A 57,024-nucleotide genomic window follows, 5' to 3' on the forward strand; every position below is an offset into this window, starting at 1 on the left:
GACGTCCGGCTCCTCGCGGGCGGCAAGGCTGATGGGGCCCAGGGTGGCGAGGCGCCGGCTTTCGGCGAGCCTGAGGCCGAAGTCCTCGCAGCCCGTTGCCGCCGCTGATTGTTCGAGCAGTTCGGCCGCCACGTCCGCCGGTATCCAGGAGCTGTGGGTCGCGAGGTCGGAGGCGTCCAGGCCCACCGAGGCCAGCAGCCGCAGTGGATCGGCGCCCAGCGAGCGGACCAGGTCGACGTAGCCGTTGAGCACGGCGTTGCGCACCAGGTATTTCACTCGGCCGAGCTTCGCCACGGTGCCACATATTGTCAAGTGACCTGCCACATCCTGCAAAGCATCTGCCGTCGTCGCGACCTACGCTGCGGACACCCGCGACGGAGCGGGCGTGCGAGTGGAGGTGCGTATGCAGCGCAGAACGCCGTGGCGGAGCAAGCCGCCGTTGGTCCTGGACGCTTCCGGCTCGGCAGCGCATCTCGTCTCCCGGCGGTACGCCTGGTTCGTGCTTCTGATGCTGATCGCACTGGCGGCCACCGACTACATCGACCGGCAGATCATCGTCTCGACCTTCCCCTACCTGAAGAAGGAGTGGGGGCTGTCCGACGCGGAGCTGGGGGCCCTGGTCTCGGTGGTGTCCGTTGCGATGGCCGTCTTCACGCTCCCCGCCGCCCGTCTCGCGGACCGGTGGGGACGGGTGAAGTCGATCGCGGCGATGGGAACCGCGTGGAGCCTGGCGGCACTCGGGTGCGCCGTCGCGGGCAACTACGCGCAGCTTTTCGTGGCCCGGGGACTGCTCGGGGTGGGCGAGGCCGGCTACGGGCCGGCAGGCGGGGCTCTGGTGTCCAGCTACTTCCCCCAGCGGCTGCGGGCGACGGTACTGAGTCTGGTCATGGCGGCCGGCCCGCTCGGAACGGTGCTGGGTGTCGTCCTCGGCGGCGTGATGGCCGAGCGGTGGGGCTGGCGGGTGACGCTGGGCGCCTTCGGCCTGCCCGGGTTGCTGCTGGCCCTGCTCTTCCTGATGATTCGCGACTACCGGATGCCCACTGCGGCGGACCGGAGCGAAGCGGCTCCCGCGGCTTCCCCGGCGGCCGCTGTCCCCGGACTGCGCGCGACCCTCGGCGAGCTGTTCCGGTCCCGGACCGCCGTCTGGTGCTACCTGGGCGGGGCGCTCAACCTGATCGTGCTCTCCGCCCTGTACTCCTGGCTTCCCAGTTACCTGGGCCGCGCCTACGGCCTGTCCTCGGCGGAGTCCGGCGCGAAGGCCGCGCTGGTGATCCTCGCCGGCGTCGTCGGGGCCGTCGCCTTCGGCCACCTGGCGGACCGGTGCGGCAGGACACGTCCACGCCGGCGGCTGATGGTCCCCGCCGTGGCGGCCGTGGCCACCTGCGGCCTGCTGACCGCCGGCTTCGGTGCCCTCCCGCCGGGCGCGGCGCAGTTCGCACTGGTCCTCGCCGCCGGGCTCCCGCTCGCCGCCGCGATCGGTACGACCCCTGGGGCCGTGGTGGACGTGGTGCGTCCCTCCGTGCGGGCCACCGCCCTCGGCATGGTGGTCCTCGTCCAGAACCTGCTCGGGCTGGCCGTGGGGCCTGTGCTCACCGGGTTGCTCTCGGACGCCTTCGGCCTGCAGACGGCGCTGGCCGTGATCCCCCTGTTCTGCCTCGCCGCGGCCGCCGCCTTCTGGCTCGGCTCGCGGACCTACGAGAACGACCTCGCCGCCGTGTCCGGCGGCGACCCGGCAGCGACGCCGGAGACCTCCGACGAGATGGAGCTGAACCGATGACCACATCCACCGAGTCCGCCACGGAGCGGCCGCCGACCCCGGTCGTGGACCAGATGCGAGCCCTGGGCGCCTGGAACCCGCTGTGGGACGGACTGCACGAGATGGATCCGGCCTGGACCGAGCAGTTCATGGCCATGGGCATGCAGCCCTGGCGCAGCGGGGTGCTCGAGCCGAAGTTCATCGAACTGCTGTGCATCGCGATAGACGCCTCGGCCACCCACATGTACGCCCCAGGGGTACGCCGGCACATCCGTACGGCACTGGACCTCGGCGCCACCCGTGAGGAGATCCTCGAAGTCCTCAAGCTGACCACGCTGGTCGGCATCCACGCCTGCAACATCGGCGTCCCGCTCCTCGTCGAGGAGCTCGCGGCGCGCGAGCAGGGCGCTGTGCAGGACTGACGGCACCCCTGCCTCCGAACCACCCACCCACCTGTATTCACTCTTCAAGGAGATGGCACATGCACTTCCTCGACGACTCCCTGCTGCCGGAGAACCAGCAGAAGCTGGTCATCCAGGTTGCCCCCTACGGCCCGGAGTGGCTGCCCGGCGACTCCGACGACATCCCGGTGACCATGGACGAGCAGGTCCAGAAGGCCGTGGACTGCTACAACGCGGGAGCCCAGCTGCTGCACATCCACGTCCGGGAGCTGGACGGCCGCGGCTCCAAGCGGCTGTCGATGTTCAACGAGCTGATCGGACGGGTGCGCGAGGCCGTTCCGGAGATGATCCTGCAGGTCGGCGGGTCCATCTCGTTCGCCCCCGAGAGCGAGGGCGAAGCCGCCAAGTGGCTCGACAACGACACCCGGCACCTGCTGGCCGAGCTCGCCCCCAAGCCGGACCAGGTCACCATCGCGATCGGCACCTCGCAGATGAACGTCGTCGAGGTGTTGCGCGACGAGGACATCGCGGGCACCTCCATGCAGCACCCGCAGATGTACAAGGCATACCGCGACATGGTCCTCGAGGCCGGGCCCGAGTTCTACCTCGAGCACCTCAAGCGGCTGACCGCCAACGACATCCAGCCGCACTTCATGCTCGGCCACATCGCGCAGCTCGAAACCGTCGAACGACTCGTCCGCCGCGGGATCTACACCGGCCCGCTCAACCTGAACTACGTCGCCATCGGCGGCGGCGCCTCCTCCTTCCACCCCGCCGACCTGGTCGAGTTCGCCCGCCGCACCCCGGACGGTGCCGTGCTGACCATCGAGAGCATCATGCGCTCCACCCTGCCGATGAACGCCATCGCGATCGCCCTCGGTATGCACGTCCGCGTCGGCATCGAGGACAACCTGTGGGCGCCGCGCAAGGAACGCATCACCTCCGTCCAGCAGGTCGAGCAGATCGTCCGCATCGCCGGCGAGCTCGGCCGCGACATCGCCACCGCCGAGGAGGCCCGGGAGATCTACAAGATCGGGGAGTACTGGTCCAGCGCGGACGAGACCCTCGACTACCTCGGCCTGCCCCCGAACCGGCGCCCCGGCGAGCGCGGCGTCCCGCTGCGCCACCCGGCCCCGGTCCGGGCAGACGCACTCGTCTGAGGGACACCCGTACGCATCGCGGCGCGGTTCCGCCGACGCGGACCGCTCGCGTCACAGGCCGCCGGACCGTCCCTCACCCCCTGAGGGACGGTCCGGCGCTCCGCCGAACACCTCACCACCAGGACCTGGAGATCTCGATGCTCAACCTCGCTGTCATGCTCGAGGACAGCGCCCGCGCCGTGCCCGACCGCGGCGCGGTCGTCTCGGGCGACCGGACCCTCACCTACGCCCAGCTCGACGCTTCGGCCAACCAGGTCGCCAACCTTCTCGCCTCGCGAGGAATAGGCCCGGGGGACAAGGTCGCCCTGTCATGCCCCAACGTGGCGCAGTTCCCCATCGTCTATTACGGCATCCTCAAGGCCGGCGCCGTCGTCGTACCCCTCAACGTGCTGCTCAAGCGCCAGGAGATCGCGTACCACCTCGCCGACTCCGACGCCCGCGCCTACTTCTGCTTCGAAGGGAGCGCCGAACTCCCCCTCGGGCAGGAAGGATGGACCGGATTCAACGAGGTCGAGGGATGCCGGGACTTCTTCCTCATCACCGCAGCCGCGGCCCCGGACCCCGCCGCGCCCGCGCCCATAGCCGGAGCCGAGACCCTCGCCCGCGCGCTCGACGGCCAGAGCACCGAGTTCACCGCCCGGGTCACCGAGGCGGGCGACACCGCGGTCATCCTCTACACCTCGGGTACCACAGGACAGCCCAAGGGTGCCGAACTCACCCACGCCAACATGACGCTCAACGCGTTGACCTGCCACCGGACGTTCGGCACGGCCGAGCACGACGTACACCTGATCACGCTGCCGCTGTTCCACTCCTTCGGCCAGACCGTGCAGATGAACGCCGGCCTGGCCGCGCGAGCGACCCTGGTTCTCATGCCGCGCTTCGACGCCCCCGGGGCACTGTCCCTGATGAGCCGACACCAGGTCACCTTCTTCGCGGGCGTCCCCACCATGTACTGGGCGCTTCTCGACGCGGAGATCTCCGAAGCCGACGCGACCGCTGCCGCGCAGAACCTGCGCATCGCCGGCTCCGGCGGCGCGGCCCTGCCGGTGGAGATCCACCGCCGTTTCCGCCGCCGCTTCGGAACGTCGGTACGCGAGGGTTACGGCCTGTCCGAGACCAGCCCGCTGGCGACCTTCACGCCCACGGGCGCCGAGGCGCGCCCCGGATCGATCGGCAAGCCGGTCTGGGGCGTGGAGGTGGACCTCATCGCGGACGACTGGACTCCGGTGGCGGCCGGCGAGGTCGGAGAGATCGTCGTCCGCGGCCACAACGTGATGCGCGGGTACTACGGGCGGCCCGAGGCCACCGCCGAGGTGATGCGTGACGGCTGGTTCCGCACCGGCGACCTGGCCAGCCGCGACGAGGACGGCTGGCTCTACATCGTCGACCGCGCCAAGGACATGATCATCCGTGGCGGGTTCAACGTCTACCCGCGCGAACTCGAAGAGGTCCTGCACTCACACCCGGCCGTCAGCACGGCCGCCGTCGTCGGAGTGCCCCACGACAAGCACGGCGAGGAGATCAAGGCTTACGTCGTCCCGGCACCCGGGGTGCGGATCACCGAGGACGACCTGGTCGCGTGGTGCCGGGAGACCATGGCCGGTTACAAGTACCCCCGTCTTGTGGAGTTCCGCGACACACTGCCGATGAACGCCACCGGCAAGATCCTCAAGCGCGAACTCCGCACCGAGACAGCAACGTCCGGCCACTGACCGCTCCTGGTGGCACACCGCTGTCGCAATCCTGAGGACCGGTGTGCCACCGCATCTTCGATAGGGCAACGAGCATGAAACTCAAGGAGAAGGTCGCCCTGGTCACGGGTGCGGCCCAGGGCCTCGGCAAGGCCATCGCCCTGGCCATGGCACGGGAGGGCGCCGACCTCGTCGTGGCCGACATCCAGGACGACCTGCTGGCAGACACGGCCAAGGAGATCGAGGCGCTGGGCAGGCGGTGCCTGCCCATACGCTGCGACGTCTCCTCCAGCGAGCAGGTGGCACGGATGTTCGCCCAGGCCGGCGAGCGGTTCGGTACCGTCCACATCCTGGTGAACAACGCGGCCAGAGTCCCGGCCTCCCCAGCCGAGGAGGAACGACGCAACAGTCACTACGCCTACGCGACCACACCGGTGCCCCGCAAGTCCCTGGGCATCACCAGCAGTCTCAGCGACGACGACTGGCTCAAGTGGTGGGACGTCAACGTCCACGGCACGTTCTACTGCACGCGCGAGGCGTTGCGGTTCATGGAACCGCAGAGGTACGGAAAGATCATCAACATCGCATCCATTGCCGGAATCTCGGCCGCCAGCACGCACAGCCCCGGATACTCCGCCAGCAAGGCAGCAGTCGTCGGCTTCACCAAGACCGTTGCGCTCGACGTCGCGGGCGCCGATATCCATGTGAACGCCATCGCCTGCGGTGTCGTGCTGACTCCACCGTTCGAGGCGTACCTGGCCAACGCCACGGAGGAGCAGACCCGCGCCCTCTACCAGTTGATCCCCCTCGGCCGCCTGGGCACCCCGAAGGAATACGCGTCCCTCGCCGTCTATCTGGCGGGAGACGACCACTATCTCGTCGGCCAGGTCATCAGCCCCAACGGCGGAGCGGTCATCTGACTGACGCAGAACCGCTTCGTCCGGCGGGGCAGGGCCAGTTCCCGCCTCCTTGACGTCCGGCCCGTTCAGGGGATTCCCGGGCGGGTCGCCTGCCGGCAGCTCTCGCGGTGACCCCACAGCCCTGGCCTCGCACGCGAGTACGTGCGCAGCGATCAGCTCGCACGCTGGAAGTCGCCGATGAAGTCGTTGACGCCAGGTCGTGGAAGGCACGCAGACCCTTAGGTCCTCCGCACCAGCCCGGCCGCAGCTGCGCCACGTCCGAGCGGTCGTTCAAGGCGTACGAGGTCGATTGATCTTCCAGCACACTCGGGACTGGCTCACCCGCCACCTGCCCGGCGGCGAGTCGGTCCGGGCTGAGGCGTCGGGGGCAGCGCCTCCACGAGGAGGAGTGCCTCGGATCGTTGGCTGTCCAGTCAAGGCGATCACGCTGAGTCGTACCGCTCGCCGGGCGGCTGGAGCGTGCTCGACAGCACCTGAGCGGGCCGCCGAGCATGCTCGGGGTGGCTCAGCCGGTGATGTCGCGGCCGAAGATCTGGCGGGCTATGACCCACTTCTGGATCTCGTTGGTGCCCTCGTAGATCTCGCCGATCTTGCTGTCGCGATAGATCGCCTCAACCGGGCACGGGCGGTCGTCGGCACCGAGTTCGCGGGCGAATCCCAGGCCGCCGAAAGCCTGGACGGCGTCACGGGCCATGTCGACCGAGAGCCGCGTGGCGTAGAGCTTGGCCATGGCCGCCTCGGGCTCGGGGAAGGGGTTGCCGGCATCCAGACGCAGGGCTGCCTTGGTATAGAGGGTCCGGGCGTTCTCGATCTCGGTGGCACGATCGGCGAGCAGGAACTGCCAGTGCTGGTTGGCCGCGACGGGCTTGCCGAAGGCACGCCGCGTCGAGAGGTGTTCCACCGTGTGGTCGAAGGCCGCCTGGGCCAGACCGACGCCGGCCGCAGCGATGCCGATGCGGCCGTAGGTCAGAGTGCTCAGCGCATGCCGGAGACCCTGGCCCTCGACGCCGCCGAGCAGGTCGTCGTCGGAGAGCCGGACATCGGTGAAATGGACGTCGGCGGTGAGCTGGCCGCGGTTGCCCATCTTGCGGTCTGCCAGGCCCACCTTCACGCCGGGGAGGCTGGTGTCGATGATGAACATGCTCAGCCGCTCACCCGTCCGGGCCAGGGTGACGACGAACCCGGCCACGGGGGAGTTGGAGATCCAGCGCTTGCGTCCGTTGAGCACCCAGCCCGAGTCGGTCCGCGCGGCGACGGTCTGCACCGCCTGCGGGGACAGGTCGCTGGAGGCATCGGGCTCGGTGGTGGCGAAGGCGCCGACGACCGAACCGTCGGTCACCTTGCGCAGCCAGCGCTGCCGCTGGGCGTCGGTGCCCTGGTTGAGGGCGTTCCCGGCAAGGATGCAGTGGACGTCGAAGACGGCCGCGACGCTGCTGGAGCAGTACGCCAGCTCCTCTATGGCGGCCGCGGTCGCGGTCGCGGGGTGCTGAAGCCCGGTGCCGCCCACCTCGGCCGGGAACGGGATGCGGTACACGCCCGCGGCCGCGAGGTCGTCGAAAACCTGCCGGGGGAATCCGTCGGTGCGTTCGTCGCCGTTGGCGATGGTCGCCGCGTGCGGGGCGACGGTCTTCTCGGCGAGGGCGCGCACCTGGGTGCGGATGTCCTGGGCCTCCTGGGGCGCGAGGAGCTCGTGGTAGAGCCGGTCGGCCTGGCGTTGCGGGAAGGAAGTCATGCGTGCAACATATCATTCGCACCACATATGATTTACAGTGCACATCATTGGAGGTTGAGGTCATGACAAGGACGCTGGCAGGCAGGACGATCTTGATGTCCGGCGGAAGCCGGGGGATAGGGCTGGCGATCGCGATCCGCGCGGCGCGGGACGGCGCCAACGTGGTGCTGCTCGCCAAGACGGCGGTGCCGGACCCCCGGTTGGAGGGCACCGTTTTCACCGCCGCCGAGGAGATCGAGCGGGCGGGCGGCAAGGCCGTCGCCGTCGTCGGGGACGTGCGCGACGAGGACGATGTCCACTCGGCGGTCCAGCAGGCCATGGACGCCTTCGGGGGTGTCGACATCGTGGTCAACAACGCCAGTGCCATCGACCTGTCCGGCACCGAGACACTCGGGATGAAGCGCTACGACCTGATGCAGGACATCAACACGCGCGGCACCTTCCTGCTGAGCAAGGCCGCGATCCCGCATCTTCGGACCTCGGCCAACCCGCACATCCTGACGCTGTCACCGCCGCTGAATCTCGCGCCGCACTGGATCGGCCGCCATCTCGGCTACACCCTGTCCAAGTACGGCATGAGCCTGTGCACCATCGGGCTGGCCGAGGAACTCGCCGAGGACGGAATCGCCGCCAACTCCCTGTGGCCGCGCACCCTGATCGACACCGCGGCCGTGCGCAACGTGATCGGCGGCGCCGACCGCGCCCGCACCCCGCAGATCGTTGCCGATGCCGCGCACGCCATCCTCACCCGCGGCTCCCGGGAATGCACCGGCAACCTCTTCGTCGACGACGAGGTCCTCGCCGCGGAGGGCGTGTACGACCTCTCCGCGTACCTCCCCGCCGCCTCGGGCGAGTTGGAACTCGACATCTTCGTCGATCCCGCCTGACCTTCGCGTCGAGCAGGCCGACAGAGCCGGCTCAGCCAGGTCTGTCGGCCTGCTCGCGGCGGTTCTACGACCCCTTCTTGGGCACCGGCTGCTCGCGCACGGCGTCGTAGAGCGCCGGCAAGGTGGAGCCCGACGCCAGTTCACCCAGGGCCCGACGGAGAGCCGCACGGTCGGACGGGGCGAGATCCTCGAGCATCCGCGCGTCGAGCCGGTCGAACCCCTCGTTGGCGCGGTCCAGCACGGCGGCCCCGGCCGCGGTGACCTGCACGAGGTACCTGCGCCGGTCCCGCTGATCACGCGCTCGCGACACGTACCCGGCACTCTCCAGGGTGTCCAAGCTGCTCACCATCGTGGCCGGGTCGATCCGCAGGTACGTACCGAGGCCCAGCTGCGGCTGGGGACCGTTGTCCACGAGCGCCTGCAGGATGCTGTAGTGACGCACCCGCAGACCCAGGTCGTCCAACTGGTCCTCGCTCAGCCGGAACGCCACCTGGCCCAGCTTCAGCAGCAGGCAGACCGTGTGCTCCGCCACCGACCCCGGGACCAAGGACACCTCGGACACCGTTCACCCCACTTACCGTTTGCCGTGCGCATGTTTCCCCCATGGTAGGCGCGTGCGGTGCCTGTCTGTACCGCACCGCGGGCTCACTGGGCGCCCGGCAGGGCCGCGCACGGAGCGAAACAGCGCCAGGGCACCGCAGATTCAGGGTGGTCGAAGTCGATACCGCGACCTGGTACGGGGCCCACGCTTACGCCTCCAGATCCGGCGGTACCGGACCCGGGACGTCGAGGCTCGCGTGCAGTTCAAGAGCCCTTCTTCGCGGCCGGTTCGAGGATCGCGGCACACTCCACGTGGTACGTCACCGGGAACACCTCTGGTCGGGCAGACCGTCCAGACCCCGTGAGCTCGCCTCGCAAGCGGCGCACGGGCCGACAGTCCGCACGAGACCGCGATTCAGTGGCCCTCGATGCGCGTTCGGACATTGCAGCCTCGACCCGATCACACAGCACGCCAGGGCGGGGGCAGGGTTGCCGCGTGGTCGGGCTCACACGGAGCAGAGCGATCTCCGCACCGTGACAGAGGACCTCCTGGCTGACCTGTCCACGAACGGCTCCTCCGGGACGCTGCCGGGCGGGTAGGTGACAGCTACCCTAGACAACCCGTTCCCAGAGAGTGGCCTCTCACCAGCGATGTCGCCCCTGAGAACCGGCGCTCGTTGGGGAGAATCTGGGGAGAATGAAGGCTCGCTGGGGAGCGGCTGGGGAGAATCGACCGCGTAAAACGGCATCACGGTGAAAGCCCCGGAAACATACAAAGCAGCAGGTCAGCGAGCCTTCTCTCGCGATTCGCTCAGGTCAGCGACCTGAGGGCGAGGACTTCAAGAAGATCTCGTCGTGGGCGGCCATCCTCTTCGCACCCACACTGGTGGGAACGATCTACGGCATGAACTTCGACGCGATGCCGGAGCTGGACTGGGCGTTCGGCTACCCCTTCGCGATTCTGCTGATGGCGGTGGTGTGCGTGAGTCTGTACTTCATCTTCAAGAAGCGGGATTGGTTGTAAAGGGGAGCCGAGCGACTCGATCGACTTCGCGTAGAAGCTGACTGACCGCGGCTGACTGCATGAGAGCCCGCCGGAGGCACCGCTGTCGATGGATGGCGAAGAAGTCCATCGGACAGGCCCTAGTCCACGAGTCCCGCATGGTGGGCCAGGATCGCTGCTTGGACGCGGTTGGTGAGGGAGAGCTTCGACAGGATCCGGCTGATGTGGGTCTTCGCGGTGGCCTCGCTCATGCGCAGGGCCGCGGCGATGTCGGTGTTGGAGAGGCCGCCGCTCAGGGCGATCAGGACCTCGCGCTCCTTTTCGGTGAGGGCCTCCAGGCGGCTGCGGGCCGCGGAGCGGCGGCGCTGCCGCTGGGCGGAGGGGCCGTTGTCGTCCTCCGTGAAGCGGCGGATGAGCCGGCGGGTCACCTTCGGGGAGAGCATGGCGTCGCCGCGGGCCGCGCTGCGTACCGCAGCGATCATGTCGTCCGCGGTGGCGTCCTTCAGCAGGAAACCGACCGCCCCGTGACGTAGCGCCGTCTGAACGTATTCGTCCAGGTCGAAGGTGGTCAGCACGACGACGTGCGGCGGGCGGGGTGAGCGGGTGAGGCGCTCGGTGGCGGTCAGGCCGTCGGAGCGGGGCATCCGGATGTCCATCAGGACGACGTCCGGCTCCAGGGTGGCGGCCATCGACACGGCCGTGTTGCCGTCCGACGCCTCGCCCACCACTTCGATGTCGGGGGCGGACGCCATGATGGTGCTGAGCATGGAGCGCACCATCCATTCGTCGTCCACGATCAGAACCCGGGTCGTCGTCTCGCTCATCGTGTGGCCTTCATGCGGGTGGACTGCATCTGGGGTACGTCGTCCAGCGGGATCTCGGCGGTGATCTCGAAGCCGCCGTCGGGGGTCGGACCCGCGGTGAGTTCGCCGCCGACGAGCCGGATCCGTTCGGCGATGCCGAGCAGGCCGTGGCCGCCGCTGGGCAGACCGGCGGGGGTGCCGCCGACACCGTGCTCGTTGGTCACTGTGAGGTGCAGCAGTCGGCGGGTGCAGTGGACTCGGACGTGGGTCTCGGCGTCGGCGGCGTGCTTGTGGACGTTGGTCAGGGCTTCCTGCACCACGCGGTAGACGGCGTGCTCGACCAGGGCGGGCAGCGCGGGTGGGCGGGTGGTGCCGTGCTCGCCGGTCAGCTCCAGGGTGGCCGGCGTCCCGAGGCTGCGGGAATCGGCGATCAGGGTCTCCAGCTCGGCCAGGCCGGGCTGGGGGGCGAGCGGTGCCTCGGATTCTGTGCGCAGGACCTCCACCAGCGAGCGGAGCTCGGTCAGCGCCTCGCGGCCGATGGTGCCGATCTGCCGGCCGATGTCGACGGCGGAGGCACCCTTGGTCGCCTCGAGCGCGGTCGCGTGCAGCACCATCAGGGACACGCGGTGGGTGACGACGTCGTGCATGTCCCGGGCGATCTGGGCGCGTTCGTCGCTGCGCGCCTGCAGCACCCGCTGCCGCTGTTCACGCTCGGCCCGCTCGGCGCGCTCGCGGAGCTCGGCCAGGAGACGGCGGCGGGCACCGATGTACAGGCCGAGCAAGGCCGGGAAGACGCAGATGCCCACGCTCATGATCGCCGCGTCAAAGCCGCCGCCCCGCCATATCGGCGGGGGGACCACCGCGACGGCGACCGTGGAGGCGACGGCGACCGGGCGCCAGGAGGCGGTGCGGTCGGCCAGGGCGTACTGCGCGAACACCACGGCGAACCAGGCCGACAGCACCACATAGGCGCCGAGTGCGGCCAGCAGAAGCAGCACGGGGCGGCGCCGGCGGAACCATGTCGCGAGGCCGACGAGCAGCCCGACCGGGATCGCCACGAAGAGCGGCGGGTGCGCGGGCAGGTAGTCGAACCTCGCGGATATCCCGTCGCTGGCGGCCGTGGTCGCGGCGAGGGCCAGCGCCACGAGGGCGCCCGCCACCGGACGCAGGCGTTCCCTGTGGGCCGTGGATGGGGTGTCCCCTGCTCGAGCGGAGCCGAGAGCTCGGGGAAGGCTGTGCCACGTCATGGCTGCAGGCTAGACGCGGTGCGCGAGGGCACGCGTCGATCGATAGTTGTACGCGGCACTGCCCGGCCTGCACCTTTCCGCCGAAGAAGAGAGCGAGGATCGGCGGATGTCCGGCCGGTGCGGTGATCGCCACGCTGGCGGCATGCCAGAGCACACCGCATCCCGCACAGCAGGGCGCCGCCTCCTCCGGGTCCTCGGCGAGCAGATCGCCCGCGACCTCCGCCGACCGCGCAGACGCCCACCACAGCCGCACGCGACTGCGTCCCGACGCTCGCAGGGCCGGGGGTGACGGCCATGTACGCAGCCGCATCCGGATTCGACCTCGGTCTTGGCATCTTCCTGCTCCCCGCCTGGCTGGTCGCCGCCGTCGCGGTGGGCCTGCAGCCGGGCCGCCGCACCGCCGGGCGCATGCGGCGGATGTCCCGTATCGCGCTGGTGCTGTCGGCCGTGGCCCTGTTGCTCACCGCGGCCAGACTCGTCGCGTACGGGCTGCTTGCCCGCCATGGGTGGGTGCTCGTCGGCGACCGGCGGCTGTTCACCACCTTCGTCATGCTGCTCCCTGGCGTGATCGCCACCGTCGTCTGGACGGTGCCGTGGCTGGCGTCCGCCGCCCGGGTGCCGCTGCCCGACCGGGATGCGCCGGTGCCGCTGGAGGAGCAGGCGCGCGCCCGGTCCCCGCGCCATGTCGTGCCGCCCCGGCTCGCGGCCTTCGGCGGCCTCGGCTGCTGCGCGCAGATGTTCCTGCCGCCGGACCGGTCGTTCTGGATCAGTCTCGGCGCGTACGGGCTGCTCACCGCCGCGGTCGCCGGGCTGCTGGTGTGGCGGGCGGGCGTGCGGCTGCAACGCCTGTCCACCGGCCGTGAGATCCCGCGGCGGCGGGCCTTGGCGGTCCGCCTTGGCACGGCCGTGGTCGTGCTCGGCACTGTGGTGGGGCTGGTCAATTACGGCATCGCCGACAGCCGGCTTCCGCACACCTTCTCGATGATGAAGGGTGAGGCCGACTGGGGCGGTGGTCCCGCCGGGCAGCACCACGACATGGCCGGCGGCCACCACATGGCCTCCGGAACCGGCGGTGCCGACGAGGTCTCCGTCGACACACTGCGCGGTCCCAGGAGTGGAACGCCCGACCGGCGCTTCTCTCTCACCGCACAGGCCAAGAAGGTGAAGCTGGCCTCCGGCAGGACGGTCGACGCCTGGACGTACAACGGTCAGGTCCCCGGGCCCCGACTGCGGGTCACCGAGGGCGATCTGGTCGAGATCGAGCTGCGCAACGAGCTGCCCGGCAAGACCCCCGTCACCATCCACTGGCACGGCGTCGACGTCCCCAACGGCGAGGACGGCGTGGCCGGCGCCACCCAGGACGCGGTGCTGCCCGGGAAGTCCTTCACCTACCGCTTCCGGGTCCAGGAGTCCGGCACCCGCTGGTACCACTCCCACCAGGCCGCCTCCGAGCAGGTCGACCGCGGACTCTTCGGCGCCCTGATCATCGAGCCGAAGAAGCAGACCCGGCCGGTGGACAAGGACGTCAGCGTCCTCGCCCACGACTGGCAGACCGACAAGGGCACAGTGCCCGCGATCGGCGCCCTGGACGAGCTGGAGCGGCGCCGCGCCGAGCCGGGCGAGAAGGTGCGGATCAGGCTCACCAACACCAGCGGCCACACCCGCGAGTTCGCCGTCGATGGCGTCCCGTACAAGGTCACCGCCCTGGACGGCACGGACGTGCACAAGCCGACCGCGCTCAAGGGCAAGAAGCTGGTACTCGGCGGCGGCAACCGGATGGACGTCGAATTCACCATGCCCGACGGCCCGGTGCGGGTGACCGACGGCAGCGCCCCGGACGCGGGCATCGTGTATTCCCCGGACGGCAAGGGGGAGTTGAAGGCGGATCTGAGCGGCCCCGCATTCGATCCGTACAGCTACGGCAGCCCGAAGAGGACGGAACTCGGCCCGGACAGCGACTTCGACCGCGACTACAAGCTCGTCTTCGACGAGTGGCTCGGCTTCTACGACGGCAGCTTCGGGATGAAGCAGACCATCAACGGCCGGGTCTTCCCGGACACCCCGATGCTCATGATCAAGGAAGGCGACGTCGCCCGCGTCACCTTCGTCAACCGCGGGACCGAAGACCATCCGATGCATCTGCACGGCCACCACATGCTGGTGCTCGGCAAGAACGGCAAGCGCGCCTCCGGCAGCCCGATGTGGCAGGACACCGTGCTCGTCCGGCCGGGCGAGGAGATCCAGGTCGCCTTCAAGGCCGACAATCCCGGCATCTGGATGGACCACTGCCACAACTTCTGGCACAGCAAGCTCGGCATGGTCATGCACCTCGCGTACGACAACGTCACCACGCCGTACGAGATCGGCGGCCCCGTCGGCAACAAGCCCGAGTGAGAAGTTCTGATGCGTCAGAAACGAGCCGCGCCCACCATGCCGACCGGGGCGCTGTGCCTCACCACGGCGGCCTGCTTGCGCGCCCGTTGTGAGGCCCGCATCCTCCGCACCCGCGTACAGCGCACCGGCGCCGAAACCTGCGGCGAGGTGATCCCGGCCGACGCCGACCGCTGCGATGGCAAGGCCGTCTGCGCCACCCTCGACGCTCTCGCCGACGCCTGGGAGCGCGGTGACGCGGAGGCATACGGCCGCCAGTTCACCGAGGACGGCACGTACACCACTTACATAGGCAGCCACTACGAGGGCCGCGCCGACATCACCGCGAGCCACCGCGCGCTCTTCAAGGGCTTCCTCAAGGACAGCAAGCTCGCGGCCAGGTACCTCGACATGCGCTTCCTGACCAAGGACGTCGCCGTCCTCACCAGCTGCGGCGCCGATTACACCGGTGACAAGCCGGGCGCGGACGAACTCTCGAAGGTGACGACCTTCGCGCCCTGATCACACCAACGCCCTGACCTGCGTAAGCGCAATCCAAGCCGGTCCCGGCTACGCCGAACCTCATTCGGAAGCTGCGACTGGGGAGGATCTGGGGACTGCGGTGCCGAGGGCGTTGCCGGACTCCCCGGTCCAGGGCCGTCATTCCGGGGCCGCGGCCAGTTCGAAGCGGAGGTAGCGTTCCACGGAGCGGGCCAGGACCTCGTTGCCGTTCGAAGGGACGACCCGGTGCCACCAGGCGCCGTAGATGCGCTCGAAGCGGTAGCCGGCGAGGAGGTCCGCTGCCGCGCGGACCGCGTGCGGGCGCTCCGGGATGTGGTTGGCGTAGCTGTACATGAGGGTCACCCAGCGGTTGTCCGGGCAGACGTTGACCACGTCGCCCGTGAAGAGTGCCCCGTCGCCCGCGCTCCAGTGCAGGACCGCGCTGCCCGGGAAGTGCACGCCCGGGTTGATCAGGGTCACCTCGTCGGTGAGCTGGAGCGTGCGGCCGCTCCAGAACCGCACGGCCGGGTCCGGGCGGCCCACCCACTGCCGGTCGGCCTCGTGCAGGTGGACCGGGGCGTCGAAGGCGTGGGCCCACTCCACCATCGAGGAGTAGAAGTGCGGATGGCTGATCGCGATGTGGTCGATGCCGCCGACCTCCTCGACGGCCCGCACCATCGCGTCGTCGAGGTACGGCACGCAGTCCCACAGCACCTTCCCGGCGGCGGTGCGCAGGAGGAGGGCGCGCTGGCCGATGGCGAACTGCGGGGTGACGCCGATGCCGAGGACGTCGGGCCCCTGCTCCTCGAAGAGGCCGCTGTGGCCCTCCTCGCGCAACCCGGCCAGCGTCGTCCACTGCTGGCCGCCCCGGCCCACGTACTGCCGCTCGTCCAGACAGACCGGGCAGTCCGGGCGGGCGGCGGCGTACTGGGTGCCGCAGGTGCGGCAGATCGGGGGTGCGGGAGCCGGGGCGGAGGTGGGGGTGGGGGTGTCAGTCACGGCTGGCTCCGGTCGGTTCGGGGAGGTCGGTCGGTTCGGTCAGTTCGGTCAGTTCGGTCAGTTCGGTCAGTTCGGTGAGGACGTACGGGCGGCTCGGGCGCCAGCCCAGTTCCTCGACGGCGCGCCGCCCCGATACCACCTGGTCGAGCGCGAGCGCCTCGGCGAACGGCTCCCCGAGCGCCTCCGCGGCCTCGGCGATCGGCCACGGCTCGGCTCGGCCCGTGCCGCCCGCGGCGATGTCGGCCGCCGCCGCGAGCGCGACCGCGGGGACGGACTCCCATGCCACGCCGTGCAGCAGGTGCCCCGCGTGCGCCTTGGTCAGCGCGAGGGCGTACAGCTCGGCGAGGTCGTCGACGTGCACCATCGGCCAGCGGGTCGTGACCGGACCGACGTAGCGGCCCGCGCCGTGCTCCCGGGCCCAGCCGGTCATCAGGGCGGGGATGCCGCCGCCCCGGCCGTACGCGATGCCCGGGCGTATCACCACGGCCCGCACGTCGTCCCCGGCGGTGGCGAGCACCCGCTGCTCGATCCGCGGCCGGTAGCCGACGATCGCGATCGGGTCGGTGGCGGCGTCCTCGGCCAGCGGGGTGTCCCCGGTGGCGCCGAGCACCCACACGCCGCTCGTGTAGACGTACGCGCGGCCCGTGCCACGCAGCGGCGCGACCAGCGCCTCCAGGGCGGCGGTGTCCACCGCCTCGTCGCCGGTCGGCGTGGCCAGGTTCACCACCGCGTCCACGTCGTCCGTCACCGCCGCGCGCAGCGACGACGGGTCGGCCAGATCGCCGACCCGCACCGGTGTGTCCGAGTGCGGCCCGGCCGCGTTCTTGACCAGGGGCACCACGTCGTGCCCCTCCCGCGTCAGTCGCGCCACCACCGCGGAACCGATGTATCCGGTGGCACCGAGGACCAGAACTTTCATCAACTCTCCCTAGTGGACGTGCTCGAACGGCAGGACAGCTCGAACGGGAAGACAGTAGGAACCGCGTCCGGACCTGCGGATCCGTCGAATGACCTGGGTGTCGAATGACCTGGGTGTCGTACCGGCGTTCGTACGGGGCGGGGGCGGGTGGGCGTCAGCCCAGGTCCAGCGCTCCGAGTGCGGCCCGCGAGGCCACACCGAGCTTCGGGTAGGCGTTGGACAGGTGGTAGCCGACCGTGCGCGGGCTCAGGAACAGGCGCGCGCCGATGTCCCGGTTGCTCAGGCCCGTCGCCGCGAGCCGGACCACCCGCAGCTCCTGTGCGGTCAGCCGGCCCACGAGGTCCGTGCCCGTCGCCGACGCGGCGGGGCTGGCACCGGCGGCGCGCAGCTCCGTGCGGGCCCGGTCCGCCCAGGCGGCCGCCGGCATCCGCTCGAACGACGCGAGCGCCGTGGTCAGTTCCTCCCTGGCGGCGGCCCTGCGCTTCGCCCGGCGCAGCCACTCCCCGTAAAGGAGCCGGGTGCGTGCCTCCTCGAACGGGCGGCCGTCCCCCTCGTGGGCGGCGAGCGCCCGCTCGTAGAGCTCCTCGGCCGCCGCGCCGTCGGCGGCGAGCAAGGCGCGGCAGCGCAGCTCCACCGCGCCCGCCCACGCGGTCCCGGTGGCGCGGGCCCAGGGCGTGAACCGGTCGGCGGCCCGCCGGGCTTCGGCGGCCCGGTCGGTCCGGACGGCGGCCTCCACCTGGTCGGGCAGGCTGTGCACGGACACCATGAGGTGCCGCTGCGGGCCGCCGGTGAGGCCGGCGAAACGTCGCAGCGCCCGGTCGTAGCGGCCCAGGCCGAGGTCGAGCAGGCCGTGCGCCCTGGCCAGCCAGATCGGGATCGGGGCGACACCGAGGTACGGGTCCCGCCCCGCGGTCTCCCGCCCGCCGCCCGGCCGGTCCCCGCCCCCCGGTCCGTCGGCACCCGCCAGCCCCTCCGGGCCACCGGGCTCCTCCCCTTGGAGCGCGGCAAGCACCACCAGGACACCGCTGAGCATCGTGGCGAGATGGCGCTGACCGGTGTCGCAGGCGATCTCCAGACCCTCGACCGCCGTCGTGTACGCGTCCCGGTGCCGGCCCAGGAACAGCCGCAGCCGCGCAAGGCGCAGCAGCACCCGCGGCAGCACCCCCACGGCGCCCTCCGCACGGCACTCCCGCTCCAGCGCGACGGCCTCGTCGTGCACGGTGCGGTACTCGCCGAGCAGCATGTCCCAGCCGTGCAGCCGCACCTGTTCGGCCAGGCTGCGTTCCTTCCGTGTCTCCACGACGTACGCGGCGAACTCCCGTACCGCCGCCGCCCCGCCCGCCGCGTCACCCACCAGCGTGTCGAGCACCCCGGCCGCGCCACGGTGCACGGGATCCCCGCCGAAGTCCAGACCGGCCGTCCGCGCCCGGGTGTCCCGGGCCGCCGCGGCCGGGTCCGGGGCGTCCCAGGCCATGACGGCCGACTCGAACAACAGCCACGCCCCCGTGGCGGGATGGCGCGCCGTCACGTCGGACGCCGCGTCGACGAGCAGCAGCCGCGCCGACTCCGCGCGGCCCTGCCCGTGTTCGAGCGCGGCCCGGACGCTGGCGAGCCTGGCGAGGGTCAGCGGGCTGCTCACCTGCCCCACCTCGTCGGCGAGCGCCCCCGCGAGCTCCACCTGTCCGGCCTCGGCCGCGGCGGCCGACGCGGCGGCGAGGCGCAGCGACCGGGCCTCCTGGTCCTCGGTGAGCCGCGCGGCCCGCCGGTAGGCGGCGGCGACCGCCGCCCGGCCGCCCCGCGAGCGGAACTGCTCGGCGCTGCGCTCCAGTTCGGCGGCGACCTCCTCGTCGTAGCCGACGGTCGCCACGGCCAGGTGCCAGGCCCGGCGGCCCATGTCCCCGGCGGCGGGCGCCGCTTCGGCGAGCGCCCGGTGGGCGGCCGCCCGCTCGACGAGGACCGCTCCCTGGTAGGCGGCGGCCCGCGCCAGCGGATGCCGGAAGGCGATGCGGCGCCCGGACACCCGCACCAGGTCGGCCGCCTCCGCCGGGCCGAGGTCCCCGGCGGCGGCGCCCACCCGCTCTCCCGCCGCCAGCACGAGCGCCACGTCACCGGTGTCGTCCGCGGCGGCGACCGTCAGGAGCAGACGGGTCGGCGCGGGCAGCGCCCGGATCCGCTCGTCGAAGATTCGCCGCACCCGCCACGAGGCCGGAAGGACGGCGATCTCCCGTGCGTCCAGCGGCTCGCTCCCGTCCCGCTGGGCCTTCGTCAGCGCCCCCGCCAGCTCCACCAGGGCGAGCGGATTGCCCTGTGCGAGCCCGAGGATCCGGCTGCTCACGTCGGCGCGCAGGTCGGGCGCCCGGCCGACGAGGAGCGCCGCGCCCTCCGCGTCGGTCAACGGCCCGAGGTGCAGCACCGGCAGGCCCGGCGCGGCGTCGAACACCACCGAGTCCTCGTGCGCGGCGAACACCATGGCCACCCGCCCCCTGCCGAGCCGACGGGCCGCGAACAGCAGCGCGTCCACGGTCTCCAGGTCCAGCCACTGCGCGTCGTCGACCAGGACCACGACCGGACGTTCCTCGGACAGCTCGTCGAGCAGGCCGAGCGTCGCGGCCCCGACCAGGAAGCGGTCCCCCGCGGGCACGTCGTCCAGGGCGACCGCCCCGCGCAGCGCCCGCAACTGACGCTCCGGCAACCCTCCGGCCCGGTCCAGGGCGCCCCGCAGGAGCATGTGCAGACCGGCGTACGGCAGCGCCGCCTCCGACTGGACACCCGTGCACCGCAGCAGCCGGGCTCCGTCCGCCGCCGCGGCGCACCGGTCGAGCAGCGCCGTCTTGCCCGACCCCGCCTCGCCGATGAGCACCACGGCACCGCCTCTGCTCTCCCGGGCTCCCGCCAAGAGCCCGTCGAGGACCTGCCGTTCGTGGTCCCGGCCGCTGAGGCCGACGGGCTTCCGGTCGACGGCGCCTGCCCCGACGGCGTCGGTCATCGGCGCTCTCCCGCTCTTCGGTACGCGGCAGGGGCCGACTCGTCCAGAGCCCCTTGTCGTTCGACCGGCTGAACCGGGTCCCGGCCGGCGCCGAGCCTTCTGAGCATGCGATGTCCCCCCGTCCTGCACCGCCCCCTCCTGACCGGTGCCCGCGGCTCCATGATCTCCCTGAGCGGAGGCGTCGCCAACATCGGGTGTTCCCCTCCAGGACGGCCGGAGGCCTCGCTGACCTGCGGGTCTGCGAGCGGCGGGACCGGCTCCGACGGCCTCGCGCGGGGTGGGTGACAGACAACTTCCCCTGTACGTCGGAGCAGTTGGGCGTCCGCACGCCGGAGGGCGGTGTCCCAGATGCCGTCCGCGAGGGCCTCGGCCAGGGCGCAGTGCAGGACGGGGGCGTCCGTGGCGTACCTGCCGTCGAGGGGGTGGACGCCGCCCCTGCGGTCCGGGCCCTGTCCGCTCATGCCGGTGGCGGTCAGGTCGAGCCACGCGTATCGCCCCTGGGCACGGAGCGGTGCCCATTGGTCGCGGGCGGCTTCGAGGCCCCTTCGGCCGGTCGCGCCACCCTCGCGCGCCCGGTACGTCAGTCCGCGTCGAGGAAGTCGCGGGTCAGCTCGACGAGCCCGGTGGGGTCGGCGAACCAGTCCATGTGGCCCTCGCCGTCGAGTTCCACGAGGCGGGCGCCGGGGATCGCGGCGGCCAGTTGCCGTGAACCTTCCATGGGGATCATGTTGTCGCCGCCGAGGCCCACGACCAGGGTGGGCGCCGTGATGCGGGGCAGGAGGTCGCGGATGTCCACGCGCGCGCCGAGGTCGATCTGGCGGCCGATGCCGGGCGGCGGCCACGCGTCCGCGAGCGACTGGGCGAGCCCTTCGTGGCCGAACCGGTCGAGGGTGGCGGCGCTGAAGCCGGTGAGCGCGGAGAACCTCTTGAACAACTCGCGGTCGGTGTCGAGGAGTTTGCGCCAGGTCTCGAAGTAGAAGCCGTCCCGCGGCCCGGTCGAGTGCGCCCAGCCGCCGACCAGGACGAGGCGCCGCACGAGCCCGGGCTCGGTGGCGGCCGCGGCCGCCGCGGCGACCGCCCCCAGGGAGAAGCCGAGCAGGTCGACCGGCCCCGGGACCGCGTCCCGCGTCGCCGCGACGACCTGGTCGGCGATCAGCTCGACGGTCAGGTCCGAGCCGTCGTCGGCGGTCTCTCCGCTGCCGCTGAAGTTGGGGCGCACGACCGTACGGTCCCGGCTGAAGTCCCCCACCACGTTGCCGAAGACCTTCTCGGCGTCGCCGCCGGTGCCGTGGACCAGGACGAGGCCGGGTCCCTGACCGTCGACTTCGTAGTGGACCTGGGTGCGGCGGGTCGCGACGTAAGGCATGAAGATCACCACTCATATGGTCAGTACTAGTTGAATGAGCGCTAAGATAATGAGCGCTTACCTGAACGTCAACTAAGTCAGCGCTCAGGTAAAGTGCCGGGGAACGCCCCACGGGGCGGTCGGTCGGCCTCGGAGGTGCCCATGACGGACGCGGTGGACGCGGTGATCGAACAGTGGGGCAGGGAGCGCCCCGACATCGACTTCTGGCCCGTCGGCATCGTCGGCAGACTCCTGCGCATCTCCCGCATGTGGGACAAGGAGATCAAGGACTTCCTCGCGGGCCACGACCTGGAACCCGGGGAGTTCGACGTGCTCTCCACGTTGCGGCGCTCGGGCGCCCCCTATGAGCTGACCGCCGGCGCGTTCCTCAAGACGTCCCTGGTCACCACCGGCGCCATCACACTGCGCGTCGACCGCATGCAGGGCAAGGGGCTCGTCGTCCGGACCCGCGCCGAAAGCGACCGGCGCTCCGTGAAGATCCGCCTCACCGACCACGGCCTCGACGTCATCGACCGCGTCCTGCCCCTGCACATCGCCAACGAGGCCCGCCTCCTCCAGGCCCTCGACCCCGAGGAGCGCGAGCGGCTGGCCGCGACCATGAGCACCGTCCTCCAGTCCTACGGCGACCTCCCGTCGGCATAGGCTCCCCGGCGCTCGGCGGCATAGGCTCCCCGGCATGCCACTGCGACCCGTGCAGGTGAACTTCAAGGCGCTCGACGACTCGGTGGTCGGGCGGTTCTGGGCCGAGGCACTCGGCTGGGGCGTGTCCAGCGAGGCGCCCGGGGTGACCGATGTCGCGCCCGGCGGAGGCTTCGTGCGGCCGGACGCGACCGCCGTCCGCGTCGACGTCGTGACCGTGCAGGAGGCGAAGACGGCGACGAAGAACCGGCTGCACATCGATCTCGCCAGCACCTCGGCGTCCCATCAGGAGGAGCTGGTCGCGCGCCTGAAGGCGCTCGGCGCGACGCCCGTCGACGTGGGGCAGGGCGAGGTGCCGTGGACAGTCCTCGCCGACCCGGAGGGCAACGAGTTCTGCGTCCTGGAACCCCGGGAGATCTACCGGGACACCGGGCCGATCGCCGCGATCGTGGTGGACTGCGCGGATCCGCGGGCCATGGCCCGGTTCTGGGGCGAGGCGATCGACTGGACCGTGCGCGAGGTGACCGACGAACACGCCTCGCTGCGCTCAGCGCAGGGGGTCGGCCCGTATCTGGAGTTCCTGCGCTCCACCGACGGGCACACCGTGCCGGACCGTCTCTGTCTCGACCTGTTGCCGTACTCCGGCGACGACCAGGAGGCGGAGGCGGCCCGGCTGCGGGCCCTCGGCGCCACCGACATCGACCGCGGCCAGGGCGACGTCCCGTGGCGGTGCATGGCCGACCCGGAGAGCCACGAGTTCCGCGTCCTCGGGACCCGCTGACCGCATCGGGAGGAGCGCGGCATGCCAGGAAGCGTGATCGCCGGGGGCCGGGGCGTCGGCATGACCCGGGTGGGCGGCGGCAGGTGGCGCGTGACCCGGCCCTGGCCGCCCACGCTGCGCCCCTTTCTGCACAGCTACGCCGGGTACTGGGAGGCGACGGTCTCGCCCTTCCGGGTCCGGCTCGTCCCCACGGGCCGCGCCGTCCTGGTGATCAGCCTGGGGGCGCCCTTCGCCCAGGTCCGCCGCCTGGACCAGGCGGGCCCCGCCGAGCACGTGGTGGGCTCGCTGATAGCGGGGCTCGAGGACGGGCCCCGGGTCCTCGACCACCCCGGCGGCCAGGAGGCGATCCGGATCGAGCTGACGCCGCTCGGCGCCTACCGTCTTTTCGCCATGCCGATGCGGGAGTTGACCAACCAGGTGGTCGAGCTCCCCCACGTCCTCGGCCCCCGGTCCGCCGAGCTGGTGGAGCGGCTCGCGGCGACCGGCGACTGGGGAGCCAGGTTCGACCTCCTCGACGCCGCGTTACTGGCCCGCCTCGATCGCGGCCCGGACCCCGCGCCCGAGGTGAGCCACGCCTGGCGCCTCCTCTCCCGCTCGGGCGGGGCCGTGCCGATCGCCCGGATCACCGCCGAAGTGGGCTGGAGCCACAGCTACCTGGTCCGCCGCTTCACCCAGCAGATCGGCCTGACACCGAAGATGTCCGCCCGCGTGCTGCGCTTCCACCGCGCCGCTGGGCTGCTCGCCCGCGCGCAGGGCGACCTCGACGACGTGGCCGCCACCTGCGGTTTCTACGACCAGTCCCATCTGAACCGGGAGTTCCGCGCCCTCGCCGACGTCACCCCCGGCGCGATGGCCGCCGCGCGCCCGGCGGAAGGCGCGGTCCCGCTCTAGCGCCTGCGCCGCTCAGCGCCTGTGCCGCGCAGGTCATATTTGTCCAAGCCAGCGCGCCCGTACGTCACTAAGGTCCTCGACTGTGATCTTCAGGCCACCGGCCTGGGGCAAGCACCGCGCGTACATCGAGCACGTGGAGTACGCCGACGCACCGCACCATCACTTCAGGGGGACACCGATGCCGGATCCGAACCAGCCCGCGCGCCGCGGGCGCTGGGAGCGCTACAAGGTCACGGGCCCGTTCTCGCCCCAGGACCTGGCAGGCCTGTGGGGAGCGATCGCGGGTGTCGTGCTCCTCGCCGTGCTCCTCGGCTGGGCGCTCGACATGAAGGGCGGTGTGGTGATCGTCGCCGCGATCCCGTTCATCTCGTCCTGGTTCGACTCCAAGCGCGTCCTGTTCCAGTTCGACGCCGCCGGAGTGCGGGTCGGCCATGTGCTGCTGCCCTGGAACGACGTCACCCAGTTCGTCGTGGCCACGCCCCCGGGCAGCGAGCACGCCCTGATCGGCGCCCGGCTGCGCGACGGCGCGCGGCTGCCCGCAGGGGCCGAGGTCCCGCCGGCGCACCCGGCCATGCCGGCGCCGATGTACGTGGCCGTGCAGCGGCAGAAGCTCGACCTGGCCAAGATGGTCGCCAAGTCCCGCAAGTACGCCCCGGGCCACATCCAGATCGTGGTCGCCGAGCCGTCGGGGGAACGCGTCGCCTCCTGAAGCCGAGCACCAGGGCTTCCCACACACCATTTCCGGTACGGGGTCCCCGCCCGGACGAGCCGGCCTAGGGCGGCTCGTCCGGGTCGTGGGTGATCAGGTCCCCCGGCTGGCACCGCAGGACCTCGCAGATCCGCGACAGGGTCGAGAAGCGGATGGCCTTGGCCCGGCCGTTCTTGAGCACGGACAGGTTCACGACGGTGATGCCGACCTGCGCGGACAGCTCGGTCAGGGTCATGCCGCGCTCGGCGAGGATCCGGTCCAGGTGGATGCGGATCGCGTGGAGTTCCTCCTCGGGCATCAGATGGTCCCTTCGAGGTCCTCCCGCATGCGTACGCCCTCCCGCATGATCTTGCCCATCACGACCGCGGCGAGACCCGCGAGGACCAGTTCGAGGGTCCCGGACATCTCAAGGCCGGAACCCGCGACCGGCGCCATGCTCCCGACGAGCCAGGAACGCGACGAGCCGACCACGAGACTGGCCAGCGGGACGCCCGCGGTGACGACCCAGCCGAGCGTGGAGAGCCGTCGCGCGACCGTCTCGGTGAACGGCCCCTTGTCCACGACGGCGTCGAGGAGCCGGGAGAAGAGCAGCAGCACGACGGAGCCGAAGAGCAGCCAGGGCAGTTCGCCCCCGAGGTCGGCGGCGCGCTGGCCCACGGAGGGGTCGTCCTGGCAGAGCCGGGTGCCGCTGCCGGTCGCCTCGACGCCCTTCCCGATCGGGAGGGAGTCCGGCGCCACCTCGGTGTTCGCCCAGAAACCCGTCTCCACGCAGACCGCCCCGTCGTCGGCCATGTGCGTGATCGCCGTGCCGATGAAGGCGAGCCCACTCAGCACCGCGAGCAAAAGGGTCACCGAGGCCAGGGTCTTCGTGAGTCGCGTGTTCATCGCATCCCTCCCTATCGATTTTCGATATGGCCACGCTAGCGGGCCATATCGATAATCGACAAGTCGCGGCTGCGCGCCGCCCGTGATCTAGTTCCGGGACCGGGCTCCGGCGGGGCCGGCCGCGGGGGCGAGGTGGTCGTCCGCGAACCGCGGCACCTCGTCGTTCTCGTCCCGGTTGCCGTTCTTCTCGTGGATCCACTTGCCTGCGAGGGCCGGTATCCACGCCGAGTACTCGCTCTGGGTGAGGTCCTTGGCCACCTGAGCGCCGCGCCGGTTGAGGTCGCCGGCGGGGAGGGGGAGGGTCGGGTCGATGCGCTCGGCCGGGGCGTCGGCCATCGTGGCGTCCCACACCTGGAGGGCGAAGGTCGTGCAGTTGCGGGCGGGGGTGCCGGCCCAGCCGCCGGTCAGCAGGTACGTCCAGCTCGGCAGGAGCGTGTACTTCTCGTCGGCCCGCTCGCGCCGCGCGATCTCGCGGTCGAACGCGGCCTGCTGGGTGGCGCTGAGCGTCTTGCAGCGGGCGGCCCGTGGCGCGTACGCGCCGTCGCGGTCCTGCTTGCGGCTGGGCCGGTCCCACTCGACCAGGGGCTTGCCGGGCGCGTTGATGTCGTAGCCGGTGTAGTTGACGGACATGCCGTCGACCGGGCTGCCGTCGCCGTTGCGGCCGTCGGGGTCCTGCGGCTGGAAGGAGTACGTGTCGTAGCGGGCCGTGCCGCCCCCGGCGAGCCGCCGCTGGAACGCGCCGTCGGAGTTGAAGTGCACCAGCCAGCTGTGGCCGAAGACGTGCTGGCTCACGTTGAGTTCGTACAGGAGCTTGTTCGTCTGCTCGCCGTAGGAGAGCTGTCCGTACTTGCTCTGGAAGTCGTCGGACTTCCAGAGCGCGTGGGCGCGGGTGCCCACGTCCCAGACGTAGCCGCCGGTGGTCTTGTCGGTGATCTCTGTGCTGTAGACGCAGAGCGTGTTCTCGGCGGGCGCGGCACCGCGGTCGGCCGCGCGGGGCGCCGGCGCCGACGGCTCCGCCGCGGCGGCCGGGGAGGCGCAGAGCGCCGCGGCCAGGGCGGTCGCGGCGCAGGTCAGGGGGAGGAAATCGCGTAAAGTCACGGCAAAGGTATACATCTGACGAGCCGTTGATGATCAATTCATGATCGTTTTCGAGCCAGTGCCGAGGGCGCTCCCCCGCGCCGCGGGTTCAGCTCGCGCGGCGGGTGAGCGCGCGGCGCACCACCTTGGTGAGGACGGCCGGGTGGAACAGCAGCGTGGGCGGCGCCGACATGTTGAGTACGCGGACGAACCTGGCCCACACGTCCGGGTCGGCCACGGCGAGCGCGAAGACGCGCTCGTTGTACCAGTGGGCGAAGCGGGCGGGAAGTGGCTGGTTGCCGGGGGCCCACATCAGGTCGGAGCTGCTGGCCATGGTCCACGGGACCTTGATGAGGCGGGCCGCGCCGCGCTGGTAGGCGCGACTGAGGCCGTCGAGGCCGGAGGGGCCGCCGCGGCGGCGGCGCAGCAGGCGGCCGAGCAGTTCGGCTTCGAGCGCGCCGACGGTGAGGCCCTGTCCGTACACGGGGTTGAACACGCAGACCGCGTCGCCGAGCGCGATCAGGCGCTCGGGCCAGCGGGGGTTCTTGTGGTGCAGGCGCCACTCGTTGCCGGGGTTGGTGTAGCGGTGGATCTCGCCGCGCCGGGTGCCGCGCTTGATCTGTTCGGCGAGGCGCGGGTTGTCGAGGCTCTGGGCGAAGTCGAGGTAGCCCTCGTCGTCGGTGGGCGGCACGTGCTGGTCGAAGCCGAACAGCGAGCACATCCAGCGGTGGTGCTCCACGGCGAGCACCACCCCGCCGCGCGGGACGCCGGGCGCGAAGGCCATCTGGTACGCGACGTCGAAGTCCGGCCCTTCCCTGCGGTCCTGCGGCGGGCGTTCGTAGCACGCGGACGTGTAGGTGATCTTCGCCTTGATGGTGGTCCTGGCGGAAACCGGCAGCTTCGCGTCGGTGAGCCAGCGGTCGACGGAGGTGGCGCGGCCCGACGCGTCCACGACCAGGTCCGCGGTGAGCTCCACGGACGCGTCGGCGCCCGCCGTGCGGTAGCGCACCCGGTCCAGGCGGCCGGGGGCGCTCCCGGTGACCGTCTCGCAGTGCGTGGCCGCGAGCAGACGCACCGGCGCGAGCGCCGACACCCGCTGGCGCAGGCGCCGTTCGAGCTCGTCGCGGGTGAAGGTCTGGATGGACACCCCGACCGGGTCGCGCGGCGCGAAGCCGGTCGGGAGCAGGAAGCTGATCCGCTCGCCGTAGTCGAAGACGGGCGCCCCGAGGTCCGCGAGCTCCGCCCGCAGCCCGGGGAAGAGCCCCTCAAGGACCTCGCTGCCCTTCGCGAGCATCGCGTGCGCGTGGTAGCCCTGCGGGATGTGCGGGTGCACGCCCGTGTCCGGCTCCACCGGGTCGCGCTCCAGGACGAGCACGTCGGCGAAGTGGTCGGCGAGGACACGTGCGGCGACGAGCCCCGCGTACCCACCACCGACGACGACGGCCCGCTCCCAGCGGGGTCCTGCCTGAGGGCTGCGCTTGTTCGTGGCCATGACCCGTCCCGTTCCTCTCGGCTCAGCTCGGCGCGGTCCGCCCGGCTCAGATCTGATGCCACTTCACCTCGCGCCGCCGGGGCGATCAAGACCGACCGGGGAGCGCACGGGAGCACGGGGCGTGGCGACGCCACCGCCCGACTCCCCTGCCGATCAAGGCCGTTGGGGGAGTCGCGCGGCGGCATCGCACGGCCGACCGTGCGGGTGTCAGGTCACCATCCAGTGGCAGTCGAACACCCAGCGGTGGGAGCTGATCGTGTTGTTGATGATCAGGCCGTTGGGGTAGATGTCCGTGGGCTGGTTCAGGTTGTCGGCGTACTTCTCCCCGCGGGTGAGGCAGGCGTAGCCGCCCTGGTAGTGGGCGTGTTGGTAGAAGGCGACCATGTCGTAGGTGTCGGGGAAGCCGTTGTTCATGACGGAACCGGCACGGTCGTTGGCGTTGTACACGTCACCGTTCTCGTCCCAGTTCACGTCGTTGTCGGTGTCCTCCGCGATCATCTCGCCGTAGCAGTCCTCGTAGTCGAAGGCCCGGACGTTGCCGTCCGTCGGGTTCTCCTTGTAGATGCCGTTGCAGTTCGGTCCCGCGTGGGCGGTGGTCGTCGGGACCATGACGGCCAGGGCCGCGATTCCCACCGCTACCGCGGCTGATCGGATTCCGGTTCGGCGCATGACGGTTCTGCTCCTCTGTGGTGTGGGTTCTTCGTGGTGTGGGTTCTGCGTGGTGTGCGGTGACGCGCCGGGCCGCGCGGTCACGACGTGCCGACGACGTCCCGGGCGCGGTCCAGGGCCGCTCGTTGCAGGCGGCTGTGGGTGCGGAGCTCGCGCTGGATCCGCTGCGGAAGCTCGTCGCGCAGGGCGTCCTCGGCCTGTTGGCCGGTCTGCCGCAGCCGGGTCTCGCGGGCGCACCGGGCCTCCGCCACCGCGAGCCGGACCTCGGCGGCGAACCGCGCGTCGGCCGGCAGCTTCGGGATCCGGGTGCGCAGCCGGTCGCGGGCCGCCGCCGGTGAGGCGAGGGTGTAGCCGTGGGTGCGCACGCAGCGCGACCAGGAGGCGACCGCGGCCCGGTAGGCGGGGACGCGGGCGAGCTTGGAGGCGTACAGGGGTGTCAGGTTGGAGGCGGTCTTCTCGGCCACGAACCACGTCCGGCGATCGCCGTAGAGACGCTTCTCCGCGTACGCCGAACAGCCCCCCAGCTTGTTGGTGATCGTGGCGCCGGTCGGCAGGGTCACCTTCATCTCGGGCGCCCCGGCCCCACCGGTCAGGGCCGTGAGATAGGCGGTGCGGCGCGCGCCCGTCAGGGACTTGAGGTGGGCGAGGTTGGGGTTCGCCCGCTTGGCCTTGGTGAGCTTGGCCTCGATCCTGCTGCCGTAGCCGTGCTCGCGGGCCCAGCGCGGGTCGTCCAGGATCGGCCCGACGGGACGGCCCTCCGCCACCGACAGCGGCAGCCACACCCGGTAGGGCTGGCCGCGCTCGGCCATACAGGCCGCGATGAGGGCCTGCTCCGCGTGGGCAAGACGGTACCGCTCGGTGTCGCTCAGGCGGCGCGGCGCGTCGTCTCGGCCGCCCCTCGCGGCGGGCGCGTCGGCCCCGGAGCCGCACGCGGCCAGGGCCGCGACGAGGAGTACGGCGGTGGCGAGGACCGCCGGGACACGTGGCGGACGGAACGAGGGCCCCCGGCGGCCCCTCCGCGCCGGGGGCCCCGCCGTCAGCCGATCGTGACGAGGCACGCCGGCTTGCTCCCGGTTCCCGAGCAGGAGGCGTCGTCGACGTTCGTGATCTTGGTCCAGACGCCCTTCTTCTTCGTCCCCTTGGACACGATCACCGGCGGAATCGTGGGCAGCGGGAGCATCATGTGCAGGGAGTACGCGTTCCGCTCGAAGGTGAAGCCGTCGACGTCCCCGCCGTCACCCGGACCGCCGGCGTCCTGGCCGGGATCCAGCGGCTGCTGCTTGCACTTGAGGTTCTCGAAGTTCGCGCGGCGCGCGTCGACCGTGTTGTTCCAGACGTCGCACCGGTGCACGCGACCGTTGCCGCTGAACGACGCGAACTCCATCTGCTTGTTGGTGCGGTTCACGAGCTCGCCGTACGCCGCCGCCGGCGAGGCCTCGCTCGGCGCCGACGACGCGCTGCCCGGCGTCAGCACCGCCGCAGTCGTCGCGAGCAGCACCGGCAGAACGACCCCGGTGGCCACTCGGCCCCTTGTCCTAGAAGCCGTAGAAGCCGTAGAAGCCGTAGAAGTCCTTGAGGTCCTTGAAGGCACAGCTGTATCCCCCGAATCCGTGAGTGACCGCCACCGGCCTTCCCGGCGACGACGGGACCGACTGTGCCGCCGGCCGGCACCGACCGGCCAGCGAGACCGCGTCCCCACTCGGCCGGGGACGCCTCCCACCCTCTTGACCTGCCGAGTCGGCCCCGTTCGGGGACGGGCGTGGGATGCTGTGCCCGAGCCGGAAGGCCGTCACGGGGGTGGGGGACTTGGCAGAGGCACGGGATTTCCGCGATCTTGCCGGTGCGCTGACGGGACTGAAACAGCGCAGCGGGCTCAGCTACCAGGAGTTGGGGCGGCGGGTCTTCACGTCCAGCTCCGCCCTGCACCGGTACTGCAGCGGCAAGGCGGTGCCGCGCGACTACGGACTGCTCGTGCGCATCGCCACCGAATGCGGCGCCGGTCCGGACGAGTTGAACGAACTGCTGCGGTACTGGCGGACCGCGACGGACGAGGCGCGGGCGACCGGGTCCGGCGCGGGCCCCGCCCCGGGAACCCGCCCGCCTCCGCACCCACCCACCCGCGCCCCGGAGGACCGGCCCCCGCGCCGCCGCCCACCCGCACGGCGCCTCGCCCTCGCCCTCCTCCTGGCGATCGCCGTCCTCGGCACCGCCGTCGCCAGCACCCCGGACGCGGGCGCGCCCCCGGACGTGCCGGTGCCCGCCGGGGCGACGAGCTGGTCCCAGGCGCCGCTCCCCGTCGATCCGGCGCTGTTCGGCGTGACCATGAACAGCTTCAGCGGGGCCATGCCCGCGTTCCGGGTGGGCGCGGTGCGGCTGTGGGACAGCGAGACACGCTGGGCCCAACTGGAGCCCCGGCGCGGCGAGTTCGACTGGTCCACGCTCGACCGGCTGCTCGGCGGCGCCGAACGCGCGGGCCTGCCCGCCCTGTTCGTCTTCGGCGCCACCCCGGCCTGGGCCGCACCGGACGCCCGCAAGGCCGCTTATGGCGACGGCTCCCGCGCGGCGCCGCCGGACGACCTCGACGACTGGGACGCCTTCGTACGGGCGCTGGTGCGGCACGCGGGCGACCGTATCGACGCGTACGAACTGTGGGTCATGGGCAACCACGAGCACCACTACAACGGCAGCGTCCGGACGCTCGTGGAGATGACCCGCCGCGCGAGCCGCGTCATCCGGGAGCACGACAGGGACGCGACCGTCGTCTGCCCCTCCGTCACCGAGCTGTGGACGGCGTCGGCGCACCGCTTCCTGCTGCGGTTCGCCGAGCTCGGCGGCTATCAGTACTGCGACGCGGCCGGGGTCAAGCTCTACCAGCACCGGGTCACGGATCCGCCGGAGACCATGCTGGAGGCGGTGCGGAACGTCGAGCGGACCTTCCAACGGGCGGGCTACCACCTGCCGTTGTGGAACACGGGCAGCACCCAGACCCTGCCCCTGAACGACCCGCTGCCCGAGGACCGGGCGGCCGAGCACGCGGTCCGCTTCTATCTGACGGGCCTGTACGCGCGCCAGGTGCGGCGCATGTACTTCTACGCCTGGGGCAACAGCAAGATCCCCGTCGTCCTCCAGGCCGAGGGCCAGCCGCCCGCGAAGGCCGGTCTCTACGTCGGCCGCCTCCAGCAGTGGCTGGCCCACGCCCGCGTCCGCGCCTGCGGGCACGGCGTGCAGATCGCCCTGCCCGAGAACGTCTGGCAGTGCGAGTTCCTGATCCCCGACGAGCACGGCACGCCGCGGCGGGCCCGCGTGCGCTGGACGCTGGCGGGCACGGCGGACGTGCCGGTGGGCGGCGGGGCGAAGTCCGTGCGGTACCTGGACGGGCGGGTCCGCGAGGTCGACGGCCGGGACAGCGAGCGGATCACGGAGCGGCCCCTGCTCATCGAGTACGGGTGAGGGCTCGGGCCGTCCGGTACGGGTGCGGGCCGGGGGCATCCCGTACGGGTGAGCGCCGGGGCCCGCCGGACGCCCGGGGTGGGACTTTGAGGCACGCGACTCTGCCCCGCCGTCGTCCCCGGCGCGCGTGCGGCCCGCGCCGGACGGGGAGCACGATCGGTCGCGGGGCGGCGCGGGGCCGGACCCGGCCGGTGGGAGCGGGGAGCACGAGCGTGATTCATGAGGTGGACGAGGTCCTCAGGGGCCTGCTGCGCGGCGGGGCACTGGCCGGTTCCGGCATCGACGTGTCCTTCGACGTCCCCACCCGTGACTGGGCGGCCCGGCGCAACGCCCCGGTGATCAACGCCTACTTGTACGACATCCGCGAGGACTCCTCGCGACGGCAGCGCGGCCACTCTCCCGTGCGCGACGAGCGGGACGTCGTGGTGCGGCGCCGCCGGCCGCCGCGCTGGTTCCGGCTCTCGTACCTGGTGACGGCGTGGACGAAGACACCGCAGGACGAGCACCGGCTGCTGTCCGCCGCCCTCGCGACGCTGCTGCCCCACGAGCTGCTGTCCCCCCGCGAACTCCCGGGCGCGCTCGGCCGCCTCGGTCTGACGGTGCCGGTGACGGTGGGCGGCACGCAGTCGGAGTCCCGCTCCCTCGCCGACATCTGGTCCGCGCTCGGCGGCGAGCTGAAGCCCTCCCTGGACGTCGTGGTGACGGCGCCCGTTCCTTCGGTCCCCGACTACGACGCCGGTCCCCCGGTCACCGAGGGCGCGGCGATCCGGATACGCGGCGTGGACGGCGGCCCGCCCCGGTCGGCCGAACGCGCCCACCGGCCCCACCAGGTGGCGGCGGCCCGTGCCGCGCAGGAGCGGGCGGTGGAAGGCGGGCGGGCGGCCGCCCGGCGTACGGAGGGGTCATGAGCGCCTCGTTCCTGGACGACCCCTCGTCCCTGGAGGGCCCCCTGCTCCCGCCGGAGCCCTCGTCCCCGGAGGACCCGGCACACGCCCTCCTCGCCCGCCTCGCCGACCTGCGCCGCACGGTGACCGCCCTGGTCGAGCACCGCTCCACGGACGACCCCACCGCGCACGACCCGTTGCGCGGCCTCTACGTACCCGATGAGGCCGTGAGCCACCTCCTGAGCACCTGGCGGGACGCCACGGACGACACGGACGACACGGACGCCCCGCCAGGCGCCCTGGACCGGTGGCCGCACGGCGTCGACGACCGGCTGGCCCGGACGGCCGCCCGCACCCGGCTGACCGACCTGGACACGGCCGTCCTGCTCATCGCCGTCGCCCCCGACCTCGACCGCACCTTCGAGCCGCTCTACGGCTACCTCAACGACGACGTGAGCCGCCGCCGCGCCACCGTGGGCCTCGCGCTCGACCTGTGCGGGGTGCCCGCGCACCTCGCGGCGGCCCGCGCCCGCTTCCACCCCTCGGCGCCGCTGCGCGCCCACGGCCTGCTGACCGTCGAGGACGCCGACCGGCCGCTGCTGTCCCGGGCGTTGCGCGTGCCCGACCGCCTGACCGCCCATCTCCTTGGCGACGACGCCCCGGACGCCGCGCTCCTCGGCGGCCTGACCCCGATGCCGAAGCCGCCGCCCGCCGCCGGGCACGACGAGGGCTTCGCCGAGCGGCTCGCCGCCCGGCTCGGCGAAGGACCGCTCACCGTCTATCTGCGGGAGCACCGCGAGGGCGACGCCCTGGCGACCCTCGCGGCGGCCCTGCCCGCGGCGGGACTCGACGCTCTGCGCTGGTCCGGCGCCGCCGAGCACGTTCCCGAGCTGCTGCGCGAGGCACGGCTGAGCGGCCGGGCGGTCGTGGTGTGCGGCCTTCCCGACCGACCGGGCCCGATGGTCGCGGAGTTGACCGCGGCCACCGACGTGACCGTCCTGCTCGCCGACCCCCGCCCCTACGACCCGCAGTGGTCCGCGCACGACCCGCTGGTGCTCCAGGCGCCCCGGCTCCCCGCGGGCGGAACGGCCGTGTGGCGCGCCGCGCTGGGGCCCGGCGCCGACGCCTTCGACCTGGCCGGGACCGTGGCGCCGTACCACCTCGGCGGCGACCGCGTGGGCCGGGCCGCCCGGGCCGCGGCGGCGCTCGCCGCCTTCGACGGGACGCCGCTGAGCGCCGCGCACGTCCGGCTCGCCGCCCGTCGGCAGTCGGCGTCGGGGCTCGAACAGCACGCACGCCGCATCGAGCCCGCGGTGGACTGGCGTGACCTGGTCCTGCCGGCCGGGCCGCTCGCCCAGCTGCGGGAGCTGACCCTGCGCGCCCGGCACCGCGACCGGGTCCTCGGCGACTGGCGCCTCAGCGCGGGCGGCGGTCGCGGGCGCGGTGTCCTCGGCCTGTTCGCGGGCGAGTCCGGGACCGGCAAGACGCTGTCCGCGGAGGTGATCGCCGCCGATCTGGGCGTCGACCTCTATGTGGTCCAGCTGTCCTCGGTCGTGGACAAGTACGTCGGCGAGACCGAGAAGAACCTCGAACGGATCTTCACGGAGGCCGACCGCACGGACGCCGTCCTCCTCTTCGACGAGGCCGACGCGGTCTTCGGCAAGCGCTCGGAGGTCAAGGACGCCCATGACCGGTACGCCAACCTGGAGAGCGCCTACCTGTTGCAGCGCCTGGAGTCCTTCGACGGCATCGCGCTGCTCACCACCAACCTGCGGGCCAACATCGACGACGCGTTCACGCGCCGCCTGGACCTGGTGGTCGACTTCCCCTTCCCGGACGCCGAGCAGCGCCTCGCCCTGTGGCGGCACGGCCTCGCGCATGTGCCGCGCGTGGACGGCCTCGACACCGGGCCGCTCGCCCGGGACTTCGAGCTGTCCGGCGGGGCGATCCGCGGCGCGGTGGTCACCGCCGCGTACCTCGCGGCGGGCCGGGACGAGCCGGTGGGCGCGGGCGATCTCCTTGAGGGCGCGCGCCGCGAGTACCGCAAGGCGGGCCGGCTCGTCCCGGGTGAGGCGAACTGGTGAGGGAGCGCCCGGCGGCGCAACGGTGACGGAGGGCCAGGCGGCTCACCCGTGACGGGTGGGGCGTGACAGCGAAGAGGGGCCGGTGACCCGGTCAACGGTCACCGACCCCTCGTCCCCTGTCACGCCCCACCCGTCACACGGTGAAGCGGACCGCCTCCAGCTGAAGGTTCAGCTCCATGGGGCTGCCGCCGTACGTCCACTTCCCGGGTTCGGTGCAGGACTGTCCCATCCACTGCTTGTCCTTGACGTACGCGTCGTGGCACACCGAGCCGTCGAAGACCTGCATGGTGTACCCCTGCATCGGGTTGACGTCCCCGTCGGTGCTGCCGAGGTACATGTTCCGCTCGTCGTCCGCCGTCTCCCACTCGTCGCCCTTCCGCCAGCCGTCGATGACGAAGGCGCTGGCTCCGGTGACGCCGTCGGTCCTCGACACCGCGACGTTGAGGGCCTTGACGGCCTTGCCCTCGCCGACCGAGCCCGCCTCGGCGCCGTCGCACTCGGGCTTCTGCCAGCCGCCGTCCTCGACGTAGACGCGGTAGCAGATGTGGCGGCCCTCCTCGCGCTCGGCGAGCTTGCGCACGGCGGTGGCCGCCGTCACCTTGCGCGGCTTCTTCTCCTTCTCCGGTTTGTCTTCCCCGCCGCCCCCGCCGCCTCCGCCGCCCTTCTCCTCCTCGTCGCCGCCGCCGGACTTCTCGGGCTTCTCGTCCGCCTTGTCGTCGGGCTTCGGGGGCGGGCTCTTGATCGGGGCGGAGGGTTTCGGCTCGGCGATGGCGCCCGCCTTCTCGGGCTTCTCCAGGGCCGCGCTCTTGACCTGCGGCTTGTACGTCAGCCAGATCATCAGGAACGCGATGGACAGCGCGAGGAGCAGCCCGAGCGTGGTGGCGAGCCAGCCCGGCAGGAATCCGCGCTGCACATAGGTGCCGTCGACCTCCATCGGCTCGGTCCCGGAGCGCCGCACGGTCAGCGCGTACGGCTGTTCCTGCTTGGAGCCGAACCAGATGATCTGTTTGGGCCGCAGCGTCGCCTTCACGAACGCGGCCCGGCCAGGCTCGATCTGGACGTTGCCCGGCTGCAGGTCGTACGACAGCTTGTCGCCGGTGTCGCTGCCGCTGAGCGAGGCGGTGACCTTGGTGTTGCCGAGGTTGTCCACGGCGAAGCGGGGCCGCCCCCGGAACCGGCCCTTCACGGTGGGCGGGACCAGTTCGGCGCGCACCTCGGTGAAGGGGGTGATGGTGAGGTTGCCCTCGGGGACGGTGACGGCGTCCGGGTGTTCCGTCGGGGAGATCCGCACCGCGTACGGGTTCGGCCCTGCGGTCGCGTCCGGGGTGCGCGGCGGGGCGAACGTCAGCTCCACCGTGCCCGTCGTCCCCGGGTAGAGCCGCAGCGACCGTGGCTCCACCGTGGTCCAGGGCGCGAGGGCGCCGACCGGTTCGAAGTGGTACTCGTCGACGATGTCACCGGTGTTGCGCACCCGGAGGCGCACCGTGGTGCTGCTGCCGGGGTCGACGGTCGCGGACGCTGGTTCCAGGGAGGTCCAAAGGCTCACGCCCACGACGCTAGGAGCGGCCGCGGATCATGTCACGAGGCGGCCGGGCAGACCCCGTTGCCCCGACGGGCGGCGGTTCCGGCAGGCCGGGCAGTGCCGGGCGGGCCGTCCTCGGGGGCAACCGGGTCTGCCCCCGTCGCCACCCCCGCGGCCCTGTGCCGCGCGCCGCGGCCCCGGCACCATGACGGCGACTCTCGCCGACGCCGGACGGCGACCCCCGTCGACGTTGGAGGCGCTGATGCGGCAGCGGCAGACCGATTCACGCGGCCACGAGGGACGGGAAGGACGCGCCGACCGGCAGCCCCGGCCGGCGGCCAGGACCTCTTCCCCCGTGCCGCTCACCGCCGAGGGGATGACTCCCGCCGGGCTGCGTGCCATGAACGACGCGGCGGGCAACGGGGCGGTCAACCGGGTGCTCTCCGTGCAGCGTGCGGGCGGCAGCGGGTCGGGCAGGCACTCCCGGCCGGAGGGCAGTGGGTCCGGCAGGCACTCCCGGTCGGAAGGCAGTGGGTCCGGCAGGCACTCCCGGAGGGACGCGCCCGCCCGGCGGGATCCCAAGGACGTCATGAAGGACATCAAGTCCGAGGTGGACGGGCCGCCGCTGGTGAGCTACGGCGCACGTCGGCAGGGCCGGGCTCACGAAGAGTTCTGGATGCGGTTTCCGCGTTTCAAGGACGGTGAGGAGGCCGAGGAGACCACGCACGAGACCAGCGCCCTCCTGTTCGACAGCATGAAGGGCGCCCAGGAGCGGGCCAGGCAGGAGGAGCCGGACGGCGGCGCGGAGGACGCCAACAACCGCGAGGTCCAGGGCATGCTGATCAACGACCGGCTGGTGTTCGCCTCGAACTTCAACTCGTCGGTCGACACCCTCGTGAGCCAGGGACGGCAGGTGTACGGACACGAGCCCTCCCTCCAGGAGCTGCTCGCGTTCCAGCAGAGCCAGGAGGGCCGCCGACGGGGGCTGCACGCCTACGAGGCGGAGAACCTCGAGGCGAAGCTCGCGAGCTACCGCCGCAAGAACGCGGCGATCGTCAGCGGGCAGCGCGGCGCGGGCGAGCAGGGGCGAGGGCCGGACCCCGCCGCCAAGGTGCTCCAGGCGCAGCTCAATTCCCCCGTCATCGTCGTGGACGTCGAGGACAAGAACCTGCACACCATGCTCACCAGCCCCAAGTACGCGGGCCGGGTGTTCCTGCTCCGGTTCGCGCAGCTCGACCCCAGGGCGAAGAAGCAGGGCAAGAACAGGGGGGAGATGAAGCAGGAGGAGTCGGTGCACGCGGAGCAGAAACTGCTCATCGCCCTGAGCCGCGCCGGCGTCACTCCTGGCCAGGCGGCCACGAAGCCCCTCGTCATCATGGGGAAGTACCGCCCCTGCATGGGCTGCGCCGCGGCGTTGACGTACTACCGGGACCAGATGGGGTTCGGCAATCTGAGCTTCGACGAGAACTACGGGCACTACTTCCAGGGCTCCGTGAACTCTCTGCACACGCACCTCGAGCACATCATGGACGACGACTACCTCGCGCACATCAAGCAGATGGTGCACAACGACATCACGAGCACCCCGGCGATGGCGCACGAGGCGGCTCCGGCAGGGGCCGGACACCGCCGTCGCGGCCCCACGCTGCGGGTCCCCGGGCGGCTCGCGGCCCGCCAGGCCGACGTCACTCCGGTCGCCAGCGACGCCGAGTTCGACGAGGACGGGACCTACACCCGTGTCGCGCGGCCGCTGCAGGACACCTGGACGGTGGACACCGCCCCCGCGGGCATCGGGAAGGGCGCCGCGACGCACCAGGTCCCGCGCCGCAGGACCGACAAGCTCTCCGCGGACCAGGCGGACCAGCTGCACGGACTCTGGAACGGCGGGGCCGGCGCCGACGCCACCAACGAGAGCCGCCAACAGGCGATCGAGCTGCTGTTCAACTACCACAGGTCCAGCACGATGTCCCTCAAGCACCTCGGGAGCGCCGTCGACCTGTCCGAGAACCGACTCGGCACCTATCTCACCCGCTACGAGAAGGAGGGCCACTGGACGCACACGCCGCAGCGGTCCAACAAGCCCGCGCGGGGTGCGGCGAGCACCACGACGGCGACGAGCAGGAAGAAGGGCGCGGTCGAGAAGCAGTTCTCCAAGGGGAGACCTCTCGACAGGGCGGGCAAGGACACCATCAAGGCGGCCATCCGTGGCCTGTCGGGCCACGCATGGTGCGCCGACTGGGAGCGGCGCCACTCGGGCAGGTCCAGCAGCGACCTGAACCCCACCAAGGCTCCTCTCGACCTCCTCGCCACGCTCGCCCGGCTGCGCCGCGACGACAACTACAGCGTCTCGGAGATGTCCGCGTACCTGCACACGGGCTCGAACGGGGACAACCTGCGGAAGGCCCTCAACCGCAAGGGCAAGGAACGGCTCGCGCAGATCGAGGGCGACTCGGGTGCGGCCTCCTCTGCGCAGGCGGACCAGTACGCCGCGCCCGCCCCCGCGCAGCCGGACCACTACGCCGCCTCCTCGTCGCAGGCGGACTACTACCAGGCGGGCTCCTCGTCGGGGGCCGACTACTACGCCGCGGACTCCTCGTCACAAGCGGGCCACTACGGCGGCGAGAGCAGCGCGACAGGCGCGGGATACCAGCCCCAGGTGCCCGAGGTCCCGGGATTCACCCTGCATCTCGACCCGTTCGGGCAGGCGATCTACATCGAGGACGACACCGGCCACCACTACATCCTCCTCGGCGGCAGGATGGTCCGGTTCCAGACGAGCGTCGACGCCGGGGACGTCCGGATGAGCGACTACTGAGCGTCAGCCCTCGTCGTCCGTGTCGTGCCCGGCCGGTGCCGGCCGGCCGGGCAGCGACAGGTCGGGCTTCTCGCCGCGGGCGATCTTCTTGCCGTTCGAGTCGGCCTGGAGCTCGAAGGGGTCGCCGGGGCTCGAGACCCTGACGCCCGAGCCGTCGTCGGTGCCCGCGACGGGTCCCATCGCGTTCTGGAAGCGGTGGCCCAGCTCGTGGAACATCACGTCGTCGGGCAGGTTCGGCTCGGCGGCGACGATGTGCGGTCCCACGGTGTAGGCGAGGGCGCCGAACTCCCGGGCGGACTGCTGCGCTTCGGGCCCGTCGTGCTTGCGTACGTCGCCGAAGTTCATGCCGTACGCCTGCTCGGCGCGCTCCCGGATGCGCGGCTCAAGAGGGGCCCCGGGCGAGGCGAGGGCGGCGCTCAGGCCCATCTGCCGTTGCATGACGGGCTGTTCGCCGGACGGTTCCGTCTGGCCGTGGCCGCAGCCGGGGCCGTGGGCGTGCCGCTCCTCCTCGACGGCCCGCGACACGGCGGCGTTGCCCGCGAGGCGCTGGAGGCTCAGGATCCGCCCGGCCGTCGTGGCGGGGCCGGGCGCGCGGTGCGGTCCGGCCGGACCGGGGCGGTGGGCCTTGCCCTGGTCCCCGCCCTCCTTGGCCTGCGTTCCGTGTGCGTGCACGACGCTCCCTTCGGCACGGGACAGAGCTGACCCACCACCTTTGACCGGCCGGGTCCGGTCCGGACAGGTCCGCGGGGGCACCCTCTCGGGCACACCTGCGGCCGTCGCGCCGAGGCGTGCGGACACCCGGCGTCGTGAAGTGCCCCTGCGGGCAAGGACGTTGCCCCGCGCCCGGCACCTGAGGACGTTTCAGTGACGGGAGTGGCCCGCGAGGGTGGGAGGGTCCCGTCCCGTACCCGAGGAGAGCAGAGCATGCCGTCCTACCTGTCACCCGGCGTCTACGTCGAGGAGGTGGCCAGCGGCTCGCGCCCGATCGAGGGGGTGGGCACCTCCGTGGCGGCCTTCGTCGGGCTCGCGCCGGCCGGACCGCTGAACGAGCCGACGCTGGTGACGAATTGGACGCAGTACGTCACGTCCTTCGGCGACTTCACCGAGGGCTACTACCTCGCCCACTCGGTCTACGGCTTCTTCAACAACGGCGGCTCCGCCGCGTACGTGGTCCGCGTCGGCGGCTCCGCCGAGGGTGTGTCCGGCGACGGCGAGGCACCGGCCGCGGTGGCAGGTCCTGCCGCCGCCCCGGCGGCGCTGCCCGCCGCGGAGCCGAAGCAGCTCGGCACGTTCTCGGTGACGGCCACCGGGCAGGGCCGCGACGGCCGGCTGTCCGTGGAGGTCGCCGACCCCGAGGGCGAGGGCGCCGCCGACCGCTTCAAGCTGATCGTCAAGGACGGCGACAAGGCCGTCGAGACGTACGACGTGAGCGCCAAGAAGGGCAGCCGCTCCTACGTCGTCACCCAGGTCAAGGAGCGCTCCAAGCTCATCGCCGTGACCGAGGCCGCCGCGGCGGCGCAGCTCGCCCGGCCGGAGAACCAGACCGTGACCCTGCCCGCGCCGCCCGCCCCGGCGGCCCCGCTGCCCGCGCCGACGGAGCGGGCCACGACCGGGCACGCGGGCCCCGCCGAGTACCTGGGCGACTCCGCGGACCGCACCGGCTTCGGCGGCCTTGAGGCCGTCGACGAGATCTCCATGGTGGCCGTGCCCGACCTGATGGCGGCCTACCAGCGGGGCACGATCGACCTGGAGGCCGTCAAGGCCGTCCAGCTCGGGCTCATCGCGCACTGCGAGCTGATGGGCGACCGGGTCGCGGTCATCGACCCGCCGCCGGGCCTGAATGCCCGTCAGATCCGGGTGTGGCGGCAGGAGACGGCGGGCTACGACTCCAAGTACGCGGCCCTGTACTACCCCTGGCTGAAGTCCTTCGACCCGGCCTCCGGGCAGTCCCGCATGGTCCCGCCGAGCGGCCATGTCGCCGGCATCTGGGCCCGCAACGACTCCGAGCGCGGGGTGCACAAGGCCCCCGCCAACGAGGTCGTGCGCGGCGCCGTCGACCTGGAGCTCCAGATCACCCGCGGCGAGCAGGACCTGCTCAACCCGATCGGCGTCAACTGCATCCGCGCCTTCCCCGGCCGCGGCATCCGCGTCTGGGGTGCCCGCACCCTCTCCTCCGACCCCGAGTGGCGCTACCTCAACATCCGCCGCTACTTCAACTACCTGGAGGAGTCGATTCTGATCGGCACCCAGTGGGTGGTGTTCGAGCCGAACGACCACGCGCTGTGGGCCCGCATCCGCCGCAACGTGTCGGCGTTCCTGGTCAACGAGTGGCGCGGCGGCGCGCTCTTCGGGCAGCGGCCCGAGGAGGCCTTCTACGTCAAGTGCGACGAGGAGACCAACCCGCCGGAGTCGGTCGACCTCGGCCGGGTCATCTGCGAGATCGGCATCGCGCCGGTCAAGCCCGCCGAGTTCGTGATCTTCCGGCTCTCCCAGTTCTCCAGCGGGAGCGGGGAGTTGGAGGAGTAGGCGGCCCCCGGGTCCCCGCACACCACCGTCAACAAGCCCAGCGGCTTAGAAGGACAGCGAACTCATGAGTCTGATGCAGGGTGACTCCCTCACTTCACACAACTTCGGTCTGCAGATCGACGGTGTGATGGTCGAGTACCTCGCGGAGGTCAGCGGCCTCACTCTCGAACAGGACGTCATCGTCCACCAGCAGAACTCCGCGCAGGGCAAGCCCGAGGTGAATCTGCTGCCGGGCGTGCAGAAGAACGGCCAGTGCACCGTGGTGCGCGGCATGACCCAGTCGTCGTCGTTCACGACCTGGATCAACGACTCGATCAACGGTCAGATGAGCACGGCCCGCAAGAACGCCTCCATCATCATGATGGACTACCAGGACAATCCGGTGAAGCGGTACAACCTGCGCAACGCCTGGTGCAGCAAGGTCGACGCCAGCACCCTCAAGGCGGGCGAGGCCGCGGCCCTCACCGAGACCGTGACCATCGTCTTCGAAGAACTGGTCATCGAGTAATGCGGCGCACGGCAGCCGGTGCGCCGGGCGCGGGCACGGCCGCCGCGCCGCCGCAGCACCCTCAGTCCGCGGCGGCGGGAGCGGATGCCCCCGTCCCGTCTCCCGCCGCCGCACCACTCGACCCGGCTCCCCGGGAGCTGCGCACCGAGTTCCCCTTCCAACTGCCGCGCGGCTACGTCGACGAGTCGGGCACCGTGCACCGGGACGGCGTGATGCGCCTGTCCACGGCGCGGGACGAACTGGTCCCGCTGCGCGACGTGCGGGTCCAGGAGAACCCCGCGTACCTGTCGGTGGTGCTGCTCGGCCGCGTCATCACGCGCCTCGGCACGCTGCCGATGGTGCACGACGGGACCGTGGAGAGCATGTTCGCCTCCGACCTGGCGTTCCTCCAGGACTTCTACCGGCAGATCAACGCCGAGGGCCACACCCGCGCCGCGGTGGAGTGCCCGCACTGCTCCGAGCCGTTCGAGGTGGAACTCGGCGGGAGCCGCCTGGGGGAATCGTGACGTACGCGACCGACCGGCTGCATGAGGAGATCGCGTACGTCGCCTACCACTTCCACTGGAGTCTGGCGGCAATCCTGGACCTGGAGCACCACGACCGCCGCCGTTACGCGGACCAGATCGCGTCCTTCGTGACGCGCGCCGGGGCGGAGGGCTGAGCTGTGGGGTTCTTGGAACGGCTGCGGGGGCGGCTCGCGGGCGACTCGTGGGGGGAGGGGCGGGGTGCCGCCGCTCCCGGCGGGGCCGCGTCCGGGGCCGAGCCCGGTGGTTCCGGGGCCGGTAGTTCTGCGTCCGGAGACTCCGGGTCCGGCGGCGCTGTGTCCAGTGGCCCTGTGCCCGGCCCGGCGCCCGTGGCCGCCTGGCCGGGGCTCGCGCCGATTCAGCGTGCTGTGGCCGACGGGCGGGCCGGGGTCTCCGACACCGCGTTCGGCACGCGGCTGCCGACGTGGCAGAACCCGTCCTTCGCCGGGGCGTCGTCCCTCACCACGGTCCTCGGCACCGGCCCCGGCTCCGGTCTCGGCAGCTTGCTCTCGGGCGCGCCGGCCGAGTCGGCGCGCCCGGTGACGGGGCTCGAACGGCCCGCGGAATCACTGCCGTTGGGGAGTGCGGGGGACGCGGCCGGGGCCGGAGCGGGGGTGGCGGGTCGGCGGGTGCCCGTGGTGCCGTTGCGGGCGGTCTCGGGGGCGGGAGTGGGTTCCTACGCGGGCGGGGCGGGGCCCGGTCCGGCTTCGGCGGGGGCTTCGCCGGGAGCGGCTTCGGTCTCGTCGAGTGCTTCGGCGCGTGCCTCCACGGGGACGGCTGCGCGCGGGGCGATGGGTGCGCGTGGGGCGGCCTCTGTGGGCGGGGCGGCATCGGTGCAGCGTGCCGTTTCCGGTGGAGTGGCCGTGCCGGAGGCGTCCGGCACGGTGGAGGTGCCGGGGCCGTCGGGTGCGGTGCCGGTCGTGGCTCCTGCGGGCGCGGCGGCGGGTGCGCCCGCCTCGGTGCCGGTCGTACGGGCGGGTCTCACGAGCCCGGCCTCCTCGCCTACCCCGGCCCCGGCTCGCGGCGTCCGCGTGTCCCCCGTACCGGCTACTCCGCGCCCCGCCACCGGGCCCCGGCCCCTGACGAAGGCGCCGACCGCGTCGACGGCCGTGCAGCGCCGCGCCCTGCCTGTCGCGCGGCGCGGATCCACGCCTGCGCGGACCCAGGGCGGCACGTCGGCCGAAGTGTCGGCGTCTCCGTCGGCCTATCCGTCGGTGTCGGCATCTCCGTCGGCGTCGGCGCGGGTGTCGGCGTCGGCGTCGGCGTCGGCCGGAGCTTCGGCCGAGCCCGATACTCCGGGACAACACGCACACCCGTCCACCCCCGCCACCCCCACCACGACGACCGACCGGCAGCCCATACAGCGGGCCGTGGACCAGAGCACGGGCACGGGTACGGGCCCCGGCCCCGGCCCCCGGAGCAGCCCCCGACCGCCGTCGACTCAAGCTCCCCTCGGCGAGCGCAGCACCAAGTCGCCCTCCGCAGCCGTACGTTCAACATCACCCAGCAGTACGACACGGCGGCCCGCCACCCCGCCGCGCCCCGCCGACACCCCACCCGCACAGCCGAAGTCCCTTCAGGCGCACCCGAACCCGAAGCAGCCGCCGCCCGCCCCGAACCGGCCCCTGCCCTCTGGCAGTTCGCCTGTGCCCGAGCCCCCGCGCGGGCAAGCACCCACCCCTGCCCGCAGGCCGGACCCGGCGTCCACCCCGACCTCACCCGCAGCCCCGACACCGGCCAAGGAAGCGGACACGGTACCGGGCGCATCACCGGCACCAGGCGCATCACCGACAGCGGCCACGGCACCGGACGCGGCACCGTCATCGAACCCGGGCAAGCCCTCGCCCCCGCGCACCCCGAGCACCGCGCCGCGCTCGGCCCCGGACGCGCCGAGCACCCCGCTCCCCTCCACCACGCCGCCCGCACGTCCACAGGTCCAGCGAGCCCCGGCACGCCCCGTCCCCGGAGCCGCGCCCACTGCCACGCCCGCGTCCTCCCCCGCAGCCGCCGGACCCACAAGGCCGCGCGTCACGGGCGACCACTCCGGCGAGCCCGCCACACCCCGCCCGTCGGCCCCGGCGCCCACCCGACCCCACCGGCCGACCACCGCGCCCACCACGCCCACCTCGCCCTCCAGCCCACCGGACACCGCCGCGCCGAACACCGCCCTTCCCGTACAGCGCGCCTCCCGCACCACACCAGGGCCGACCACGCCCGCGTCCCACGGCGCCACCAGCCCTGCCCTCGCCTCCCCCGCGGACGGCACGGCCCCCTCCAGCACGCCTCCGAAGACGCCCGACTCCCGTATCGACGAGGCAAGTTCACCCTCCGCAGGGCCCACCGCCGCCACCAGCGAGCGCCCGGCAGTGCAGCGCGCCGCCACCCGCAAGCCCCCGCGCCCCGGCCTCGGCGCCCCGATCACCTCCACCGCGGCCGCCGCGCCGACCTCCACACCCAGCGCCTCCCCGGCCCCCGTACAGCCCTCCGCACCGAGCCCGGCACCGGCCTCCGCACCGGAGGCATCGGCATCGGCTTCAGCAGCCCCGACCCCACGCCCCGACTCCACCGCGCCAACGCGCCCTCCCCACGCCCGTGTTCCGGCTCCCGCGCCGACCCCCGCGCAGCCCCACGTCGAACCGGCCGCCCCGCCCACGCAGCAGGTCCAGCGCGCCGCGGCGCCTCTCACCACCCCCCTGCGACGCCGGACCCACCTCGGTGCGCCCCTCCCCAGCGCCCCCGTGGAGACCGCGCCCCTCACCCTTTCCGCGAAGCCGCCCCGCGACGCCTCGCACCCCGCCGGTGGCTCACGCGCGCCGGTCCAGCGCAGCACCGCCGCCGCGCCCCCCGACGGCTCCGGCGACCTCAGCGGCCCGAGCGGCGCACCCTTCACGGCGCTCCCGCCGACACCACCCGGACGTACAGCCGCACCTGCCGCATCCGGTGCGCCCTCCGCACCCCCCGCCGTCCAGCGCGCCACCACCCCCGCGAAACCCGTCCATCTGCGCGTCCTGCCCGCGCCCACCGGCACCTCGCTCCCCCTCCCCGTGACGCCCCTCGCGCCGCCTCCGTCCGCCTCGCGGCAGCCCGCGCACCCGCGCCCCGTCGCGCCGGTGGGGCCCAGGGCACCCGCCGGGACCGGCACCGACGGGCCCGCCGTCCAGCGGCTGCCGTTCCGGTCGCCGCTCAGGTCCAGCGCGACGGCCGCGCTCGCCGCCAGAGCCGCCGCGACGGTGTCCTCCACCCTCGGGCACCTCACCTCGCGCCGGGACGACGCCGACGTCCCGCCGCCGCCCTACTCCCCTCCGACCGGTCCCCCGCCGCCGTACTCGCCGCCGGGCAACGGGACCTCGCCGCCGCCGTCCGGCCAGGTGGCCGCGGCAGCGGCGCCGCCGCCCGCGTACAGCCGGGTCCCGGACGGCACGTTCGACCCGAAGGACCTCACGGAGTTCCAGCTCGACGAGCTGACGCACCGCATGATCGGCCGCATCACGCGGCTGCTGCGGGCCGAACTCCGCATGGACCGCGAGCGGATCGGCAGGCTCCGCGACGACCGGCGGTGACGGCCCAGGCCACACAGACGCACGTACCCGCACGGCTGGACGAACGGCCCAGCAGTCACGACAGAAAGGCGCTCCCCGATGCCCCGCCAGGACCCGGGCTCCACCATCTGGTTCTCCCTCTCCATCGACGGCGAGAGCCTCGGCCGATTCAACGGCTGTGACGGTCTCTCGTCCCAGGTCGAGGTCGAGCACCACCAGGAGGGCGGGAACAACGGCTTCGTGTGGCAACTGCCCTCCCGGGTCACCTTCTCCACGATCCGGCTGACCCGTCCGCTCACCCCGGACACCACGAAGGTCGCCAAGTGGATCTCGTCCGTGCAGACCGGGATCAAGCGGCCCACCGCCGAGATCACGGCGCTGCGCGCGGACGGGTCCGAGGTCGCCCGCTGGGGGCTCATCGACGTGCTGCCCGTCAGCTGGCAGGGCCCCACCCTCGACCCCGGCAGCCCGGCCGTCGCCACGGAGGTCCTGGAGATCGCCCACCACGGGTTCACGGACTAGGGCGCCGAGGAAGCAGCAGAGGAGCAGGGGACAAGCACATGCCCAAGAGCAAAGGCGCAGGCAAGAGCCTCGTGCGCGCCAGTCTCGCCATCCATGAGCCGCCCGTCGGCACCAGCACCACTCCGGGGGCGCTCATGAAGACGTTCGACTTCGAGTTCAACCCGGCGCAGCTGACCATCGGCCGCCGCGCCCAGTGGACGGTGACGCCGACGGCGGCCGAACGGGACGGCGCCATACCGGAGTTCATGGGCGCCGAGCCGCGCGAGATGAGCGTGGAGGTGTTCCTCGACTCCTCCGCCAAGCCCACCGGCAAGACGGTCCTGAAGAAGGTGGAGGCGCTGCTCAACTGCTGCACCGTGACGGCGAAGAGCAAGGACGCCGACCAGCCGTCGCCGCCGTGGGTGGTCCTCCAGTGGGGGTCGTTCGCCACGGCTCGGTTCACCGCGTACGTCAGCTCCGTGCAGGCCTCGTACACCCTGTTCAGCACCACGGGCGTCCCCATCCGGGCCACCTGCCAGCTCCAGCTGCACGAGATCCCCGGCGAGCCCATGGGGCAGAACCCGACGTCGGGCGCGCTCACCGCGCAGCGCGTGCACCGGGTCGTCGCGGGCGACTCGCTGCAGTCCCTGGCCTGGCGCGAGTACGGCGACGCCACGGCGTGGCGGACCATCGCCGACGCCAACGGGATCGACGATCCGTCCCGACTGACGACGGGCACCGAACTGGTGCTTCCCGCACCGCAGGAGGTGCGGCTCTGATGGCACACATCGCCTTCTCCAGCGTCCTCGACGTGCGGATCGGCAGCGCGGGACTGCCCCTGCCCCGGAAGGTCGCCCCGATGCTCGTCGACGGCTGGGTCGACCAGGGCGCGGGGGTGCCGGCCGCGTTCCGCCTCACCTTCCGCGACCCCCACCACAAGGTCCTCGGCCTGCTCGGCGTCACGTTCGGCACGAAGGTGGTGCTCACGCCGGTCGCGGACGGCAAGGGCACCGGCGATCCGCTGTTCACCGGCGAGGTCACCGCACTGGAGGCCGACTACGACGGCACCGGCTCCTACACCGTCGTCCGCGGCTACGACTACGGGCACCGCTTCCTGCGCCAGCGCCGCGTGGCCGCGTACACGAACGAGACCGCGTCCTCGATCGCCCGGCGCCTCGCCGGTCTCGCTGGGGTGCCGGTCGGCAGGATCGACTCGTCCGGCGGGCGCTACGAGTTCATCAGCCAGGCCAACGTCACCGACTGGGACTTCATCGCGCGGCTCGCGGACGAGAACAAGATGGTCATGTCCCTGGACGCGGACGGCAAGTTCAACTTCGTGAAGCCCAAGCCGTCGTCGGGCGCGCCCTCGCCGAAGACGGACAGCAAGAAGAGCACCTTCGTCCTGAAGGCGGGCGCCGACATCCTGCGGCTGCGGACCGCGGTGACCGCCGCCGACCAGGTCTCCACGGTGCAGGCGCGTGGCTGGGACGTCGCCAACGCACGGGAGGTCGTGGGCACTTCGCGCTCCGCGCGGAACCCGAACTTCGCCATCGGCGCCACCCCGGGCGAGGCGGCGGGCGCGTTCAAGAAGGCCACGCTCGTGCAGACCTCGACGCCCTACGACAAGCCCGCCGAGGTCGACCACGCCGCCGACGCCCTCTTCGACGACGTGTCCTCGTCGTTCTCCGAGCTGGAGGTCGTCGTGCACGGCAACCCCAAGCTGCGCCCCGGCGTGCCCGTCGCGCTCGGTGACGTCGGCAAGCCCTTCGAGGGCAAGTACACGACGACGTCCGTGCGGCACGTGTTCGGCAACGGGCAGCGCTACGAGTCGTGGGTCACCGTCAGCGGCCGCCAGTGGCGTTCCCTGTACGGGCTCACCTCGGGCGGCAACGACAGCGCGCCGCGGCTGCCCGGCGTGGCCAACGCCGTCGTCACCGACGTCGACGTGAAGGACGAGCAGGCCCGCGTGAAGCTGAAGTTCCCGTGGCTCGACGACAGTTATGTGAGCGACTGGACGCGCTGTGTGCAGCTCGGCGGGAAGCGCGGCGGCGGGATCTTCCCGCTGGACGTGGGCGACGAGGTCCTCGTCGGCTTCGACCGGGGCGCGCTCGACCACCCCTTCGTGATCGGCGGGCTCTACAACGGCAGGAACAAGCCGACCCGGGGCAGCGCCCCGCTGTACTCCGGTGCGCGCAACCAGGCCAGCCGCCACACCATCGCCGACCGCACCGGCAACCGCGTCGACCTGCTCAGCCAGCGTGTGGGCAGTCACCGGGGCGTGCGGATCAGCACGGGGGACGGCAAGTTGAAGGTCAATCTGGACCGCGCCAAGACCGAGATCACGGTGGACAGCAAGGGGTCGGTCACCATCAAGGGCAGCCGCTCGGTGTCCGTCCAGGCGGGCACGGACCTGACGCTGAGCGCCAAGCGCAACGTGTCCATCAAGAGCGGCGGGATCCTCAGCCTGCGTGCCGGGAGCGCCGTCAACGTGAACGCGGGCGGCGGCGGCTTCAGCGTCAACACCTCGTTCCTGAACGTGCGGGCGACCGGCCTCGCGACCGTCAGCGCGGCCGGGCCCCTGGCGCTCACCTCCGCCGCGAGCGTGGCGCTGACCTCGTCCAACATCAATCTGACCGGTGCGGTCCTGGTCAACCGCAAGCCACTGCCCTTCTGATGCCGATGAGGACCGGTGATTTCTGATGGCCGAACAGTTCGTTGGCTCCGGCTGGGCGTTCCCGCTGCGCATCGGCCCCACCGGGGGCATCGCCCTGGTCAGCGGGGAGCGCGAGATCGAGGAGGCCATCCGGCTCGTCCTCGCCACCGCGCCGGGCGAGCGGCCGATGCGCCCCGAGTTCGGCTGCGCCATCCACGACCTGGTGTTCTCCCCCGTCAACGAGCAGACCGCGGGCCGCATCCAGCACGAGGTGTATCTGAGCCTGGACCGCTGGGAGCCGCGCATCGAGGTCCTGGAGGTGGAGGTCACCGCGGGCGAGGACCAGAGCGTGCTCTTCATCGACGTCCGCTACGCGATCCGCGGCACCAACAACCCGCGCAGCCTCGTCTTCCCCTTCTACGTCATCCCCTCCCACGAGGACCCGGAGGCCCCGGGGACGTCCGGCGGCCCCGGCAACTCCCCGGAAAGCGACCACTGATGCCCCTGCACTCCCCCAACCTCGACGACCGCCGCTTCCAGCAGTTCGTCGACGACGCCAAGCGCTACATCCAGGAGCGGGCGCCGGAGTGGACCGACCACAACGTCTCCGACCCCGGCGTCACCCTGGTCGAGACGGTCGCCCACATGGCCGACCAGATCGTCTACCGCCTCAACCGGGTCCCGGAGAAGAACCACCTGGCCTTCCTCGACCTCGTCGGCATCACGCTGTTCCCGCCGGTGGCCGCGCGCACCGACGTGACGTTCTGGCTGTCCGCGCCGCGCGACGAGACCGTGGCGGTGCCGGTCGGCACCGAGGTGACGACGCTGCGTACGGAGTCCGAGGACGCGGTGGTCTTCGCCACCGAGCGCGATCTGCGCATCGTGTCCTGCGCCCTGCGGCACCTGATGGCGCAGCCGCGGGGCGAGCCCGTCGCGGACCGCACCACCGAACTCGCCGAGGGCGGCGACGTGCTGTGCTTCACGGCGGCCCCGCGCCCCGGCGACTGCCTGCTGTTCGGCCTGACCTCGGCCGTCCCCGACTGCGCGGTCGCCCTCGAACTGGACAGCCGCGTCGACGGCGTCGGCGTCGACCCCCGGCAGCCGCCGCTGGTGTGGGAGGCCTGGACGGCGGACGGCTGGCGGAGTTGCGAGGTCCACCGCGACGGCACCGGCGGCCTCAACCGGCCCGGCGAGGTCGTCCTGCACGTGCCCGGCGGCCACGTCCTGTCCCGCAGCGGCGGCCACGAGGGCGGCTGGCTGCGCTGCCGCGTCACCGACCCACTGCCCGACCAGCCCTTCTACACGACCTCGCCGACGGTGCGCGCCGCCGACGTCTGCACGGTCGGCGGCACCACACGCGTCGTGCACGCCGAGACGGTGTACGACGAGGCGCTCGGCGAGTCCAGCGGGCTGCCCGGGCAGCGGCTGCGGCTCGCCCACGCGCCGGTGGTCGGCGACGATCCGCCGTTGCTCCTGCAGACCGCCGAGCGGGACGGCTGGGAGGACTGGCGGGTCGTCCCGCACTTCTCCGAGTCCCGCCCCGACGACCGGCACATCACCCTCGACGCGGCCACCGGCGACCTCGCCTTCGGCCCCGCCGTCCGCGAACCCGACGGCTCCCTGCGCCAGTACGGGATGGTCGCCCCCAAGGGTGCCGTCATCCGCGCCCGCCGCTACCGCACCGGCGGCGGCAGGTCCGGCAACGTGGCCCGCGGCGCGATCAGTGTCCTGCGCACCTCCATCCCGTTCATCACGGAGGTCGTCAACCGCGAGGCCGCGCACGGCGGGGTCGACGGCGAGACCGTCGAGGAGGCGAAGGTCCGGGCCCCGATCACGCTGCGCGCCCAGGAGCGTGCCGTGACCCTGCGCGACTACGAGGAACTGGCCCGCCGCGCCGCCCCCGAGACCGCCCGCATCACCTGTCTGGAGGGCGCCACCGACGAGGTCGGCGCGTACGCGGTGCGGGTCCTCGTGGTGCCGCAGGCCGTGCCCGACCCCGGCGGCCGGCTGCGCTTCGAGCAGCTGGTGCCCGGGGACGCGCTGCTCGACCGCGTCACCCGGCATCTCGACGAGCGCCGCCTCATCGGCACCCGGCTCGCCGTCGGCCCGCCCTACTACCAGGGCGTCACCGTGGTGGCCACGGTGCACGCCTTCCGCGGCGTGGAGACCGACCGGGTACGCCGCGCTGCCCACGACGCCCTCTACCGCCACCTCGACCCGCTCACCGGGGGTGCCGACGGCCACGGCTGGCCCTTCGGGCGCCCGGTCCAGGCGGGCGAGGTCTTCGCCGTGCTCCAGCGGGTGCCCGGCGTGGAACTCGTCGACGAGGTCGTCCTGCATCCGGCCGACCCGCTGACCGGCAAGCGCGGCGACCCGACCGACCGCATCGACCTGGAGCCGACCGCGCTCGTCTTCTCCTTCGACCACCGCGTCCGTGTGATCGGGGACGCCGCATGACGACTCCGCCTCGCAGGGGAGGCACGCGATGAGAGGTTCCGTCGACGGCCTCGGCTCCTCGGCGCCCATCGGCATGATGCTGCCCGCCGTCTTCGCCGACGACGATCTCGCGCAGCGCTTCGTCGGCGGGCTCGACGACGTCCTGGCGCCGATCCTGAACGTACTCGACTGCCTGGACGCCTACTTCGACCCGGCGCTCACACCGATCGACTTCGCCCAGTGGCTGAGCACCTGGGTGGGTGCGGAGACCGACGGCACCGAACCCGAGCGGCGGCTGCGGGCCGCCGTGGCCGCGGCGGCCACGCTGCACCGCGTCCGCGGCACCCGGCGCGGCCTGTCCGAAGCGGTACGGCTCGCGTTCGGCGTCGAGCCGGAGATCACGGAGAGCGGGGGCGCCGCCTGGAGCGCGCGCCCCCGCGGCCCGGTCCCCGGCACGCCACGCCCCCACCTCCACGTCACCCTGCGGCTGCCCGAGCCGACCCCGGCGGACATCCACCGCCTGGACACCCTCGTGGCCGCCGCCCGCCCCGCGCACATGCCCTACACCGTCACCGTGACGGCCACCGAAAGGACCCAGCAGAGATGACCACGCAGAACTGCGCCGAGTGCGACACCCGCGCGGAACCCGGTCAGTCGTTCTGCGACTCCTGCGGGGCCGTGCTCCGCTGGGACGCGGCGGGGGCGCGGAGCGGGGCTTCGGGGGGCGGGGCCTATCCGGGGGGCGCGTCCGGGGCCGCGTCCGGGTCTGTCTCCGGGTCCGCTTCCGGGGCGGGCTCGGGGGCCGGGTCCGGCACGGTGTCGGGGTCCGGCACGGTGTCGGGGTCCGGCACGGTGTCGGGGTCCGGTGCCGCTTCGGCGGCCGGTTCGGTGCCGGGGTCCGGTTCGGTGCCGGGGTCCGGCGTGGCCCCCGGGGCCGGTGCGGCCTCGGGCTCCGCCTCGGGCGCGGGCGCCGACGCGGCTCCCGGCTCCAGGGCCGACGCAGGCTGGGACGCCTTCTCCCGCCCCGAAGGCACCGGCCTCGGCCCGTCGGGCGCGATGAGGACGGCCGCCGCACCCCACCCCGCCCCCGGTTCCCCGGACCTGACGGACACGGTCCCCAACCCCCCGGCGCAACCCGCGCCGCACGGCTACCCCCCGGCGGCCCCCGTACAGCCCACGCCACCCGGCGCGTACGGCTCGCCCGACGCGTACGGCTCCCCCGACGCGCACCACTCGCCCGACGCGCCGAACGCCTACCACGCACCGGGCGCCCCGAGCACACCCCCCGCACCCGGCGCACCCCTCTCCCCCGCCCCGCCCGCGCCCGACGACCGGGCCCGTTCCCTCCTCGTCCCCGTCTCGGACCCGGAGCCCGCCCGGCCCGCGCCGACCCCGGCCGTGGCCCCCGTCCTGCCCGGCCGCCCGGACGCGGCCCGCCCCCAGGTGCGTGCTCCCGGCCCGCACCCGCAGGAGCCGTACGGCCCGCCCTGTCCGTGGTGCGCCACCCCGAACCGCCCCGACCGCCACTTCTGCGGCCGGTGCGCGATGCCCCTCGCGGACAACGGGGCGCGCACCACCCCGCCCGGACATCTCCCGTGGTGGCGCCGTCTGTTCGGGCCGGGCCGCGACGAGGCGCCCTGGGCGGGCGAGCGGCCCCGGCTGCGCCGCGTGTTCGACCGGGTCGGCACCTGGGTCACCGCCGTCGTGGTCGTGACGCTGCTCATCCTCGGCGCGGTGTACATCCCCGACGGCTACCACGCCACGCGTGACCACTTCGCCAAGCGCGCCCCGGTCGAGCCGGACCAGATCAAGGCGTCCCGGGCGTACACGGGCCACCCCGCGAAGCTGGCGTTCGACAAGCTGAACAACACCTGGTGGGGGCCGGGGGTGGTGCAGTCGGGCCAGGGCGAGTGGATCGAGGTGGGGTTCGCGCGGCCGACGCGGCTGCTCGACCTCATCATCACGCCGGGGGTCTCGACCCGCGCCGACAAACTCGACGAGTCGGCGCTGCCGCACCGCGTCAAGGCGACGATCACCAAGAAGGACGGCAGCACGACGACCCGCGACCTCACCCTGGACCCGGGCGCGGGCGGCCAGCGCCGCGCCTTCCGGGTCGGCGAGGTCACCAAGGTCCGGTTCACGATCGAGTCGGCCCACGCCGCGTCCGCGAAGAAGCAGGTGGCCATCGCCGAGATCGAGATGTTCGGGCGCTCCGACGGCAGCAGGACCTGACCCCTCACCCGGCTCCGGGGGCGTCTGACGTGGGAGTCCGCCCACGTCAGCCCCCTGGGCACCACAGCTATACACTCTGTGTATAGTTCCCGCATGCCTGCCATACACAAGATGCGGAAGCCCGCGACCAGGTTGCGCCCGCGCGCCGTCCTTCTCGGGCTGGCCACGCTCGCCGTGAGCGTGGCCCTGTCCGGCTGCACGAAGCTGGACACCGTGTCCCCGAGCACCGTCCGCAAGGACGCGGCGGACGCGAAGCCCGCCGATCAGGGCAAGTTCGGGACCGTGGACTGCCGCAAGGCGAAGTGCATCGCGCTGACCTTCGACGCGGGGCCCAGCGAGAACACGCCACGGCTGCTGAAGATCCTCAAGGAGAAGGCCGTGCCCGCGACCTTCTTCACGCTCGGCAAGAACCACATCGTGAAGTACCCCGAGCTGGTCAAGCAGATGGACGCCGAGGGGCACGAGGTCGCGAGCCACACGTGGTCGCACAAGATCCTCACCAAGATCGACGCCAAGGAGGCGCGAGCCGAGCTGGAGCGCCCCAACAAGGCAATAGAGAAGCTCATAGGCAAGAAGCCGACGCTCATGCGCCCGCCGCAGGGCCGCACCAACGACACCGTCAACAAGATCTCCCGCGAGCTCGGGCTCTCCGAGATCCTCTGGACGGTGACGGCCAAGGACTACACCACGAACGACTCCGCCCTCATCGAGAAGCGGGTCCTTGAGCAGTCCAGCCGCGACGGGATCATCCTGCTGCACGACATCTACAAGGGCACCGTGCCCGCCGTGCCCGGCATCATCGACGCGCTGAAGCAGCGCGGGTACGTGTTCGTGACCGTCCCGCAGCTGCTCGCGCCGGGCAAGGCGGAGCCGGGGAAGGTCTACCGCTAGGCGGCAGGCGCGGGGGAGGGCGGGGCGCGGTCACCGCTGCGCGTACGCGCCGACCGCTCCACGTACGCCGTCACCACTGCACGTACAGCGCCTCCGGTGCCCGGTGTATCAGCGTCGGCCGCATCCGCACCGGCGGCCCGTCCGCGGCGAGCCTGAGGCCCGGGAAGCGCCGTGTGAACAGCTCCAGGGTCACGCGCAGCTGCTCGCGGGCGAGCTGGGCGCCGGGGCAGCCGTGCGCGCCGAGGCCGAAGGCGACGTGCCGGGCGACCGGGGTGCGGGTGATGTCGAAGACGTCGGGCCGTTCGTAGCGTCCCGCGTCGCGCCCCGCCGAGCCGAAGCCGACCAGGACCTCGGCGCCCGCGGGGAGTTCGGTGCCCGCGAGGGTGACGGCGCGGGTGGTGACGCGGCGGAAGCCCTGGAGCGCGGTGTCGTAGCGGGCCGCCTCCTCGATGGCGGCCGGGATCCGCTCGGGCTCCTCGCACACCAGCTTCCACTGCGCGGGGTGGCGAAGGAGGTGCAGCAGGGTCGTGCCGATCAGCGCCGTGGTGGTCAGGTGCCCGGCGAGCAGGAAGTTGTGCAGGTGCGCGACCAGCTCGGCGCGCTGTCCGAGGGTCAGCGCGGGGCCCGTGTCGTCGGCCTCGGGGTCGGCCTCGTCCGGTTCCCCGTCGTCGGGGACGAGCGAGGTGACCATCTCGCTGCACAGGTCGTCGCGGGGCGCGGCGTGCCGGTCCTGTACGTAGCCCTCCAGGAGCCGTCGCAGCGCCACCGTGTCGTGGGCCGCCGCGATCTGCTCGTCCTCCGGGAGCGGCCGGAACAGCAGCTGTTCGGAGCTGTGGCCGCCGCGCACGACGACCGGCACGTCCTCGGGGTCGAAGCCGAGGACCCGCCCGATGACCTGCCCCGGCAGCCGCAGGGCGTACGCCTCCATCACGTCCACGCGCGGCCCGCCCCGCACGCCCGGCCCCGCCGCCGCGAGCGCGTCGACCAGGGCCGTCGCCCGCTCGGTCACGTACGGCAGGACGGCGGCCACCCGGGCCGGCGAGAGGCCGCGGACGAGGGGCGCGCGCAGGCGTTGGTGCGCCGGGCCGTCGGCGGTGACGACGACGCGGCGGCGGGGGCCGCCGCTCTGGTCCTGGCCCTGGCTGAGGACGGCGAGGGCCGCGGGCGCGGGGACGGTGTCCGGGCGCACCGCGTTGGCCGACGAGAACACGTCCGGCCTGCGCAGCACCTCACGGACGTCGGCGTCCCTGGCGACCAGCCAGGCCTGCAGCTCGGGCACGTAGGTGAGCCCTTCGGCACGCCGGGCGCGCGCGTACAGCGGGTAGGGGTCGCGCATCAACTCGTCGAGCCTGGCGTGCTGTTGCCGCTCCATCCTCCTCATGGTGCCCGAGCCGCCGAGCCCCACGGAAGGGCGCGGGCACCCTCGCACGGGGCTCGCGCACCCCCGCGCACCGGCCCCGCGGGACCAGGGCTCCCACGGCCCCCGTCAGCCCCGCGGGACCCCCGCGTCCAGGGCGGGGGCGATGACGGCGAAGGCCCCGTCCGTCAGGCCCGCCGGGTCCTCCTCGCCCTCGCTGCCGCTCCACCGGTGGAGCACGGCGTCGAAGGCGTTCAGGGCCATCCCGGCGGCCAGGCGCGGGTACAGCTCGGTCGCGTCGTCGAGGCCCTCGCGGCGGGCCAGTTCCGCCGCCAGATCGTCGCGCCACTGCGCCTGCCGCTCCAAGAAGCGGGCGAGCAGCGCGGGCGTCCCGAGGATCAGCCGGACCACGCGCAGCGCCCGTTCGGAGTGGTCGGCGCACTCGCCGAGGGGGACCCAGACGGCGTGCCGCAGCGCCTCGGAGGGCCGCTCCCCGGCGGGCCGGGCGGCCAGCTCGGCGCACATGCCGGTGCCCATGTCCGCGAGGAACTGGACGACGACGTCCTCCTTGGACGCGAAGTACCGGAAGAACGTCCGCTTGGAGACGCCGGCCGCGCCCACGATCTCGTCGACGGTGACGGCGTCGAACCCCTTCAGGGCGAGCAACTGCAGCGC

General features: G+C 72.5%; 50 protein-coding genes and 1 pseudogene (2 of these 51 cut by a window edge). 30 read left to right on the top strand and 21 right to left on the bottom strand.

Annotated elements, in window-relative coordinates:
• Positions 1–276: the 5' end (the start) of an AraC family transcriptional regulator gene (locus OO63_RS15725; protein WP_030360119.1), read on the bottom strand. Its footprint begins 726 nt before the window's first position; 276 of the gene's 1,002 nt are visible here — the first part of the coding sequence; the start codon lies at positions 274–276; its stop codon lies beyond the left edge, outside the window.
• Positions 277–403: 127 nt separating this feature from the next.
• On the opposite strand from OO63_RS15725, the gene OO63_RS15730 reads away from it, so the two are divergent.
• The 5 genes from OO63_RS15730 (at position 404) to OO63_RS15750 (ending at position 5,931) form a co-directional block, all read left to right on the top strand.
• Complete coding sequence (locus tag OO63_RS15730; RefSeq protein WP_063750411.1) at positions 404–1,777, top strand: MFS transporter; 1,374 nt, start codon at positions 404–406, stop codon at positions 1,775–1,777.
• Positions 1,774–2,178 carry a carboxymuconolactone decarboxylase family protein gene (locus OO63_RS15735; protein WP_030360117.1) on the top strand — a complete coding sequence of 135 codons (405 nt, stop codon included), beginning with the start codon at positions 1,774–1,776 and terminating at the stop codon, positions 2,176–2,178. Before OO63_RS15730 ends, OO63_RS15735 begins: the two co-directional genes overlap by 4 nt.
• A gap of 59 nt (positions 2,179–2,237) precedes the next feature.
• Complete coding sequence (locus tag OO63_RS15740) at positions 2,238–3,317, top strand: beta-keto acid cleavage family enzyme (RefSeq protein ID WP_030360116.1); 1,080 nt, start codon at positions 2,238–2,240, stop codon at positions 3,315–3,317.
• A gap of 137 nt (positions 3,318–3,454) precedes the next feature.
• Positions 3,455–5,032, top strand: a complete 1,578-nt coding sequence (locus OO63_RS15745; protein WP_030360115.1) for a long-chain-fatty-acid--CoA ligase — start codon at positions 3,455–3,457, stop codon at positions 5,030–5,032.
• Between the two features lie 74 nt (positions 5,033–5,106).
• The gene (locus OO63_RS15750; RefSeq protein WP_030360114.1) at positions 5,107–5,931 is read left to right on the top strand and encodes an SDR family NAD(P)-dependent oxidoreductase; all 825 of its coding nucleotides are present in this window, start codon (positions 5,107–5,109) and stop codon (positions 5,929–5,931) included.
• A gap of 505 nt (positions 5,932–6,436) precedes the next feature.
• Here OO63_RS15750 and OO63_RS15755 read toward each other — a convergent pair.
• On the bottom strand, positions 6,437–7,663 hold the full coding sequence (locus OO63_RS15755; protein ID WP_030360113.1) for an acyl-CoA dehydrogenase family protein: 1,227 nt from the start codon (positions 7,661–7,663) through the stop codon (positions 6,437–6,439).
• A 62-nt stretch (positions 7,664–7,725) separates the two neighbouring features.
• On the opposite strand from OO63_RS15755, the gene OO63_RS15760 reads away from it, so the two are divergent.
• On the top strand, positions 7,726–8,550 hold the full coding sequence (locus OO63_RS15760) for an SDR family oxidoreductase (RefSeq protein ID WP_030360112.1): 825 nt from the start codon (positions 7,726–7,728) through the stop codon (positions 8,548–8,550).
• A 64-nt stretch (positions 8,551–8,614) separates the two neighbouring features.
• Here OO63_RS15760 and OO63_RS15765 read toward each other — a convergent pair whose 3' ends face one another.
• The gene (locus OO63_RS15765; RefSeq protein WP_157854009.1) at positions 8,615–9,103 is read right to left on the bottom strand and encodes a MarR family winged helix-turn-helix transcriptional regulator; all 489 of its coding nucleotides are present in this window, start codon (positions 9,101–9,103) and stop codon (positions 8,615–8,617) included.
• Between the two features lie 819 nt (positions 9,104–9,922).
• Here OO63_RS15765 and OO63_RS15770 point away from each other — a divergent pair.
• Positions 9,923–10,114 (top strand): annotated as a pseudogene (locus OO63_RS15770) (CorA family divalent cation transporter); the annotation flags it as partial.
• A 119-nt stretch (positions 10,115–10,233) separates the two neighbouring features.
• Here OO63_RS15770 and OO63_RS15775 read toward each other — a convergent pair.
• Both OO63_RS15775 and OO63_RS15780 read right to left on the bottom strand, forming a co-directional pair.
• Positions 10,234–10,917, bottom strand: a complete 684-nt coding sequence (locus tag OO63_RS15775) for a response regulator (RefSeq protein WP_030360109.1) — start codon at positions 10,915–10,917, stop codon at positions 10,234–10,236.
• Positions 10,914–12,143, bottom strand: a complete 1,230-nt coding sequence (locus tag OO63_RS15780) for a sensor histidine kinase (RefSeq protein ID WP_078619155.1) — start codon at positions 12,141–12,143, stop codon at positions 10,914–10,916. The genes OO63_RS15775 and OO63_RS15780 overlap by 4 nt, the downstream gene beginning before the upstream one ends.
• A 294-nt stretch (positions 12,144–12,437) precedes the next feature.
• Between OO63_RS15780 and OO63_RS15785 the strand changes: the two genes are divergently transcribed.
• Positions 12,438–14,537 carry a multicopper oxidase family protein gene (locus tag OO63_RS15785; protein WP_031192609.1) on the top strand — a complete coding sequence of 700 codons (2,100 nt, stop codon included), beginning with the start codon at positions 12,438–12,440 and terminating at the stop codon, positions 14,535–14,537.
• A gap of 9 nt (positions 14,538–14,546) precedes the next feature.
• Positions 14,547–15,035, top strand: a complete 489-nt coding sequence (locus OO63_RS15790) for an SgcJ/EcaC family oxidoreductase (RefSeq protein WP_078619156.1) — start codon at positions 14,547–14,549, stop codon at positions 15,033–15,035.
• A gap of 138 nt (positions 15,036–15,173) precedes the next feature.
• Here the strand turns inward: OO63_RS15790 and OO63_RS15795 are convergent, their stop codons facing one another.
• From OO63_RS15795 to OO63_RS15810, 4 genes are all read right to left on the bottom strand, one after another.
• Complete coding sequence (locus OO63_RS15795; RefSeq protein ID WP_051810916.1) at positions 15,174–16,013, bottom strand: MBL fold metallo-hydrolase; 840 nt, start codon at positions 16,011–16,013, stop codon at positions 15,174–15,176.
• A complete protein-coding gene (locus OO63_RS15800) occupies positions 16,006–16,932 on the bottom strand; it encodes an NAD-dependent epimerase/dehydratase family protein (RefSeq protein ID WP_078619157.1) in 927 nt (308 codons plus the stop codon). Before OO63_RS15800 ends, OO63_RS15795 begins: the two co-directional genes overlap by 8 nt.
• Positions 16,933–17,086: 154 nt before the next feature.
• Positions 17,087–19,918 carry a helix-turn-helix transcriptional regulator gene (locus OO63_RS47385; protein WP_051810917.1) on the bottom strand — a complete coding sequence of 944 codons (2,832 nt, stop codon included), beginning with the start codon at positions 19,916–19,918 and terminating at the stop codon, positions 17,087–17,089.
• A gap of 580 nt (positions 19,919–20,498) precedes the next feature.
• The gene (locus OO63_RS15810) at positions 20,499–21,284 is read right to left on the bottom strand and encodes an alpha/beta fold hydrolase (RefSeq protein ID WP_030360102.1); all 786 of its coding nucleotides are present in this window, start codon (positions 21,282–21,284) and stop codon (positions 20,499–20,501) included.
• 141 nt (positions 21,285–21,425) lie between these two features.
• Here OO63_RS15810 and OO63_RS15815 point away from each other — a divergent pair, with 141 nt between their 5' ends.
• The 4 genes from OO63_RS15815 (at position 21,426) to OO63_RS15830 (ending at position 24,304) form a co-directional block, all read left to right on the top strand.
• Positions 21,426–21,926: a MarR family winged helix-turn-helix transcriptional regulator gene (locus OO63_RS15815; protein WP_030360101.1), complete on the top strand. Its 501-nt coding sequence runs from the start codon at positions 21,426–21,428 to the stop codon at positions 21,924–21,926.
• 34 nt (positions 21,927–21,960) lie between these two features.
• Positions 21,961–22,704, top strand: coding sequence for a VOC family protein (locus OO63_RS15820; protein ID WP_030360100.1), 744 nt, complete (start codon positions 21,961–21,963; stop codon positions 22,702–22,704).
• A 21-nt stretch (positions 22,705–22,725) separates the two neighbouring features.
• Positions 22,726–23,595 carry a helix-turn-helix transcriptional regulator gene (locus OO63_RS15825; RefSeq protein WP_030360099.1) on the top strand — a complete coding sequence of 290 codons (870 nt, stop codon included), beginning with the start codon at positions 22,726–22,728 and terminating at the stop codon, positions 23,593–23,595.
• An 82-nt stretch (positions 23,596–23,677) separates the two neighbouring features.
• The gene (locus OO63_RS15830; RefSeq protein ID WP_234311270.1) at positions 23,678–24,304 is read left to right on the top strand and encodes a hypothetical protein; all 627 of its coding nucleotides are present in this window, start codon (positions 23,678–23,680) and stop codon (positions 24,302–24,304) included.
• 64 nt (positions 24,305–24,368) lie between these two features.
• On the opposite strand, the gene OO63_RS15835 is transcribed toward OO63_RS15830, so the two are convergent.
• From OO63_RS15835 to OO63_RS15865, 7 genes are all read right to left on the bottom strand, one after another.
• Positions 24,369–24,602: a helix-turn-helix domain-containing protein gene (locus tag OO63_RS15835; RefSeq protein ID WP_030360097.1), complete on the bottom strand. Its 234-nt coding sequence runs from the start codon at positions 24,600–24,602 to the stop codon at positions 24,369–24,371.
• Positions 24,602–25,189, bottom strand: a complete 588-nt coding sequence (locus OO63_RS15840; protein ID WP_030360096.1) for a DUF2975 domain-containing protein — start codon at positions 25,187–25,189, stop codon at positions 24,602–24,604. The genes OO63_RS15835 and OO63_RS15840 overlap by 1 nt, the downstream gene beginning before the upstream one ends.
• 87 nt (positions 25,190–25,276) lie before the next feature.
• Complete coding sequence (locus tag OO63_RS15845) at positions 25,277–26,287, bottom strand: hypothetical protein (RefSeq protein ID WP_030360095.1); 1,011 nt, start codon at positions 26,285–26,287, stop codon at positions 25,277–25,279.
• A gap of 88 nt (positions 26,288–26,375) precedes the next feature.
• Positions 26,376–27,758 carry an NAD(P)/FAD-dependent oxidoreductase gene (locus OO63_RS15850; protein ID WP_030360094.1) on the bottom strand — a complete coding sequence of 461 codons (1,383 nt, stop codon included), beginning with the start codon at positions 27,756–27,758 and terminating at the stop codon, positions 26,376–26,378.
• Positions 27,759–27,965: 207 nt separating this feature from the next.
• Positions 27,966–28,427, bottom strand: coding sequence for a hypothetical protein (locus OO63_RS15855; protein ID WP_030360093.1), 462 nt, complete (start codon positions 28,425–28,427; stop codon positions 27,966–27,968).
• Between the two features lie 80 nt (positions 28,428–28,507).
• The gene (locus tag OO63_RS15860; RefSeq protein ID WP_051810919.1) at positions 28,508–29,485 is read right to left on the bottom strand and encodes a hypothetical protein; all 978 of its coding nucleotides are present in this window, start codon (positions 29,483–29,485) and stop codon (positions 28,508–28,510) included.
• Positions 29,464–29,949 carry a hypothetical protein gene (locus OO63_RS15865; RefSeq protein ID WP_030360091.1) on the bottom strand — a complete coding sequence of 162 codons (486 nt, stop codon included), beginning with the start codon at positions 29,947–29,949 and terminating at the stop codon, positions 29,464–29,466. Before OO63_RS15865 ends, OO63_RS15860 begins: the two co-directional genes overlap by 22 nt.
• Positions 29,950–30,233: 284 nt before the next feature.
• On the opposite strand from OO63_RS15865, the gene OO63_RS15870 reads away from it, so the two are divergent.
• From OO63_RS15870 to OO63_RS15880, 3 genes are all read left to right on the top strand, one after another.
• Positions 30,234–31,877 carry a helix-turn-helix domain-containing protein gene (locus OO63_RS15870; protein WP_063750413.1) on the top strand — a complete coding sequence of 548 codons (1,644 nt, stop codon included), beginning with the start codon at positions 30,234–30,236 and terminating at the stop codon, positions 31,875–31,877.
• Between the two features lie 212 nt (positions 31,878–32,089).
• The gene (locus OO63_RS15875; RefSeq protein ID WP_030360089.1) at positions 32,090–32,785 is read left to right on the top strand and encodes a Pvc16 family protein; all 696 of its coding nucleotides are present in this window, start codon (positions 32,090–32,092) and stop codon (positions 32,783–32,785) included.
• Entirely contained in the window at positions 32,782–34,845 is a 2,064-nt protein-coding gene (locus OO63_RS15880) for an ATP-binding protein (protein ID WP_078619158.1), read from the top strand. The genes OO63_RS15875 and OO63_RS15880 overlap by 4 nt, the downstream gene beginning before the upstream one ends.
• A 133-nt stretch (positions 34,846–34,978) precedes the next feature.
• Here OO63_RS15880 and OO63_RS15885 read toward each other — a convergent pair whose 3' ends face one another.
• Entirely contained in the window at positions 34,979–36,391 is a 1,413-nt protein-coding gene (locus OO63_RS15885; protein ID WP_030360087.1) for a hydrolase, read from the bottom strand.
• A gap of 238 nt (positions 36,392–36,629) precedes the next feature.
• Here OO63_RS15885 and OO63_RS15890 point away from each other — a divergent pair, with 238 nt between their 5' ends.
• Positions 36,630–39,182, top strand: coding sequence for a hypothetical protein (locus tag OO63_RS15890; RefSeq protein WP_157854010.1), 2,553 nt, complete (start codon positions 36,630–36,632; stop codon positions 39,180–39,182).
• Positions 39,183–39,185: 3 nt separating this feature from the next.
• Here the strand turns inward: OO63_RS15890 and OO63_RS15895 are convergent, their stop codons facing one another.
• Positions 39,186–39,854, bottom strand: coding sequence for an eCIS core domain-containing protein (locus OO63_RS15895; RefSeq protein ID WP_030360085.1), 669 nt, complete (start codon positions 39,852–39,854; stop codon positions 39,186–39,188).
• Positions 39,855–40,106: 252 nt separating this feature from the next.
• Here OO63_RS15895 and OO63_RS15900 point away from each other — a divergent pair, with 252 nt between their 5' ends.
• The 4 genes from OO63_RS15900 (at position 40,107) to OO63_RS45985 (ending at position 42,877) form a co-directional block, all read left to right on the top strand.
• A complete protein-coding gene (locus OO63_RS15900) occupies positions 40,107–41,708 on the top strand; it encodes a phage tail sheath subtilisin-like domain-containing protein (RefSeq protein ID WP_030360084.1) in 1,602 nt (533 codons plus the stop codon).
• Positions 41,709–41,772: 64 nt separating this feature from the next.
• Positions 41,773–42,216, top strand: coding sequence for a phage tail protein (locus tag OO63_RS15905; RefSeq protein ID WP_030360083.1), 444 nt, complete (start codon positions 41,773–41,775; stop codon positions 42,214–42,216).
• Positions 42,216–42,722 (top strand): hypothetical protein, encoded by a 507-nt coding sequence (locus OO63_RS15910; RefSeq protein WP_030360082.1) that lies wholly within the window; start codon positions 42,216–42,218, stop codon positions 42,720–42,722. Before OO63_RS15905 ends, OO63_RS15910 begins: the two co-directional genes overlap by 1 nt.
• Positions 42,719–42,877 carry a DUF6760 family protein gene (locus OO63_RS45985; RefSeq protein ID WP_087886307.1) on the top strand — a complete coding sequence of 53 codons (159 nt, stop codon included), beginning with the start codon at positions 42,719–42,721 and terminating at the stop codon, positions 42,875–42,877. The genes OO63_RS15910 and OO63_RS45985 overlap by 4 nt, the downstream gene beginning before the upstream one ends.
• A gap of 539 nt (positions 42,878–43,416) precedes the next feature.
• Here OO63_RS45985 and OO63_RS45420 read toward each other — a convergent pair.
• Complete coding sequence (locus OO63_RS45420; protein ID WP_030360081.1) at positions 43,417–43,725, bottom strand: hypothetical protein; 309 nt, start codon at positions 43,723–43,725, stop codon at positions 43,417–43,419.
• 1,753 nt (positions 43,726–45,478) lie between these two features.
• Between OO63_RS45420 and OO63_RS15925 the strand changes: the two genes are divergently transcribed.
• The 9 genes from OO63_RS15925 (at position 45,479) to OO63_RS15965 (ending at position 54,992) form a co-directional block, all read left to right on the top strand.
• The gene (locus OO63_RS15925) at positions 45,479–46,300 is read left to right on the top strand and encodes a hypothetical protein (RefSeq protein ID WP_051810922.1); all 822 of its coding nucleotides are present in this window, start codon (positions 45,479–45,481) and stop codon (positions 46,298–46,300) included.
• A gap of 78 nt (positions 46,301–46,378) precedes the next feature.
• Positions 46,379–46,801: a phage tail protein gene (locus tag OO63_RS15930; RefSeq protein WP_030360079.1), complete on the top strand. Its 423-nt coding sequence runs from the start codon at positions 46,379–46,381 to the stop codon at positions 46,799–46,801.
• A 38-nt stretch (positions 46,802–46,839) separates the two neighbouring features.
• Positions 46,840–47,559 carry a CIS tube protein gene (locus OO63_RS15935; protein WP_030360078.1) on the top strand — a complete coding sequence of 240 codons (720 nt, stop codon included), beginning with the start codon at positions 46,840–46,842 and terminating at the stop codon, positions 47,557–47,559.
• Entirely contained in the window at positions 47,559–49,454 is a 1,896-nt protein-coding gene (locus OO63_RS15940) for a VgrG-related protein (RefSeq protein WP_030360077.1), read from the top strand. Before OO63_RS15935 ends, OO63_RS15940 begins: the two co-directional genes overlap by 1 nt.
• Before the next feature lie 25 nt (positions 49,455–49,479).
• Complete coding sequence (locus OO63_RS15945) at positions 49,480–49,932, top strand: GPW/gp25 family protein (RefSeq protein ID WP_030360076.1); 453 nt, start codon at positions 49,480–49,482, stop codon at positions 49,930–49,932.
• A complete protein-coding gene (locus OO63_RS15950; protein ID WP_030360075.1) occupies positions 49,932–51,890 on the top strand; it encodes a putative baseplate assembly protein in 1,959 nt (652 codons plus the stop codon). Before OO63_RS15945 ends, OO63_RS15950 begins: the two co-directional genes overlap by 1 nt.
• A 28-nt stretch (positions 51,891–51,918) precedes the next feature.
• Positions 51,919–52,476 (top strand): phage tail protein, encoded by a 558-nt coding sequence (locus OO63_RS15955; protein WP_030360074.1) that lies wholly within the window; start codon positions 51,919–51,921, stop codon positions 52,474–52,476.
• Entirely contained in the window at positions 52,473–54,101 is a 1,629-nt protein-coding gene (locus OO63_RS15960) for an NADase-type glycan-binding domain-containing protein (protein ID WP_033264167.1), read from the top strand. The genes OO63_RS15955 and OO63_RS15960 overlap by 4 nt, the downstream gene beginning before the upstream one ends.
• Before the next feature lie 93 nt (positions 54,102–54,194).
• The gene (locus OO63_RS15965) at positions 54,195–54,992 is read left to right on the top strand and encodes a polysaccharide deacetylase family protein (RefSeq protein ID WP_078619161.1); all 798 of its coding nucleotides are present in this window, start codon (positions 54,195–54,197) and stop codon (positions 54,990–54,992) included.
• A gap of 70 nt (positions 54,993–55,062) precedes the next feature.
• Here the strand turns inward: OO63_RS15965 and OO63_RS15970 are convergent, their stop codons facing one another.
• Positions 55,063–56,364 (bottom strand): cytochrome P450, encoded by a 1,302-nt coding sequence (locus OO63_RS15970; protein WP_030360071.1) that lies wholly within the window; start codon positions 56,362–56,364, stop codon positions 55,063–55,065.
• A 114-nt stretch (positions 56,365–56,478) separates the two neighbouring features.
• Positions 56,479–57,024 carry the 3' portion of a TetR family transcriptional regulator gene (locus OO63_RS15975; protein WP_030360070.1) on the bottom strand. The gene runs 54 nt beyond the window's last position, so only the last 546 of its 600 coding nucleotides appear in the window; its start codon lies beyond the right edge, outside the window; it ends in the stop codon at positions 56,479–56,481.

It is taken from the genome of Streptomyces alboflavus, assembly GCF_000716675.1.
GTDB classification, from domain to species: Bacteria; Actinomycetota; Actinomycetes; order Streptomycetales; family Streptomycetaceae; genus Streptomyces; species Streptomyces alboflavus.

What these genes read in the sequence shown, in the direction of transcription:
- OO63_RS15730 (WP_063750411.1), top strand. Translation starts at nt 404, where the DNA reads ATGCAGCGCAGAACGCCGTGGCGGAGCAAGCCGCCGTTGGTCCTGGAC.
- OO63_RS15735 (WP_030360117.1), top strand. Translation starts at nt 1,774, where the DNA reads ATGACCACATCCACCGAGTCCGCCACGGAGCGGCCGCCGACCCCGGTC.
- OO63_RS15740 (WP_030360116.1), top strand. Translation starts at nt 2,238, where the DNA reads ATGCACTTCCTCGACGACTCCCTGCTGCCGGAGAACCAGCAGAAGCTG.
- OO63_RS15745 (WP_030360115.1), top strand. Translation starts at nt 3,455, where the DNA reads ATGCTCAACCTCGCTGTCATGCTCGAGGACAGCGCCCGCGCCGTGCCC.
- OO63_RS15750 (WP_030360114.1), top strand. Translation starts at nt 5,107, where the DNA reads ATGAAACTCAAGGAGAAGGTCGCCCTGGTCACGGGTGCGGCCCAGGGC.
- OO63_RS15755 (WP_030360113.1), bottom strand. Translation starts at nt 7,663, where the DNA reads ATGACTTCCTTCCCGCAACGCCAGGCCGACCGGCTCTACCACGAGCTC.
- OO63_RS15760 (WP_030360112.1), top strand. Translation starts at nt 7,726, where the DNA reads ATGACAAGGACGCTGGCAGGCAGGACGATCTTGATGTCCGGCGGAAGC.
- OO63_RS15775 (WP_030360109.1), bottom strand. Translation starts at nt 10,917, where the DNA reads ATGAGCGAGACGACGACCCGGGTTCTGATCGTGGACGACGAATGGATG.
- OO63_RS15780 (WP_078619155.1), bottom strand. Translation starts at nt 12,143, where the DNA reads ATGACGTGGCACAGCCTTCCCCGAGCTCTCGGCTCCGCTCGAGCAGGG.
- OO63_RS15785 (WP_031192609.1), top strand. Translation starts at nt 12,438, where the DNA reads ATGTACGCAGCCGCATCCGGATTCGACCTCGGTCTTGGCATCTTCCTG.
- OO63_RS15790 (WP_078619156.1), top strand. Translation starts at nt 14,547, where the DNA reads ATGCGTCAGAAACGAGCCGCGCCCACCATGCCGACCGGGGCGCTGTGC.
- OO63_RS15800 (WP_078619157.1), bottom strand. Translation starts at nt 16,932, where the DNA reads ATGAAAGTTCTGGTCCTCGGTGCCACCGGATACATCGGTTCCGCGGTG.
- OO63_RS47385 (WP_051810917.1), bottom strand. Translation starts at nt 19,918, where the DNA reads ATGACCGACGCCGTCGGGGCAGGCGCCGTCGACCGGAAGCCCGTCGGC.
- OO63_RS15810 (WP_030360102.1), bottom strand. Translation starts at nt 21,284, where the DNA reads ATGCCTTACGTCGCGACCCGCCGCACCCAGGTCCACTACGAAGTCGAC.
- OO63_RS15815 (WP_030360101.1), top strand. Translation starts at nt 21,426, where the DNA reads ATGACGGACGCGGTGGACGCGGTGATCGAACAGTGGGGCAGGGAGCGC.
- OO63_RS15820 (WP_030360100.1), top strand. Translation starts at nt 21,961, where the DNA reads ATGCCACTGCGACCCGTGCAGGTGAACTTCAAGGCGCTCGACGACTCG.
- OO63_RS15825 (WP_030360099.1), top strand. Translation starts at nt 22,726, where the DNA reads ATGCCAGGAAGCGTGATCGCCGGGGGCCGGGGCGTCGGCATGACCCGG.
- OO63_RS15835 (WP_030360097.1), bottom strand. Translation starts at nt 24,602, where the DNA reads ATGCCCGAGGAGGAACTCCACGCGATCCGCATCCACCTGGACCGGATC.
- OO63_RS15840 (WP_030360096.1), bottom strand. Translation starts at nt 25,189, where the DNA reads ATGAACACGCGACTCACGAAGACCCTGGCCTCGGTGACCCTTTTGCTC.
- OO63_RS15850 (WP_030360094.1), bottom strand. Translation starts at nt 27,758, where the DNA reads ATGGCCACGAACAAGCGCAGCCCTCAGGCAGGACCCCGCTGGGAGCGG.
- OO63_RS15855 (WP_030360093.1), bottom strand. Translation starts at nt 28,427, where the DNA reads ATGCGCCGAACCGGAATCCGATCAGCCGCGGTAGCGGTGGGAATCGCG.
- OO63_RS15880 (WP_078619158.1), top strand. Translation starts at nt 32,782, where the DNA reads ATGAGCGCCTCGTTCCTGGACGACCCCTCGTCCCTGGAGGGCCCCCTG.
- OO63_RS15890 (WP_157854010.1), top strand. Translation starts at nt 36,630, where the DNA reads ATGCGGCAGCGGCAGACCGATTCACGCGGCCACGAGGGACGGGAAGGA.
- OO63_RS15900 (WP_030360084.1), top strand. Translation starts at nt 40,107, where the DNA reads ATGCCGTCCTACCTGTCACCCGGCGTCTACGTCGAGGAGGTGGCCAGC.
- OO63_RS15905 (WP_030360083.1), top strand. Translation starts at nt 41,773, where the DNA reads ATGAGTCTGATGCAGGGTGACTCCCTCACTTCACACAACTTCGGTCTG.
- OO63_RS15910 (WP_030360082.1), top strand. Translation starts at nt 42,216, where the DNA reads ATGCGGCGCACGGCAGCCGGTGCGCCGGGCGCGGGCACGGCCGCCGCG.
- OO63_RS15930 (WP_030360079.1), top strand. Translation starts at nt 46,379, where the DNA reads ATGCCCCGCCAGGACCCGGGCTCCACCATCTGGTTCTCCCTCTCCATC.
- OO63_RS15935 (WP_030360078.1), top strand. Translation starts at nt 46,840, where the DNA reads ATGCCCAAGAGCAAAGGCGCAGGCAAGAGCCTCGTGCGCGCCAGTCTC.
- OO63_RS15940 (WP_030360077.1), top strand. Translation starts at nt 47,559, where the DNA reads ATGGCACACATCGCCTTCTCCAGCGTCCTCGACGTGCGGATCGGCAGC.
- OO63_RS15945 (WP_030360076.1), top strand. Translation starts at nt 49,480, where the DNA reads ATGGCCGAACAGTTCGTTGGCTCCGGCTGGGCGTTCCCGCTGCGCATC.
- OO63_RS15950 (WP_030360075.1), top strand. Translation starts at nt 49,932, where the DNA reads ATGCCCCTGCACTCCCCCAACCTCGACGACCGCCGCTTCCAGCAGTTC.
- OO63_RS15955 (WP_030360074.1), top strand. Translation starts at nt 51,919, where the DNA reads ATGAGAGGTTCCGTCGACGGCCTCGGCTCCTCGGCGCCCATCGGCATG.
- OO63_RS15960 (WP_033264167.1), top strand. Translation starts at nt 52,473, where the DNA reads ATGACCACGCAGAACTGCGCCGAGTGCGACACCCGCGCGGAACCCGGT.
- OO63_RS15965 (WP_078619161.1), top strand. Translation starts at nt 54,195, where the DNA reads ATGCCTGCCATACACAAGATGCGGAAGCCCGCGACCAGGTTGCGCCCG.
- OO63_RS15970 (WP_030360071.1), bottom strand. Translation starts at nt 56,364, where the DNA reads ATGGAGCGGCAACAGCACGCCAGGCTCGACGAGTTGATGCGCGACCCC.